The 54,766-nt window shown below is 63.9% G+C and carries 60 protein-coding genes (1 of these 60 running past the window's edge); 33 read left to right on the forward strand and 27 right to left on the reverse strand.

Annotated features, from left to right (window positions below; all coding sequences use genetic code 11):
- Positions 1-593, forward strand: partial view of a Crp/Fnr family transcriptional regulator gene (locus AC2FL1_RS01565; protein WP_496827962.1) — the 3' portion only. It extends 76 nt beyond the left edge of the window; 593 of the gene's 669 nt are visible here — the last part of the coding sequence; its start codon lies off the left edge, out of view; it ends in the stop codon at positions 591-593.
- 210 nt (positions 594-803) lie between these two features.
- Here AC2FL1_RS01565 and AC2FL1_RS01570 read toward each other — a convergent pair whose 3' ends face one another.
- The 9 genes from AC2FL1_RS01570 to AC2FL1_RS01610 all read right to left on the reverse strand — a co-directional run bounded on the left by AC2FL1_RS01570 (position 804) and on the right by AC2FL1_RS01610 (position 9,360).
- A complete protein-coding gene (locus tag AC2FL1_RS01570; protein WP_496875771.1) occupies positions 804-1,172 on the reverse strand; it encodes a DUF4440 domain-containing protein in 369 nt (122 codons plus the stop codon).
- A 67-nt stretch (positions 1,173-1,239) separates the two neighbouring features.
- Positions 1,240-2,697 (reverse strand): DegQ family serine endoprotease, encoded by a 1,458-nt coding sequence (locus AC2FL1_RS01575; protein ID WP_234137811.1) that lies wholly within the window; start codon positions 2,695-2,697, stop codon positions 1,240-1,242.
- Between the two features lie 194 nt (positions 2,698-2,891).
- Positions 2,892-3,089, reverse strand: coding sequence for a DUF2065 family protein (locus AC2FL1_RS01580; protein WP_496827956.1), 198 nt, complete (start codon positions 3,087-3,089; stop codon positions 2,892-2,894).
- A complete protein-coding gene (locus tag AC2FL1_RS01585) occupies positions 3,086-4,315 on the reverse strand; it encodes a hypothetical protein (RefSeq protein WP_496875772.1) in 1,230 nt (409 codons plus the stop codon). Before AC2FL1_RS01585 ends, AC2FL1_RS01580 begins: the two co-directional genes overlap by 4 nt.
- A 131-nt stretch (positions 4,316-4,446) precedes the next feature.
- Positions 4,447-5,322 carry a protease modulator HflC gene (gene hflC, locus AC2FL1_RS01590; RefSeq protein ID WP_496827953.1) on the reverse strand — a complete coding sequence of 292 codons (876 nt, stop codon included), beginning with the start codon at positions 5,320-5,322 and terminating at the stop codon, positions 4,447-4,449.
- Positions 5,322-6,473, reverse strand: a complete 1,152-nt coding sequence (gene hflK / locus AC2FL1_RS01595; protein WP_496827951.1) for an FtsH protease activity modulator HflK — start codon at positions 6,471-6,473, stop codon at positions 5,322-5,324. Before hflK ends, hflC begins: the two co-directional genes overlap by 1 nt.
- A 74-nt stretch (positions 6,474-6,547) precedes the next feature.
- Positions 6,548-7,906 carry a glutathione-disulfide reductase gene (gor, locus tag AC2FL1_RS01600; RefSeq protein WP_496875773.1) on the reverse strand — a complete coding sequence of 453 codons (1,359 nt, stop codon included), beginning with the start codon at positions 7,904-7,906 and terminating at the stop codon, positions 6,548-6,550.
- 141 nt (positions 7,907-8,047) lie between these two features.
- Complete coding sequence (gene rpiA, locus AC2FL1_RS01605) at positions 8,048-8,836, reverse strand: ribose-5-phosphate isomerase RpiA (protein WP_496827948.1); 789 nt, start codon at positions 8,834-8,836, stop codon at positions 8,048-8,050.
- Between the two features lie 92 nt (positions 8,837-8,928).
- The gene (locus AC2FL1_RS01610; RefSeq protein ID WP_234169627.1) at positions 8,929-9,360 is read right to left on the reverse strand and encodes a MarR family winged helix-turn-helix transcriptional regulator; all 432 of its coding nucleotides are present in this window, start codon (positions 9,358-9,360) and stop codon (positions 8,929-8,931) included.
- Between the two features lie 76 nt (positions 9,361-9,436).
- Here AC2FL1_RS01610 and AC2FL1_RS01615 point away from each other — a divergent pair, with 76 nt between their 5' ends.
- From AC2FL1_RS01615 to AC2FL1_RS01635, 5 genes are all read left to right on the forward strand, one after another.
- Positions 9,437-9,874, forward strand: a complete 438-nt coding sequence (locus AC2FL1_RS01615; RefSeq protein WP_496875774.1) for a hypothetical protein — start codon at positions 9,437-9,439, stop codon at positions 9,872-9,874.
- Between the two features lie 87 nt (positions 9,875-9,961).
- Complete coding sequence (locus AC2FL1_RS01620) at positions 9,962-10,738, forward strand: methyltransferase domain-containing protein (protein ID WP_496827944.1); 777 nt, start codon at positions 9,962-9,964, stop codon at positions 10,736-10,738.
- Positions 10,739-10,820: 82 nt separating this feature from the next.
- Positions 10,821-11,522, forward strand: coding sequence for a glutathione S-transferase family protein (locus tag AC2FL1_RS01625; protein ID WP_496875775.1), 702 nt, complete (start codon positions 10,821-10,823; stop codon positions 11,520-11,522).
- Between the two features lies 1 nt (position 11,523).
- Complete coding sequence (locus AC2FL1_RS01630) at positions 11,524-12,897, forward strand: L-serine ammonia-lyase (RefSeq protein WP_496875776.1); 1,374 nt, start codon at positions 11,524-11,526, stop codon at positions 12,895-12,897.
- A gap of 134 nt (positions 12,898-13,031) precedes the next feature.
- Positions 13,032-13,946, forward strand: coding sequence for a DMT family transporter (locus tag AC2FL1_RS01635; protein ID WP_496875777.1), 915 nt, complete (start codon positions 13,032-13,034; stop codon positions 13,944-13,946).
- Here the strand turns inward: AC2FL1_RS01635 and AC2FL1_RS01640 are convergent.
- The gene (locus AC2FL1_RS01640) at positions 13,891-14,583 is read right to left on the reverse strand and encodes a thiamine diphosphokinase (RefSeq protein WP_496827938.1); all 693 of its coding nucleotides are present in this window, start codon (positions 14,581-14,583) and stop codon (positions 13,891-13,893) included. The genes AC2FL1_RS01635 and AC2FL1_RS01640 overlap by 56 nt on opposite strands.
- A gap of 139 nt (positions 14,584-14,722) precedes the next feature.
- Between AC2FL1_RS01640 and AC2FL1_RS01645 the strand changes: the two genes are divergently transcribed.
- Positions 14,723-16,765, forward strand: a complete 2,043-nt coding sequence (locus tag AC2FL1_RS01645; protein ID WP_496875778.1) for a chemotaxis protein CheA — start codon at positions 14,723-14,725, stop codon at positions 16,763-16,765.
- 73 nt (positions 16,766-16,838) lie between these two features.
- Here AC2FL1_RS01645 and AC2FL1_RS01650 read toward each other — a convergent pair whose 3' ends face one another.
- Complete coding sequence (locus AC2FL1_RS01650; protein ID WP_496827934.1) at positions 16,839-17,372, reverse strand: DUF6524 family protein; 534 nt, start codon at positions 17,370-17,372, stop codon at positions 16,839-16,841.
- Between the two features lie 16 nt (positions 17,373-17,388).
- Here AC2FL1_RS01650 and AC2FL1_RS01655 point away from each other — a divergent pair, with 16 nt between their 5' ends.
- On the forward strand, positions 17,389-18,684 hold the full coding sequence (locus tag AC2FL1_RS01655; RefSeq protein ID WP_496875779.1) for an adenylosuccinate synthase: 1,296 nt from the start codon (positions 17,389-17,391) through the stop codon (positions 18,682-18,684).
- Positions 18,684-18,917, forward strand: coding sequence for a DUF2842 domain-containing protein (locus AC2FL1_RS01660; protein WP_496875780.1), 234 nt, complete (start codon positions 18,684-18,686; stop codon positions 18,915-18,917). The genes AC2FL1_RS01655 and AC2FL1_RS01660 overlap by 1 nt, the downstream gene beginning before the upstream one ends.
- Here AC2FL1_RS01660 and AC2FL1_RS01665 read toward each other — a convergent pair whose 3' ends face one another.
- The 3 genes from AC2FL1_RS01665 to nthA are packed head-to-tail and all read right to left on the reverse strand — an operon-like array spanning position 18,918 to position 20,532.
- The gene (locus AC2FL1_RS01665; protein ID WP_496827928.1) at positions 18,918-19,250 is read right to left on the reverse strand and encodes a nitrile hydratase accessory protein; all 333 of its coding nucleotides are present in this window, start codon (positions 19,248-19,250) and stop codon (positions 18,918-18,920) included.
- Positions 19,247-19,921 carry a nitrile hydratase subunit beta gene (nthB, locus tag AC2FL1_RS01670; RefSeq protein ID WP_496875781.1) on the reverse strand — a complete coding sequence of 225 codons (675 nt, stop codon included), beginning with the start codon at positions 19,919-19,921 and terminating at the stop codon, positions 19,247-19,249. The genes AC2FL1_RS01665 and nthB overlap by 4 nt, the downstream gene beginning before the upstream one ends.
- Entirely contained in the window at positions 19,918-20,532 is a 615-nt protein-coding gene (gene nthA, locus AC2FL1_RS01675) for a nitrile hydratase subunit alpha (RefSeq protein WP_496875782.1), read from the reverse strand. Before nthA ends, nthB begins: the two co-directional genes overlap by 4 nt.
- A 150-nt stretch (positions 20,533-20,682) precedes the next feature.
- Between nthA and secG the strand changes: the two genes are divergently transcribed.
- Together secG and pyrG are read left to right on the forward strand one after the other, a co-directional pair.
- On the forward strand, positions 20,683-21,048 hold the full coding sequence (secG, locus tag AC2FL1_RS01680) for a preprotein translocase subunit SecG (RefSeq protein ID WP_496875783.1): 366 nt from the start codon (positions 20,683-20,685) through the stop codon (positions 21,046-21,048).
- A gap of 162 nt (positions 21,049-21,210) precedes the next feature.
- The gene (gene pyrG / locus AC2FL1_RS01685) at positions 21,211-22,854 is read left to right on the forward strand and encodes a CTP synthase (protein WP_234137791.1); all 1,644 of its coding nucleotides are present in this window, start codon (positions 21,211-21,213) and stop codon (positions 22,852-22,854) included.
- Between the two features lie 188 nt (positions 22,855-23,042).
- On the opposite strand, the gene AC2FL1_RS01690 is transcribed toward pyrG, so the two are convergent.
- Entirely contained in the window at positions 23,043-24,083 is a 1,041-nt protein-coding gene (locus tag AC2FL1_RS01690; RefSeq protein WP_496875784.1) for a dipeptidase, read from the reverse strand.
- A gap of 96 nt (positions 24,084-24,179) precedes the next feature.
- Between AC2FL1_RS01690 and AC2FL1_RS01695 the strand changes: the two genes are divergently transcribed.
- The 11 genes from AC2FL1_RS01695 to AC2FL1_RS01745 all read left to right on the forward strand — a co-directional run bounded on the left by AC2FL1_RS01695 (position 24,180) and on the right by AC2FL1_RS01745 (position 33,247).
- Positions 24,180-24,473 (forward strand): DUF1330 domain-containing protein, encoded by a 294-nt coding sequence (locus tag AC2FL1_RS01695; RefSeq protein ID WP_496827918.1) that lies wholly within the window; start codon positions 24,180-24,182, stop codon positions 24,471-24,473.
- Positions 24,474-24,515: 42 nt separating this feature from the next.
- The gene (locus AC2FL1_RS01700; RefSeq protein ID WP_234144818.1) at positions 24,516-24,959 is read left to right on the forward strand and encodes a tellurite resistance TerB family protein; all 444 of its coding nucleotides are present in this window, start codon (positions 24,516-24,518) and stop codon (positions 24,957-24,959) included.
- 39 nt (positions 24,960-24,998) lie between these two features.
- On the forward strand, positions 24,999-25,436 hold the full coding sequence (locus tag AC2FL1_RS01705) for a tellurite resistance TerB family protein (protein WP_234144817.1): 438 nt from the start codon (positions 24,999-25,001) through the stop codon (positions 25,434-25,436).
- Positions 25,433-26,185 carry a phosphate/phosphite/phosphonate ABC transporter substrate-binding protein gene (locus AC2FL1_RS01710; RefSeq protein ID WP_496875785.1) on the forward strand — a complete coding sequence of 251 codons (753 nt, stop codon included), beginning with the start codon at positions 25,433-25,435 and terminating at the stop codon, positions 26,183-26,185. Before AC2FL1_RS01705 ends, AC2FL1_RS01710 begins: the two co-directional genes overlap by 4 nt.
- A 109-nt stretch (positions 26,186-26,294) precedes the next feature.
- Entirely contained in the window at positions 26,295-27,071 is a 777-nt protein-coding gene (locus tag AC2FL1_RS01715; protein WP_496827912.1) for an ABC transporter ATP-binding protein, read from the forward strand.
- A gap of 31 nt (positions 27,072-27,102) precedes the next feature.
- On the forward strand, positions 27,103-27,825 hold the full coding sequence (locus AC2FL1_RS01720) for a transporter substrate-binding domain-containing protein (protein WP_496827910.1): 723 nt from the start codon (positions 27,103-27,105) through the stop codon (positions 27,823-27,825).
- A gap of 84 nt (positions 27,826-27,909) precedes the next feature.
- On the forward strand, positions 27,910-28,797 hold the full coding sequence (locus tag AC2FL1_RS01725; RefSeq protein WP_496875786.1) for an ABC transporter permease: 888 nt from the start codon (positions 27,910-27,912) through the stop codon (positions 28,795-28,797).
- Entirely contained in the window at positions 28,794-29,603 is an 810-nt protein-coding gene (locus tag AC2FL1_RS01730; RefSeq protein WP_496827906.1) for an ABC transporter permease, read from the forward strand. The genes AC2FL1_RS01725 and AC2FL1_RS01730 overlap by 4 nt, the downstream gene beginning before the upstream one ends.
- Positions 29,604-29,804: 201 nt before the next feature.
- Complete coding sequence (locus tag AC2FL1_RS01735; protein ID WP_496827904.1) at positions 29,805-31,145, forward strand: glutamine synthetase family protein; 1,341 nt, start codon at positions 29,805-29,807, stop codon at positions 31,143-31,145.
- A 61-nt stretch (positions 31,146-31,206) separates the two neighbouring features.
- Positions 31,207-31,887 carry a type 1 glutamine amidotransferase gene (locus tag AC2FL1_RS01740; protein WP_496875787.1) on the forward strand — a complete coding sequence of 227 codons (681 nt, stop codon included), beginning with the start codon at positions 31,207-31,209 and terminating at the stop codon, positions 31,885-31,887.
- 1 nt (position 31,888) lies between these two features.
- Positions 31,889-33,247 carry a glutamine synthetase family protein gene (locus AC2FL1_RS01745; protein WP_496875788.1) on the forward strand — a complete coding sequence of 453 codons (1,359 nt, stop codon included), beginning with the start codon at positions 31,889-31,891 and terminating at the stop codon, positions 33,245-33,247.
- Positions 33,248-33,489: 242 nt separating this feature from the next.
- On the opposite strand, the gene AC2FL1_RS01750 is transcribed toward AC2FL1_RS01745, so the two are convergent.
- Positions 33,490-34,998 (reverse strand): amidase family protein, encoded by a 1,509-nt coding sequence (locus AC2FL1_RS01750; protein WP_496875789.1) that lies wholly within the window; start codon positions 34,996-34,998, stop codon positions 33,490-33,492.
- Positions 34,999-35,247: 249 nt separating this feature from the next.
- Here AC2FL1_RS01750 and AC2FL1_RS01755 point away from each other — a divergent pair, with 249 nt between their 5' ends.
- Positions 35,248-36,462 carry a DegT/DnrJ/EryC1/StrS family aminotransferase gene (locus tag AC2FL1_RS01755; protein ID WP_496875790.1) on the forward strand — a complete coding sequence of 405 codons (1,215 nt, stop codon included), beginning with the start codon at positions 35,248-35,250 and terminating at the stop codon, positions 36,460-36,462.
- Positions 36,463-36,536: 74 nt separating this feature from the next.
- A complete protein-coding gene (locus tag AC2FL1_RS01760) occupies positions 36,537-38,252 on the forward strand; it encodes an adenylate/guanylate cyclase domain-containing protein (protein WP_496875791.1) in 1,716 nt (571 codons plus the stop codon).
- Positions 38,253-38,290: 38 nt separating this feature from the next.
- Here AC2FL1_RS01760 and AC2FL1_RS01765 read toward each other — a convergent pair whose 3' ends face one another.
- From AC2FL1_RS01765 to AC2FL1_RS01780, 4 genes are all read right to left on the reverse strand, one after another.
- Positions 38,291-39,070, reverse strand: a complete 780-nt coding sequence (locus AC2FL1_RS01765; protein WP_496875792.1) for a trypsin-like serine peptidase — start codon at positions 39,068-39,070, stop codon at positions 38,291-38,293.
- Positions 39,067-39,624: a polyhydroxyalkanoate synthesis repressor PhaR gene (gene phaR / locus AC2FL1_RS01770; protein WP_496828107.1), complete on the reverse strand. Its 558-nt coding sequence runs from the start codon at positions 39,622-39,624 to the stop codon at positions 39,067-39,069. Before phaR ends, AC2FL1_RS01765 begins: the two co-directional genes overlap by 4 nt.
- A gap of 260 nt (positions 39,625-39,884) precedes the next feature.
- Complete coding sequence (locus tag AC2FL1_RS01775; RefSeq protein ID WP_263826998.1) at positions 39,885-40,331, reverse strand: phasin family protein; 447 nt, start codon at positions 40,329-40,331, stop codon at positions 39,885-39,887.
- Positions 40,332-40,462: 131 nt separating this feature from the next.
- Complete coding sequence (locus AC2FL1_RS01780; protein ID WP_496875793.1) at positions 40,463-42,265, reverse strand: PHA/PHB synthase family protein; 1,803 nt, start codon at positions 42,263-42,265, stop codon at positions 40,463-40,465.
- A gap of 111 nt (positions 42,266-42,376) precedes the next feature.
- Between AC2FL1_RS01780 and phaZ the strand changes: the two genes are divergently transcribed.
- Together phaZ and AC2FL1_RS01790 are read left to right on the forward strand one after the other, a co-directional pair.
- Positions 42,377-43,651: a polyhydroxyalkanoate depolymerase gene (gene phaZ / locus AC2FL1_RS01785; protein ID WP_496827889.1), complete on the forward strand. Its 1,275-nt coding sequence runs from the start codon at positions 42,377-42,379 to the stop codon at positions 43,649-43,651.
- 2 nt (positions 43,652-43,653) lie between these two features.
- Entirely contained in the window at positions 43,654-44,238 is a 585-nt protein-coding gene (locus tag AC2FL1_RS01790; RefSeq protein ID WP_496875794.1) for a DUF6151 family protein, read from the forward strand.
- Here AC2FL1_RS01790 and AC2FL1_RS01795 read toward each other — a convergent pair.
- The 5 genes from AC2FL1_RS01795 to AC2FL1_RS01815 all read right to left on the reverse strand — a co-directional run bounded on the left by AC2FL1_RS01795 (position 44,229) and on the right by AC2FL1_RS01815 (position 47,801).
- Positions 44,229-44,933 (reverse strand): alpha/beta fold hydrolase, encoded by a 705-nt coding sequence (locus tag AC2FL1_RS01795; RefSeq protein WP_496827885.1) that lies wholly within the window; start codon positions 44,931-44,933, stop codon positions 44,229-44,231. The two genes, AC2FL1_RS01790 and AC2FL1_RS01795, sit on opposite strands and share 10 nt — an antisense overlap.
- A gap of 72 nt (positions 44,934-45,005) precedes the next feature.
- Positions 45,006-45,620: a hypothetical protein gene (locus AC2FL1_RS01800; RefSeq protein WP_496875795.1), complete on the reverse strand. Its 615-nt coding sequence runs from the start codon at positions 45,618-45,620 to the stop codon at positions 45,006-45,008.
- Positions 45,621-45,637: 17 nt separating this feature from the next.
- Positions 45,638-46,066: a VOC family protein gene (locus AC2FL1_RS01805; protein WP_496827881.1), complete on the reverse strand. Its 429-nt coding sequence runs from the start codon at positions 46,064-46,066 to the stop codon at positions 45,638-45,640.
- The gene (locus AC2FL1_RS01810) at positions 46,066-47,058 is read right to left on the reverse strand and encodes an alpha/beta hydrolase (protein ID WP_496875796.1); all 993 of its coding nucleotides are present in this window, start codon (positions 47,056-47,058) and stop codon (positions 46,066-46,068) included. Before AC2FL1_RS01810 ends, AC2FL1_RS01805 begins: the two co-directional genes overlap by 1 nt.
- Positions 47,058-47,801, reverse strand: a complete 744-nt coding sequence (locus AC2FL1_RS01815; RefSeq protein ID WP_496875797.1) for an alpha/beta fold hydrolase — start codon at positions 47,799-47,801, stop codon at positions 47,058-47,060. Before AC2FL1_RS01815 ends, AC2FL1_RS01810 begins: the two co-directional genes overlap by 1 nt.
- 114 nt (positions 47,802-47,915) lie before the next feature.
- Between AC2FL1_RS01815 and AC2FL1_RS01820 the strand changes: the two genes are divergently transcribed.
- From AC2FL1_RS01820 to AC2FL1_RS01850, 7 genes are all read left to right on the forward strand, one after another.
- Positions 47,916-48,659: an ArsR/SmtB family transcription factor gene (locus AC2FL1_RS01820; RefSeq protein WP_496875798.1), complete on the forward strand. Its 744-nt coding sequence runs from the start codon at positions 47,916-47,918 to the stop codon at positions 48,657-48,659.
- Positions 48,659-49,069 carry an MAPEG family protein gene (locus AC2FL1_RS01825; RefSeq protein WP_496875799.1) on the forward strand — a complete coding sequence of 137 codons (411 nt, stop codon included), beginning with the start codon at positions 48,659-48,661 and terminating at the stop codon, positions 49,067-49,069. Before AC2FL1_RS01820 ends, AC2FL1_RS01825 begins: the two co-directional genes overlap by 1 nt.
- 158 nt (positions 49,070-49,227) lie before the next feature.
- Positions 49,228-51,174 (forward strand): threonine--tRNA ligase, encoded by a 1,947-nt coding sequence (gene thrS / locus AC2FL1_RS01830; RefSeq protein WP_496875800.1) that lies wholly within the window; start codon positions 49,228-49,230, stop codon positions 51,172-51,174.
- Positions 51,175-51,395: 221 nt separating this feature from the next.
- Positions 51,396-51,698 (forward strand): BufA1 family periplasmic bufferin-type metallophore, encoded by a 303-nt coding sequence (locus AC2FL1_RS01835; RefSeq protein WP_234138090.1) that lies wholly within the window; start codon positions 51,396-51,398, stop codon positions 51,696-51,698.
- 95 nt (positions 51,699-51,793) lie between these two features.
- Positions 51,794-52,651 (forward strand): MNIO family bufferin maturase, encoded by an 858-nt coding sequence (gene bufB, locus AC2FL1_RS01840; protein ID WP_496875801.1) that lies wholly within the window; start codon positions 51,794-51,796, stop codon positions 52,649-52,651.
- Entirely contained in the window at positions 52,648-53,430 is a 783-nt protein-coding gene (locus tag AC2FL1_RS01845) for an HvfC/BufC N-terminal domain-containing protein (protein ID WP_496875802.1), read from the forward strand. Before bufB ends, AC2FL1_RS01845 begins: the two co-directional genes overlap by 4 nt.
- On the forward strand, positions 53,405-53,968 hold the full coding sequence (locus tag AC2FL1_RS01850) for a DoxX family protein (RefSeq protein WP_496875803.1): 564 nt from the start codon (positions 53,405-53,407) through the stop codon (positions 53,966-53,968). The genes AC2FL1_RS01845 and AC2FL1_RS01850 overlap by 26 nt, the downstream gene beginning before the upstream one ends.
- Positions 53,969-54,008: 40 nt before the next feature.
- Here the strand turns inward: AC2FL1_RS01850 and AC2FL1_RS01855 are convergent, their stop codons facing one another.
- Both AC2FL1_RS01855 and AC2FL1_RS01860 read right to left on the reverse strand, forming a co-directional pair.
- Entirely contained in the window at positions 54,009-54,377 is a 369-nt protein-coding gene (locus AC2FL1_RS01855) for a hypothetical protein (RefSeq protein ID WP_496875804.1), read from the reverse strand.
- 48 nt (positions 54,378-54,425) lie between these two features.
- Positions 54,426-54,743, reverse strand: coding sequence for an arsenate reductase family protein (locus AC2FL1_RS01860; protein WP_496875805.1), 318 nt, complete (start codon positions 54,741-54,743; stop codon positions 54,426-54,428).
- Positions 54,744-54,766: the final 23 nt, after the last annotated feature.

Below are 54,766 nucleotides of genomic sequence, written 5' to 3' on the forward strand. Positions count from 1 at the left end.
CCGAGATCGGGCTTGAGCGCGGCGCAGCGCTCTTCAAGCAGGGTGATCCGGGCGACTCGCTTTATGCCGTGCTGGCGGGTGCGATGGAGATCTCGATCCTCTCGCTAGACGGGCGCAAGCTATCGCTCGATCTGGTCGGCCCCGGCGCGGTGTTCGGCGAGATCGCGCTGTTCGATCCCGGCCCGCGCACCGCAACGGTGACGGCGCTAGAACCGTCGCGGGTGCTCAGGGTGCTCAGCGCCGACGTGATGGCCGAGCTTCACCGGCATCCCGAACTGGCCATCGACATGGTGCGGCTGGCCGGACAGCGCATGCGCTGGATGGGCGGACAACTCAACGAACAGGTGTTTCTGCCGGTCCCGACCCGGCTGGCGCGCAAGCTGCTGCACCTGGCACCGCAGCACGACGCGGGCGGGGCGACGGTGCGACTGTCACAGGCGGAGCTGGCAGAATATGTCGGCGCGACGCGCGAGGCGATTTCCAAGACCCTGGCCACCTGGAAGCGGTTGGGCGTGATCGATGTGGGGCGCGGGACACTTGCGATCCGCGACCCGCATGCTCTGCGGGCGCTGGCCGATCCCGATCAGATCTGACCCGTGCCTGCGGCCTGAGAACCGTGGCCCCGGCACCGGATTTTCATCCCTTGTGACATGAGTCACAGACCCGAATCGTCACCGCCATCATACCTGACCGTGGTTACCGTCCTGAGGTCGGGGAGCATCCCCAGTGTTCCGTCCCATACTGACCTCTATTACCTCACTTGAGCCATGTGCCCCCGCACATGGCTCTTTTTCTCTGGCGCCTCAACCGACCGCGGGTGTGTCCTGACTGAACAGGTTGCGCCAGCCGCCCTCGCCATGCCGCCGCCAGATCGAACTGACATACATCTCTTCGTCCGCCTTCCGCCCGACCCGGCGGTACCGTGCGCTATAACTCAGCACCGCACAGCCCGGAGCCAGTTCCAGCACCCGTGCCTGCGACAGGGTGAACCGTGCAACCGTCGGACCATTGGCAAGTTGCCCCGCATGTGCGTCGCGCCCGGCAAAGCCGTCCGGGTAAACCCCCAGAAAACCCGGATCGAGCGCCGCGATATCGGCCGCGGCATCACCCGCGACGAGCGCTTGCCAGACCCGGTTTTCACATTCCAGAAGCGTTTCGAGCAAATCTCCCATCACGTCCTCTCGCCAAATGAAAAGCGGCCGGGAAAACCGGCCGCCTTTTTGTCGTTGTTCGCGCGTATCACTGATCGAGGCTCAAGGCCACGAATCTCGGCTCACCACCGCGCCGCACCAGCAGTAGCAGCGACTTGCGGCCCGCCTCGCGCGCCTCGTCGATACGGGTTTCCAGATCGGCCAGCGTGGCCACTTTCTGCTGCCCCGCCTCGGTGATCACATCGCCCGTGCGCAATCCCTTTTCAAAGGCTTCCGACGCTTCGTCGACCGCGATGATTGCAAGCCCGGTCGCATCGTCGGCAAGGCCCAGCTCGGTTCGCATATCCGACGTCAGCACGCTGACCGTCAGGCCCAGGAACTCTTTCTTGCTGGCTTCCGGCTCGGACTGGCCGCCATCGTTCTCGTCCTCGGTTCCCGAACCGGCGCGCTCGGCATCCTCGCGACGGCCAAGGGTCACCAGCACGGTCTGGGTGCCACCGTCGCGGAACACCACCACACGCACCGATTTGCCGACCTCGCTTTCGCCCACCCGGCGCACCAGGTCGCGGGTGTCACGCACCTCGGCCCCATCAAAGCTCAGGATGACGTCACCGGCCTTGAGCCCGGCCTCCTTGGCGGGGCCGTCCGGCACATCGCTGATCAGCGCGCCGCCGGTCTTTTCCAGCCCCATCGCCTCGGCCATGTCCTCGGTCACATCCTGGATACGTACGCCCAGCCAGCCGCGGCGGGTCTCGCCATATTCGCGCAGTTGGCCCACCACCTTGGTGACCACGTTCGAGGCCATCGAGAAACCGATGCCGATCGAGCCGCCATTGGGCGACAGGATCGCGGTGTTCACCCCGATCACTTCGCCATCCATGTTGAACAGCGGACCGCCGGAATTGCCCCGGTTGATCGCCGCGTCAGTCTGGATGTAATCGTCATAGCTGCCGCTGAGCGCCCGGTTGCGGGCCGACACGATTCCGGCCGAAACCGAGAAGCCCTGCCCCAGCGGATTGCCCATCGCCATCACCCAATCGCCCACGCGGGCGGTGTCGGAATTGCCGAACTTGACATATTTCAGCGGCCCGTCCGCCTCGACCTTCAACAGCGCGATATCGGTGTTCTCGTCGGTGCCCACCACCTTGGCCGGCAATTCGCGCGCCGGCTGGCCGTCGCCGGGAAAGAACTCGATCAGGATCTCGTCGGCCTTGGCGATCACATGGTTGTTGGTGACGATATAGCCATCCTCGGAGATCACGAAGCCCGAGCCCAGCGCCGAGCTGCGCCGGGGCCGGTCGCCACCGCCGTTGCGGTCCTGGAACTCGCGAAAGAAATCCTCGAAGGGCGAGCCTTCGGGCACGATTCCCTGCGGGCCGGTCGGGCCCTCGACCAGGGTCGAGGTGGTGATGTTGACCACCGCCGGGCTGACCTTGTCCGCCAGCGGCGCCAGGCTTTCCGGCCGGGCCTGGGCGATGAGGGTCTGGAGCAGCAGGAACAGCACGCTCAGTCCCGCCAGCGCCATCAACCGGGCGTTGGTGATCATCCTGCTATCCTGCGTCCGGGCGATACTGCGTGCCTGTGGCTGCACTGGGGGTCTCCTTGTCACCTACCTGCCGACCGGGGGGCGCGGCCCTGCCCAGTCACTGTCTCGACAACAATGTAGTCAGTTTGCCCCCGCCCGCAACTCGGGATCGCGGGGAAATGAGAGCGCAGGCACCCCGGCGCCCGCAAAACCTGTCAAAACCCGATCTGATAGGCGCCCCAGACCAGGATCAGACCGAACACCATGCTCAGCAGGCCGGTCTGCCGCCGCGCCGCCAATGGTAGGCTACGTAGAATCTCGAGCAGTCTTTCGACCATGCCGGGCGCCAGCGCGTAAACCGCCCCCTCAGCGATCAGCACCAGCCCCAGCGCCAACACTAGCAGGCCGATCATCCGTTGCCCCCCCGGTCACGGCACGATTTGATGCCCCCCGCACCCTGGTAGCGCATCGCGTAGGTGACCAAAAGCTCCGCTCCCGCCTGCGACAGCCGCCCATCGGCCGAGGTCAGATGATCGAGCGCGGTGAAGTACTCGCGGTCACAGGAATAAGAGGGGAACTTGCGGCTTTCACTGACCCCAAGCCCCATGTCACGGGCCGATTGCGTGGTTATCTCGCCACTTTCGCCACCACGTTCGGCATCGTCTGCCCCGGTCAGCCGGGCCGAGATGACGCCCTTGCAGCTCTCGTCCTCATGGCTCAGGCGCTCCCAGATTTCGAAATAGCGGGCGCCATCCTCGGGCAGGTCCTGCACATAGCGGAGCGCGCGCATCTGCATCCCCTTGGGATAGCTGGTGCTCTTGGCATAGGTCGCGGTAATCTGAAGCTTGGCGTCGATGGCCGAGAGCAGACCGCCCACGCCTGCCGCCAGTTCCACACCGGCGGTCTGTTCCAGAGTGATCTCGTCGCTGCAATTCTTCTCCTCGACCAGGAGACGTTCGAAGAAGTCGCGCGCTTCGCGAAAACTTTGCCCGTCAAGGTCAAGGTCGGCAATATCCCTCGCCAGCCGGGCCAGCGCGTCTCCGCGTGTCAGGGGGCGGATCGGCGCATAGCTGGTGTCGTTGCGCAGCTCGTCGGTATCGACAAAGACGAAATCGCTGTCCTCGCGCGCGATTTCGACCGTGGTGGCGGCGTCGAAACCGGGCTTGCGGTTCTCGGGGCCGACGGCCAGCGTCACCGTATCCTCGCTGTGATCGACCAGTTGATACCGCTCGGAGCTGCTGTATTCCAACACCCGGCCATCGGTGGTTTCCACCGCTCCCGGACGCTGCGCCACGGCGATGAACCCGTCATAGCCATCGGCCTTGAAATAGCCCTTGCTGTCGGCCCGCACATAGACGGGCAGCCCGTCCTGGGTGACGGCAAAGCACCACAGATCGAGCGATTGCTTGCGGCAGAGCGGGCCGCGCCCCACCAACAGGATCTTGCCCGCCGGCAGATAGGCGCGGGTGGCGCTCATGCTGACACGATCGCCGGTGATGGTGGCCAGACGCACGACGCTGCTGACCGAGACCCGCTTGCCGTAGGTGTCATAAGCGGTGTCGCCCAGCACGATGGCAGGCTCTGACAGCGCCGGAGTGCCCAGAGCGAGGGCCGTCAAACAGGCATAAATCAATCGCATTTCAGTTCCCGAGTTCCGGTTTTGCCGCATTTGACGGCATTCATGGCCACGGATCAAGACAACTGTGGGGAGAACGCGAAAAGGGCCGGCGCAGTGGCCGGCCCTTTCGGTATCCGTCGATGCCACGTGGCTTACTCGGACCTGCCCGAAGGCGACTTCAGATAGTTGAAGAACTCTGAATCCGGGCTCATCACCATCGAGCTGTTGCCCCCTTGCAGCGCCTTTTCATAGGCCGAGAGCGAACGGTAGAATTCGAAGAACTCCGGGTCCTTGCCAAAGGCTTCGGCAAAGATACCGTTCCGCTGGGCATCGGCCTCACCGCGAACGATCTCGGCCTCGCGGCGCGCTTCCGATACCAGTTCGACCACGGTCCGGTCGGCTTGGGCTCGGATCCGCTGTGCCGCCTCGTTACCGCGCGCCACCTCGTCGGCCGCTTCGCGTTCACGCTCTGCCCGCATCCGGGCAAAGGTGGCGTTCAGGTTGGCCTCGGGCAGGTCAGTGCGCTTCAGCCGCACGTCGATCACCTCGAGCCCCAGATCGCGGGCCTCGAAAATGGCACCGTTGCGGATGCGCAGCATCAGCGCGGCGCGGTCGGAACTGAGGATGTCGTTCGAGCTGACCGAACCCAGGATCTCGCGGGTCTTGGCACGCAGGATCGAGTCCAGACGCGTCTCGGCAGTTGCGATACCACCGGCACCCACCGCCTGACGGAACTGCCGCACATCGGTGATGCGATAGCGGGCAAAGGCGTCGACCACCAGGCGGCGGTCGTCCAGCGGGGTGACTTCCAGCGGGCCGACCTCGCGGCTGAGGATGCGGTCGTCATAGCGCACCACTTCCTGGATCAGCGGTATCTTGAAGGCCAGTCCCGGCTCTTCCTTGACGTCGATCACACGGCCGAATTGCAGCACCAGCGCCTTTTCGCGTTCATCCACAATGAACAGCGACGACAGGCCCAGCGCGACCAGCACCACGACGACAGGCAGGAGAAAAGTCGTTTTCCGCATCAGTTGTTCTCCTTATCGCCGGATTTGCGCAGTTCGTTGAGCGGCAGATAAGGCACCACGCCCTGGCTGCCCGCCCCGTCACTGTCCAGGATCACCTTGTCGATATCGCCCAGCACCTGCTCCATCCTCTCCAGATAGAGACGTTTGCGGGTGACATCGGGCGCCTTGGAGTATTCTTCGAGCACCGCCGAGAAGCGGCTGGCCTCACCCTGGGCCTCGTTGACCACGCGGGCGCGATAGCCTTCGGCCTCTTCCAGCACCTGCGCCGCTTCACCGCGCGCGCCGGCCAGAACCGTATTGGCATAGGCATCGGCCTGTTTCTCCAGCCGGTCACGTTCCTGACCCGCCGATTGCACCTCGCGGAAGGCATCCTTGACCGGCTCTGGCGGGTCGGCTCCGTCAAAGTTGACCCGGACGATGTTGATGCCCGAGTTATAGCTGTCCAGCGTCAGCTGGATCAGCTCTTCGAGTCGCTCGGCGATGACCGCACGATCCCGGTTGAGGATCGGCGCCAGTTCCGATTGCGCAATGATCTCGCGCATGGCCGATTCCGACACCGCCTGAATGGTCTGGCGCGGGTCGCGCAGGTTGAACAGGAAATTGGCCGGATCGGTGATATTCCACACCACCTGGAAATCGATATCGACGATGTTTTCGTCCCCGGTCAGCATCAGCCCGGCATCGCTGCCGCGCCCGCCCGAGCCGATGGTCTCGGTCTGTTCGACCTTGACCGGGATCACCTCGGCGGTGACCAGCGGCCAAGGCGCAAAGTTCAGACCCTCGGTGCCGATCCCGGAAAACTCGCCCAGGAACAGTTCGACCGACTGTTCTTCGGGTTTGACGGTATAGAAACTCGCCATGCCCCAGAGACCGATCGCAACCACAAGGCCCAGACCCAGCGTGCCGCGGGTAAAGGCCGGGCCACCGCCACCGCCGGTGCCGCGACCGTTGCCGCCGCCCCGATTGCCGGTTCCGCCGCGCCCGCCCATAAGGACGCGCAGCTGTTCCTGGCCCTTCTTGACCAATTCGTCGATCTCGGGGATCTGCGGGCCATCACCTTCGGGCGGCCGCTGACCGCCATTGTTTCCCCTGTTTCCGCCGCCACCGGAAGAGCCTCCGCCCCCCCAGGGGCCACCTGAGTTGCCCGCCATCTGGTTTCCGTCTCCTTGTTGTTCACACGACCGTGACCGGCCTCTTCCTTAACCTGAGCATTTCGCTCCGTAAATCAAGCGCTGCGGACCGGTTGCCACAGGGTGACCAGTTCTTCGGCCATTACCGGGTGAACCGCAACCGTTCGGTCGAAGTCCTCCTTGGTGGCGCCCATCTTGACCGCGATGCCGACCAGCTGGATCATTTCGCCCGCGCCCGGGGCCACGATATGGCAGCCCAGAACGCGGCGGTTGGCCTTGGACACGATAAGTTTCATCAGCACCCGCTGGCTGCGTCCGGCAAAGGCGGTCTGCATCGGCTTGAACGAGGTGGCATAGATTTCGACCGGCTCCTGAGCCGCGGCGTCTTCCTCGCTCAACCCCACGGTGCCCATCTCGGGCTGGGTAAAGATCGCGGTCGGGATCAGCGCGTGATCGACCGGGGTCGGCTTGCCCCGGAACACGGTATCGACAAAGGCCATGCCCTCGCGGATCGCAACCGGCGTCAGGTTGACCCGGTCGGTCACATCCCCGATCGCATAGATCGAGGGCACGGCGGTCTGGCTGTAGTCATCCACCACGATCTGCCCCTTGCGACCCAGCTCGAGGCCTAGCCCTTCAAGCCCCAGATCGTCGGCATTAGGCACCCGGCCGGTGGCGAACATCACCTGGTCAAAGAGTTCCTCGTCGCCATTGGTGGCCTTGACCCGGATCCGGTCACCCTCGCGCTCCATCTCCAGCGCATTGGTGCCCAGATGCAGCTTGATACCGTTCTGGCACATTTCCTCGCTGACCAGCCCGCGCGCCTCGTCATCGAAGCCGCGCAGGATCTGGGCACCGCGATAATACTGCGTCACCTCGACGCCCATACCATTCATGATGCCCGCGAATTCACAGGCGATGTAACCACCGCCGACGATCAGCATCCGTTCGGGCAGCTTCTCCAGATGGAAAATCTCGTTCGAGGTTATGCCCAGCTCGGCGCCCTTGATCTCGGGCTTGACCGGACGGCCGCCGGTGGCGATCAGGATATGTTTCGCGCTCTTGCGGGTGCCGTCGGACAGTTCGACCGTATGGGCATCGACCAGCCGCGCGCGGGTGTCGAAGGTCTCGACCCCGTTGTTCTTGAGGATGTTGCGATAGACGCCTTCCAGCCGGTCCAGCTCTTTGTACAGCTTGGTGCGAAACACGTCCCAGTCGAACGCGCCCGGCTGGATATCCCAGCCATAGGCCTGCGCGTCCTCGACCATGCCGGCATATTCGCTGGCGAACACCATCAGCTTTTTCGGCACGCAGCCCCGGATCACGCAGGTGCCGCCATAGCGGTCCTCTTCGGCCAGTGCCACCTTGGCCCCGGTCTCGCCCGCCGCAACGCGCGCCGCGCGCACGCCGCCCGAACCGCCGCCGATGACAAAAAGGTCGTAGTCAAAACTCATCTGTTCGCCTCGTAGTCCCGCCGCTGCCCAGCCGGGCGGCAGCCTTTTGATCCTGTGCCGGCCCGCAGGCCCTGCATGAGTTGTTCACATATGGCCGACCCTGCCGAAAACAACGCCGATCACACCCGCGTGAGCGCCCGCTCAATCCGCCAGATCGGTAAAAAGGTTGTCGCTTTCGACAAAATCCAGCCGGTCATGTTCCACCGTGCCCTGGTTGATGTCGCGGATTTCCACCCGCCCGTCACCATGGCCCACCACGACCGTGTCACAAATGTCGATGAACAGGCCATTTTCCACCACGCCGGGGATCTGGTTCAGCACCAGCGCCAACTGTCGGGCATTGCCGATCCGTTGCAAATGCAGGTCCAGGATGTGGTTGCCCTCGTCGGTGATGAACGGTGCGTCTCCGTTCATCCGCAAGGTCGCCGTCCGCCCCAGCACGTCCATCGAGATCAGCGTCTCCTCCAGCAGCGCCTGGGTCGTCTGCCAGCCAAAGGGGATCACCTCGACCGGCAGGGGAAAGGCGCCCAGTCGGCCCACTTCCTTGCCGACATCGGCAATCACCACCATCTGGTCCGAGGCTGTCGCCACGATCTTTTCGTGGAGCAGCGCGCCGCCGCCGCCCTTGATCAGGTTCAGGTCGCCATCGAATTCGTCGGCACCGTCGATGGTGATATCCAGCCAGCGTGCCTCGTCCAGCGTGATGATCTCGATCCCCACCTCGCGCGCCAGCTGCGCGGTGCGGGTCGAGGTCGGAACGCCGCGCATCTTCAACCCTTCCTTGCGCACCATCTCGCCTAGGCAGCGCACCAGCCAGGCGGCTGTGGACCCTGTCCCGAGGCCGACCCTCATACCATCCTCGACCAGATCCGCCGCCCGCTTGGCGGCAACGAATTTCGCCTTGTCGATGGGCGAGAGTTCTCCGGTCATGGCAGTATCCCCTGTCGATGATTGCCAGCGTTATACGCAACGCCCCGCCCAACTGCGAGACCAAATCCGGCCGTCAGCCCCAGACCCGCCCCTCAGCCCCGTTGCATATTGCCGATCACCCGGCGCATCAGTGCGATGAATGTCGCGCGCTCTGCCGCGTCCAACCCCGCCAGCGCCTGCGCATTCTGCGCCCCTGCCGCCGCCTTGGCCTCTGCCTCAAGCGCGCGGGCGCGGTCGGTCAGATGGATCAGCCGGGCGCGGCGGTCCTCCTCGGACGGCAAGCGCCGGATCAGCCCGTCCCGCTCCATCCGCTTGAGCGTATTGGCCATGGTCGCCTGCTCCACATCCAGCGCCGCCGTCAGGTCGGCCTGGGTACGCCCGTCGCTGTGCCACAGTTCCAACAGCACCATGAACTGTGCCGGGGCGAGCCCCAGCGGCTGGATGCGCCGCGCCAGCCCCGCCGCAAAGAGCCGCGCCATGTGATTGGCCAGATACCCGGCCGAATTGTGTTGAAACTGATCCATGCCTGCGACCTACCTCTTGCATAGCGTGCTATGCAACATTATTTACATAGCACGCTATTTAATTGGAGACCCCGCCATGAAACTCAAACTGCACGCGCTGAGTGGCGGCATCGCCCTGCTCACCATCGCCTGTTTCTGGACCTCGACCGCGCTGGTCGAGCTGTTTGGCACCCATTCCCAGATCGCACAGGTCAAGACGGCGATCCTCTACGGCATGGCGCTGCTGATCCCGGCCATGGCCACCGCTGGCGCCACCGGTGCGGCTTTGGGCAAGGGCTGGCGCCTGCCTGAGGTCGCCGCCAAATCCCGGCGGATGAAGATGATCGCCGCCAACGGGTTGCTGATCCTGCTGCCCAGCGCCGTGTTCCTTGCCCTTCGCTCCAATGCGGGCCAGTTCGACACGCTCTTCTATGTCGTGCAGGCGCTGGAGCTGCTGGCGGGGGCCACCAACATCACCCTGCTGACGCTGAACCTGCGCGCCGGTCTGGCCTTGCGCCGCCGCCGCACAGGGTGAGTCGGAACAGGGCAAGGCCCTGCCGGACCCGGCCGATTTTGGGTCGCTCACCTGAATGTGCTATGGTCGCGGCAGGAGGCTAATCGCATGCTGCAATTCGACGAAGACACCGCCCGCGTTCTGGAGGATGCCTATCAGGGCGCCGATATCACCCGCCGCCGCTGCGCCAGTTTTGACGCTCTGGCAGCATCGCCAGGAGATCGATTGCTGGACCTGGGATGCGGCAACGGACTCTTGACACTAGACCTGTCTCGCGCCGTGGGCGACACCGGCCATGTGCTGGGCCTCGATCCCAGCGCCGACATGCTCGACCTCGCGCGCGCCCGCTGCGCGGATCGCGGCAATGTCGCCTTCCTGAAGGGCAACGCCGAGGCCCTCCCTTGCGATGAAAACAGCCTCGACGGAGCGGTCTCGTTACAGGTGTTCGAATACTTCCACGACATGCGCCCACCGCTGGCCGAGCTCTTTCGCGCCCTGAAGCCCGGTGGCCGGCTGGTGATCGGCGACATGCACTTCGATACGCTCACCTGGCACAGCGACCAGCCCGAGCGCATGGCCGAGATGTGCCGCATCTGGGACCGCCACCTCGCTTGCCGCGATGTTCCGGCACGCCTTCCGGCGCTGCTGGCCGAGGTCGGGTTTCGCGCAGTCAGCATGACGCCGCTTGCCTTTTGCGACACGCAGCTGCGCCCCGATGGGCTGGCCGCAATGATGATCCGCCTGATGACCGCCTATGCCATTCAGACAGACGCAATGCCCGAACCCGAGGCACAGGCCTGGGCACAGGAGCAGCAGGAGCTGGCGCGCGCGGGGCGGTTCTTCTTTTCCCTGAACCATTTCGTCTGTCAGGCACAGAAACCGTGACTCGCGGCAAGCTTACGCGTTTCCGATGGGAAACGTCGCAATCGGCGAATGCAGAATCGCCCGTGCATCTTATATCGAAGGCATGACCGCGCCCTATCGCCTGCATTACGCCCCCGACAACGCCTCGCTGGTGATCCGGCTGGCGCTGGAGGATATGGGTCTGCCCTATGAAACCATGCTGGTGGACCGCACCACCCGGGCGCAGGACAGCGCTGCCTATCGCGCGCTCAACCCCGCCGGGCTGATCCCGGTGCTGGAAACCCCGCAGGGTCCGATCTTTGAAACCGCCGCCATTCTCTTGTGGCTTGCCGATACCCATGGCCGCCTGGCCCCACCCCCCACCGATCCGGCGCGCGGCGCCTTTCTGAAATGGCTGTTCTTCGCCTCGAACACGCTGCATGCGGATATGCGCATGCTGTTCTATCCCGACAAATACATCGCCGAGGCACAGGCCGAGACCCTGCGCACGGGCCTGCGCCCGCGCCTGCGCACCCATCTGGCCTTGCTCGACGCAGTGGCGGCCAAGGCGCCGGACTGGCTGTCGCCAGAGGCGCCCTCGGTGCTGAGCTGGTATCTGGCCTGCCTGATGCGCTGGCTGGCGCTCTATCCCCAGGACAGCGACCGCAGTTGGTTCGCCGCCGCCGACACGCCCCATCTGCACCGCATCCTTGCGGCGCTGGAAATCCGCCCCGCCACCCGTGCCGCGCAAGTGGCCGAGGGGCTGGGCGACACCCCATTCACCGCCCCCCGTCACGCAAACCCGCCAGAAGGTTCGGCTACCTGATATGTTCCTCTCCGTCTTCGACATGTTCAAAGTGGGCATCGGCCCGTCTTCGTCGCATACCATGGGGCCGATGGTGGCCGCCGCGCGCTTTCTCGATATGATGCGCGCCTCGCCCTTCGCCTTCCACGGGGTCAAGGGCTCGCTGCATGGCTCGCTGGCCTTTACCGGCGTCGGCCATGCCACCGACCGCGCCACCATCCTCGGCCTCGCGGGCTTTGTCCCCGACAGCTATGACAACGACAAGGCCGAAGCCACGCTGGCCGCGATCCACGCCACCCATACGGTGACGCCCGAGGGGCTGCCGGTGCTGGCCTTCGACCCCAAGCGCGACCTGGTCTTCGACTATGACCACGCCCTGCCGGGCCATGCCAACGGCATGATCCTGATGGCCACCGACGCACAGGGCGACGTGATCCTGCGCCAGGTGTTCTATTCGGTCGGCGGCGGCTTTGTCCTGACCGAAGAGGAACTGGCCCAGGGCAAGGACAGCAATGACGGCCCGCCGGTCCCCTACCCGTTCAAATCCGCCGCCGAGATGCTGGAGATGGCCGCCGTATCGGGCAAATCCATCGCCCAGATGAAACGCGCCAACGAGATCGCGCGCGGTTGCGAGGTCTCTTTCGCCAAGGGCACCGCGCGGCTTTGGGAGGTGATGAACAACTGTATAGAGCGCGGGCTGGCGACCGACGGCATCCTGCCCGGCGGCCTCAATGTGCGCCGCCGCGCCAAGGGCATCCATGACTCACTCTTGGCCGAGCGCGGCATGAACCTGAACGCGCCGCATACGATCAACGACTGGATGAGCGTCTATGCCATGGCGGTGAACGAGGAAAACGCCGCCGGTGGCCAGGTGGTGACCGCCCCCACCAACGGCGCGGCCGGCACCCTGCCCGCGGTGCTGCGCTACTACCTCGACCACGTGCCGGGCGCCGCCCCCAGCCATGTCGAGGATTTCCTGCTGACCGCCGCTGCCATCGGCGGGCTGGTCAAGTACAACGCTTCGATCTCGGGCGCCGAGGCGGGATGTCAGGCCGAGGTCGGCAGCGCCGCCGCCATGGCGGCGGCAGGCCTCTGCGCGGTGATGGGTGGCACGCCCGAACAGGTGGAAAACGCGGCTGAGATCGCGCTGGAACATCACCTCGGCATGACCTGCGACCCGGTCAAGGGGCTGGTCCAGGTGCCCTGTATCGAACGCAACGGTTTGGCCGCGATCAAGGCGGTCTCGGCAGCCTCGTTGGCCTTGCGCGGCGACGGCAAGCATTTCGTGCCGCTCGATGCGGTGATCGAGACGATGCGCCAGACCGGCGCCGACATGCACGAGAAATACAAGGAAACCTCGCTGGGCGGGCTCGCAGTCAACGTGCCGAACTGCTGAGGCGGGCGCCATTTTCTGACACAGAAAATGGCTCAGAAAATCCGCGATTTTCTGGGCCGGAATTTTTGCAAAATTCCGGTCGGTTTCGTGGCGTGCCGCTTGTATCGCCCCCACCGGGAAACTAGCGTGGCGCAATGACCGCCGACCGCCCCCTTCTCGGCATCTTCCTGATGCTCGGTTTCTGTGTGCTCGCCCCGATGGGCGACGCGCTGGCCAAACTTCTGGGCGGCACCATGCCCACCATGCAGCTCTTGCTGGTGCGCTTTGCCATTCAGGCCGTGATCCTGATCCCCCTGGTCCAGGCCACCGGACGCCCCTGGCAATTGCGCGGGCGGCTCTTGCGCCTGACCGCCCTGCGCACCGCGCTGCATATCACCGGCATCTGGGCGATGTTCACCGCCTTGCGCTATCTGCCGCTGGCCGATGCTATCGCCATCGCCTTTGTCATGCCCTTCATCATGCTGCTGCTGGGCAAATACGTTCTGGGAGAAGAGGTTGGCCACCGCCGCCTTGGCGCCTGTATCGTGGGCTTTGTCGGCACGCTTCTGGTGATCCAGCCCAGCTTTGCCGAGGTCGGCCTGCCCGCCCTTCTGCCGCTTGTGGTGGCTGTAGTCTTTGCCCTCTTCATGCTGGTCACAAGGCAACTGGCCAAGGATACAGACCCGATCGCGCTTCAGGCAGTGTCCGGAGTCATGGCCACCGTAGTCCTCGCCCCGGTGCTGATGGTCGGACATGTCACCGGGGTCGAGGCGCTGACATTCGTCGCCCCCTCCGGCACAACACTTTGGCTGCTTCTGGCCATCGGCGTGCTGGGCACTGCGGCGCATCTGTTGATGACCTGGTCGCTGCGCTATGCGCCCTCGGCGACACTGGCGCCGATGCAGTATCTGGAAATCCCGGTCGCCACCGCCATCGGTTGGCTGATCTTCCACGACCTGCCCAACGGGCTGGCGGCATTGGGCATCCTGATCACCATGGCCGCGGGCCTCTACGTCATCCTGCGCGAGCAGGCCAGCGCCCGCAGTTCGGCGAAAGGAACCAGCGGATAATCCCGTCCAGTGCCCCACGCGGCACCATCGCCAGCAACCCCGGCCCGTCTGCCTCGATCACCACCGGCCCGGTCGCCCGGTTCGAGGTGCCGATCTGCCCGTCGGGCGCCATCCCGAGGCCGTCGAGCGGCCAGAACAGCCCCTCGGACCGCGCCGTCACCGGCGCCAGCGGAAACAGTGACACGACATCGCCCGGCACCAGATCCAGCTCCAGCCGGGGCGGCAGGTGAAAGATCACCTCGACCGCGCCGATGAGCAGACAGGGACGATCCACCTGCCGCACCAGCGTATTGAACGTTGCCAGCTGGTGATCGACACGCGCGCCCAGAAAGCCCACCCCCAACACCAGAGGCGCCGAGATATGGCGCAGCGCCTTGTCGAAATCGGTGCTGTCCTGCTCGGAAATCGAATGAAGCCGTTCGTCAGGGATGCGGACGCGTTGCAATGCCGGCAGACTGTCCATATCCCCGATGACGGCATCGGGCATCCGCCCTTGCGCCAGCGCCACCAGCGCGCCACTATCGGCGGCGACCAGCACTCTGGCGCGCTCCAGCGCCAGATCCAGGTCTCCTGAACCGACCTCACCGCCGCCAATCAGGGTTACTGGTTCCGGCGCCTCAACAATCGCGGTTTTCATGGCGGGATTGTCGCCCTTTCTGGAAACAGGACATATTGTAGTCACAAAATGATACGCTCATTTGCACAGAATCGGGCCGAAATTGACGCCCAAGGGATGGTAAACGCTTAGGCACATCTATGTAGAGGACGAGCATCCCATGGTACAGAACAACAAGGTCTTGACCGTCTCCTATGGGACGTTTTCCTGCACCCTTGAGGGGTTCGAGGATTCCTTTGACACGATGAAGGCCATTGCCGAGTACTTTCGGGACCTTGCCGCCGATGACCGGTATTTCGGGGCCGAACCGCCACAGCCGGATGCCGACATGCTGGCCCGGATCGCCGAGCGCGAGATCGCCCGCCAGGTCGAGGCCCGGCGTGACGACAAGGGCATCGTGCTGCGCGCAGCCGCGCCCGCCGCGCTGGCAGCAGAGCCCGCGATTGCGGAAGCGGTGAGCGACGCCCAAACCGTAGGACCGGTCGCCAAAGCACCTGTTTCCGACATCCCCGCCGCCGATGCGGCGCCAGCGACCGCCGGACCGGTCGCCGAGGCTCCGGTTGAAGTAGAGGAGCCCCCCGCGCAGGCCCCGGAGGATTCGCCGGAAGTCGCCGAGGAACAGCCCGCACCCGCTGATGACGCGCCGATTATCGAGGCATCAGACGACGAGGCACCCGAGTTGCCGGTGACCGAGGCGCCCGAAATCGTCGAAGCGCCGACGGAAGCCGAAGTGGCAGCCGCGGCGGTCGAGGACGATGCCGACAGCGAGACCCTGCTCGCCAGCATCGCCGCGCAATTCGACGACCTGCCAGAGGACGCGGTTGAAGCGCAGATCGAGGATGAGGACGAACTCGACATCCTGCCCATGGCCGAAGCGGTCGAGGACGCCCCCGAAGCGCCTGCCGCACCCGATTCCATCGCGGCCAAGCTGCAACGCATCCGCGCCGTGGTGTCGCGTAACGAACAGGCCAGCCAAGCTGACGCGCGCTATACCGAAGACGAACATGCAGAAAACGTCGCCGAACTCGACACGATCGAAGAGGACGCCAATCCGATCGACCAGATCGACAGCGGGCTCGCGGCGCGTTTCGTTACGGAAACCGTAGACGCCGAGGAAGAACGCGAAGAGGCGATTGCCGACGCCACTGCCGAAGAGGCAGCACAGCCCGAAGCCGTAAGCCCCCCGCGTGTGGCCGTCCGTGTCAGCAAGATCAAGCGCACCGAGTTCGAGGCCGAAACGGAAGAGGTCGATGCCAGCGCAACCGGCTCGCTCTCGCCCGAGGACGAAGATGATCTGCTGCGCGAGCTTGCCGCTGTAGAGGCGGAATACCTGGCCGAACGCGGCGGCGACACCGCCCGCACGGATGTGGATGTGGAGGACGACGACGACGACATCGACCTGCTCAGCCTAGATGACGATGACGAAGATACCTCGGATGTGGATGGATCGCTTTTTGCCGAGGCCGACGCCACCAGCGATGACGATGACGTCGATACGTTCGAGGGTGGCCCGGAAACGACCAGGGCCGCTCCAGCCGGCGGCGACGACGACATTTCGCGCCTGCTTGCCGCCGCCGACGAGAAACTCGAAGACCCGGATCTGTCCACCACCCGCGAGACCTATTCGCAGATGCGAGCGGCAGTTGCCGCGACCCGTGCCGAGCGGTCGGCTGGCGGCACTTTGGGCACCCATTCCAGCGAGGACGAATACCGCACCGACCTGTCCGAAGTCGTGCGTCCGCGCCGCCCCGTCGCCAGCAGCAGCACACCGCGCGCCCGGACCGAGGAGCGTCCGGCGCCGCTGAAACTGGTGGCTGAACAACGCATCGATACCAAGCGCTCGTTGGGCAGCGGTCCGGTGCGTCCGCGCCGCGTGGCCAGCCTGGTCGCCGAAGAGGCCCCGGCCAAGGCCGCCGAAGGCAGCTTTGCCGATTTTGTCGCCGAGACCGGTGCCAGCGGCCTGCACGAATTGCTGGAGGCCGCGGCCTCGTACCTGTCCTTTGTCGAGGGCCGCGACCAGTTCTCGCGCCCGCAGCTGATGAACAAGGTGCGCCAGCTCGACGATCAGGAATTCAACCGCGAGGACGGGCTGCGCTCGTTCGGTCAACTCCTGCGTGAGGGCAAACTGAAGAAAACCGCCAGCGGTCAGTTCACCGCCTCGGGTCAGATCGGGTTCCGACCGGACAAACGCGCCGCTGGCTGACCCATACAAGACCCATGAATGCAAAACGGCGCCCGGTCATCGCGGCGCCGTTTTGCATTTTCAAGGATGCGGATCACTCGTCGACATCATCGACATCGGATTGACCGGCCAAGTGCCGCCGGACGTGACTCCAGCTCAGCCCGACGCCCAGCACCACCGAAAGGGCAAAGATTCCCAGCCAGACATTCACCGTGGTATTGTCCAGATGCAGCAGACCGAAATCAAACAGAACCCAGAGCAGCGAGGCGATCACCGACAGCACCAATGCCATCCCGAACGGCCCGATCGAGCGCAGGGTGGCCCGCAGATAGATGATATAACCGATCGTCAGCAACAGCCCCATGAACACGGCGACCGACAGATGGGTTTGGTAGTTCCAGTATGCCCATCGGACAAAATTTATCTCCGTCGGATTGTAGGTCAATGCCAACAAACCGAAGGCAAACATCCATCGCAGGAAAATGCCCATGTCCCGAACCGCCTGTTCTTTTTTGCGCACGAGAATCACCCAAATAGGTGAATCTGTCCAGTGATTCAGATCACATGCGTCGAAATTGCGGTTTCCCTGCCGCGCGCGCACCGATATATGGGCGCGGGTTTGTAACACCAGCAAAGGACCTATCATGGCCAATGTCGTCGTTGTCGGCGCCCAATGGGGCGACGAGGGTAAGGGCAAGATCGTGGATTGGCTCAGCGAGCGCGCCGATGTGATCGCACGCTTTCAGGGTGGCCATAACGCCGGTCATACGCTGGTGATCGACGGCAAGGTCTACAAGCTGCACGCGCTGCCCTCGGGCGTGGTGCGCGGCGGCAAGCTGAGCGTGATCGGCAATGGCGTGGTGCTGGACCCCTGGCATCTGCTGGGCGAGATCGAGACGGTACAGGCGCAGGGTGTCGAGATCAGCCCCGAAACGCTGATGATCGCCGAGAACACGCCGCTGATCCTGCCGCTGCATGGCGAGTTGGACCGCGCGCGCGAGGATGCTGCCAGCAAGGGCACCAAGATCGGCACCACCGGCCGCGGCATCGGCCCGGCTTATGAGGACAAGGTAGGCCGCCGTGCAATCCGCGTTGCCGATCTGGCAGACGAGGCCACGCTGGTTGCCCGTGTCGACCGCTCATTGCAGCACCACAACCCCCTGCGCAAGGGGCTGGGTGTCGAACCGGTGGATCGTGACGCGCTGATCGCGCAGCTGAAAGAGATCGCGCCGCGCATCCTGCCCTTTGCCGCACCGGTCTGGAAGGTGCTCAACGAGAAACGCAAGGCGGGCAAGCGCATCCTCTTCGAGGGGGCTCAGGGCGCGCTTCTGGATATCGACTTTGGCACCTATCCGTTTGTCACCTCGTCGAACGTGATCGCGGGTCAATCGGCCACCGGGGTGGGCATCGGCCCGAACTCGATCGACTTCGTTCTGGGCATCGTCAAGGCCTATACCACCCGTGTCGGCGAAGGCCCCTTCCCGACCGAACTGCACGACGCCGATGGCGAGCGTCTTGGCACGCGCGGCCATGAATTCGGCACCACCACCGGGCGCAAACGGCGCTGCGGCTGGTTCGACGCGGCGCTCTTGCGCCAGACCTGCGCCACCAGCGGCATCAACGGCATCGCGCTGACCAAGCTCGACGTGCTCGACGGGTTCGAGACGCTCAAGATCTGCGTCGGCTACGACCTGGACGGCGCCCGGCTCGATTATCTGCCCACCGCCGCCGACCAACAGGCGCGCTGCACGCCCATCTATGAGGAAATGCCCGGCTGGTCGGAATCGACCGAGGGCGCGCGCAGCTGGGCCGACCTGCCTGCCAATGCGATCAAATACGTGCGTCGCGTCGAGGAACTGATCGACTGCCCGGTCGCCATGCTCTCGACCAGCCCGGAGCGGGAGGACACCATTCTGGTGACCGACCCGTTCGCCGACTGATGGCGATGAGCTACAAGGCCCGCCGCCGCTGGGCACTGGTGATTCTGCTGGTGGGGCTGCCGCTCTACGTGGTGGTGGCAGTGACCCTGACCGACTGGCTGCGCGCCCGGTTCGACGGGTTGCCGATGCTGGTTGAACTGGCGGTGTTCGTGGGCCTCGGCATCCTCTGGGCGCTGCCCTTCAAGGCCGTGTTTCGCGGGGTCGGTCAGGCCGACCCCGAAGACAAGGGCTGATCACTCGGCCAGCCGCACCGGCTGGCCATGCGGCGTTGTCAGATAGGCGTGTTCCCAGGCCGCGCGCATGCGCGCGCGCTCCTCGGGCGCGGCCTCGCCCGCCTCGCTCAAGAGCGTCTCCAGCGTCTCCAGCCAGGCGTTGAAGTAATCCTCGCCGCCGTCCAGATCACGAGACAGGCCGTGCCGTTTCAGCGTGACCGAGAACCGGTCGACCCACTCGGCCCAGGTGAACCGCCCCGCCTCGTTCAGATGCACCGTCAGGGCAAAGACCTGCGCATGCCAGGGCTCGGCAAAGACCGGCTCGGGCGCGGCGATATCGGGGCACTCGCTCATGCCGGCTCCAGGTAACTTTGCCAGAGGTCCAGCACCACCTCATCGCCTGGCGCCTCGGGGTCGGCCCACAGCTCGGAGGCCGGAAAGGCCACCGCATAAAGCGGCTCGGGCGCCTCGCCCAGCCGGTGCGCATTGCTGTCCGGCAGCACATGGCTGCCGTGTTTCAACACGATCCGCCCGCGCGCGCCCGCCGCATAAGCGGGCAGCCGCGTATGGCCGCCATCGACCAGCCGGTTGGCCGCCGGGCGCAAGGTGCGCACCATCTGCCCCACGTCGAACCGCGCCGCCACGTTTGACGGGCGGTCTGCCGGACCGCCGCGCGCCAGCACAGCCGCCACCGCCTCGGCCTTCATCGCGCGTTCGGCCAGCGGGTGGGGCACGTCGCGCCCCTGCCCGCGCAGGTCATCCTCGGTCAGCACCCCGGTCTCGACCAGCAGATCGGCCAGCGCCGCGATCCATTTCTCGAAATAGCTGAAGCGGCCGTAATCCGCCGGGGACAGCCGCTCGCGCGCATGGCGCGAGATGTCGATGTTCCACTGTCCCAGCGCCCCCGCCGCCAGTGTCAGCGCCAAGGCCCGCGCCTGCCAGTCGCCCAGCTGCGGGATGCCATCGGCCTCGGGCGTGATAGCGCCATCGCCGAACCGCCCGCCCATGTCATGCACCCGCGTCATGCCGGCACCCGCGCCAGCCCGGTGCCGATCATGCTGTCGCGCGTCACCAGTTCGGCCAGCGCTTCCTCGTCCAGACCCTCGCTCCCCTCGGGCCGCATCGGCAGTACCAGATAGCGGATCTCGGCCGTCGAATCCCAGACACGCACGGCGGTCCCCTCAGGCAGGCTCACCCCGAACTCGGCCAGCACCTTGCGCGGCTCACGCACCGCGCGCGAGCGATAGGCGTCGGATTTGTACCAGCCCGGCGGAATGCCCAACAGCGGCCAAGGATAGCAACTGCACAGGGTGCAGACGACCATGTTATGGGTCTCGGGCGTGTTCTCGACCACGACCATGTGTTCTCCCTGCCGCCCGTAATATCCCAGCTCGGTCAACAGCGGCATGGCATCGGCCAACAGCGCCGCCTTGAACGCCGGATCGGCCCAGGCCCGCGCCACCACACGCGCCCCGTTCTGCGGACCGATGCGATTCTGATAGGTGTCGATGATCTCGTCCAGAGCGGCCGGATCGATCAGCCCCTTGCGGGTCAGGATCGTCTCGAGCGCCTTGACGCGCAGCGCCGGTTCCGGAGGGAGAAGGGAATGCGGGTGGTCGTGATGGTCATGTGGCATGGCGCAAAGACTGCCGCGCGACCCCACCCCTGTCCAGCCTCTTTGATGTGATCGGCCGCTTAACCGCAGGTGATCCAAACTCGCGACTTGCCCCTGCGGGCAAACTTGCATAGATACCACGCGGTACACGCCACCGGCCGCAGGAATACCATGGAAAACGTCGTCCTCATCATTCACCTTCTCCTGGCTCTGGGCCTGATCGCCGTCGTCCTGATGCAGCGGTCCGAAGGTGGCGGCCTGGGCATGGGTGGCGGCGGCGGCGGCGTGATGACCGGCCGGGCGGCCGCAACCGCGCTCAGCAAGGTGACCTGGGTTCTGGCCATCGCGTTCATCGTGACCTCGATCACCCTGACCGTGATCGCAGCGCAAAAGGCGGCGGGCACCTCGGTCATCGACCGTCTGGGCGTTCCGGCGCCCGAAGCATCCGAGCCGGCCACACCCAGCGTTCCGGCAGGCAGCGACCTGTTGCCGCCCAGTGCGGGCGACAATGCACCCCTGGTGCCCAAGGCCGACTGATCTACAACAGTTTGCACTCCTGGTGAGGGCCGCAACAGCATCTTGCGGTTCTCTTGCGCAATTGGCGCGAATCCTTTATACGTGAAGTCCCGTGATGCTGCGGTTTTTCCGAAACCGCCGGGCAGCTGAATTATGACTTCTCACGGGGGCAGCCGAACACTCATGGCGCGTTTCATCTTCATCACCGGCGGTGTCGTTTCTTCGCTTGGCAAGGGTCTGGCCTCGGCCGCATTGGGCGCTCTGCTGCAAGCGCGCGGATTTTCCGTCCGCCTGCGCAAGCTCGACCCCTATCTGAACGTCGATCCGGGCACCATGTCGCCCTTTGAACATGGCGAGGTCTTCGTCACCGACGACGGTGCCGAGACCGACCTGGACCTCGGCCATTACGAACGCTTCACCGGGGTGGCGGCGCGCAAGACGGACTCGGTCAGCTCGGGCCGGATCTATTCCAACGTGCTGGAGAAAGAGCGGCGCGGCGACTACCTCGGCAAGACCATCCAGGTCATTCCCCACGTCACCAACGAGATCAAGGATTTCATCTCGATCGGCGAGGACGAGGTCGATTTCATGCTCTGCGAGATCGGCGGCACCGTCGGCGATATCGAAGGCCTGCCCTTCTTCGAGGCGATCCGCCAGTTTTCCCAAGACAAGCCGCGCGGCCAGTGCATCTTCATGCACCTGACGCTGCTGCCCTATATCAAGGCCAGCGGCGAACTCAAGACCAAGCCCACCCAGCACTCGGTCAAGGAGCTGCGCTCCATCGGCATCGCACCCGATATCCTCGTCTGCCGCTCCGAAGGCCCGATCCCGCAGAAGGAACGCGAGAAACTGGCGCTCTTCTGCAACGTCCGCCCCGAAGCGGTGATCGCCGCGCAGGATCTCTCGACCATCTACGACGCACCGCTGGCCTATCACGCCGAGGGGCTGGATCAGGCTGTGCTGGACGCCTTCCAGATCAGCCCGGCGCCCAAACCCGACCTGACGAAATGGGAAGACGTCAGCGACCGCATCCACAACCCCGAGGGCGAGGTCAAGGTCGCTATCGTCGGCAAGTACACCCAGCTGGAAGACGCCTATAAATCCATCGCCGAGGCGCTGACCCATGGCGGTATGGCCAACCGCGTGAAGGTCAGGATCGAATGGGTCGATGCCGAGATCTTCGACCGCGAGGATCCCGCGCCCTATCTCGAAGGCTTCCATGCCATCTTGGTGCCCGGCGGCTTTGGCGAACGCGGCACCGAGGGCAAGATCAAGGCGGCGCAATACGCCCGCGAACACCAGGTGCCCTATCTGGGCATCTGCCTCGGCATGCAGATGGCGGTTATCGAGGCGGCGCGCAACGTCGCGGGCATGGCCAGCGCCGGATCCGAGGAGTTCGATCACGAGGCGGGCGCCAAACGGTTCGAGCCGGTAGTCTACCACCTCAAGGAATGGGTGCAGGGCAACTACAAGGTCAGCCGCAAGGTCGACGACGACAAGGGCGGCACTATGCGCCTCGGCGCCTATGACGCGGTACTGGCCGAAGGTTCGAAAGTGGCCGAGGTCTATGGCACCTGCAACATCGAGGAACGCCATCGCCACCGCTACGAGGTGGATATCAAGTACCGCGACAAGCTGGAAAAGGCGGGGCTGCGGTTCTCCGGCATGTCGCCTGATGGCCGCCTGCCCGAGATCGTGGAGTGGGCGGACCATCCGTGGTTCATCGGGGTTCAATATCACCCCGAGCTGAAATCGAAACCCTTCGCGCCGCATCCCTTGTTCGCCGATTTCGTGCGCGCGGCCAAGGAAAGCTCGCGTCTGGTCTAAGCAAAAGAAGGGGGCTCTGCCCCCGTCACCTGCGGTGCCTCCCCCGGGATATTTTCGGCAAGAGGAAAGACGCAGGCCCGCCTCTTCATTTCGCCAGAAATACTCCGGAGCGCGAGGCAGCGCCTCGCCCCCCGCGCCAGAGGCGCGACACAAGGCGGGTGCGCCGCAGGCGCTCAATTTTAGAACAGTCAGGCGGCCTCGCCCCAGGTATCGGCCAGTACCCGCATCCAGTTCCCCCAGCAAATGCGCTCGATCCGGGCCGAAGGGTAGCCGTGCCGCTCCATCGCTTCGACCAACATCGGCAACTTGTCGACCGAATTGAGCCAGCCAGGCGGCGTGCAGCCATCGTAATCCGAGCCGATTGCCACGCCCTCCTCGCCCAGCCTGTCCAGCAAGTGGTCGAATTGCGCCATCAGCCACGCTGCGGGTATGTCATCGTCTGGGCGCCCATCAGGGCGCAGGAAGGTGGATTCGAAATTCACCCCCGCCAAGCCTCCGCTCTCGGCCATGATCCGCAACTGTTCATCGGTCAGGTTGCGCGCATGCGGCACCAGTGCATGCGCGTTGGAATGGGTCGCCACCAGCGGGCGCGTCGATATCGCCGCCACGTCACGGAATCCGGCCAGGTTCAGGTGGCTGAGATCGACCAGGATCCGCATCTCCTCGCAGCGCGCAATCAGGGCGCGGCCGCGCTCGGTCAGGCCCGGCCCGATATCGGGGCCGGAAGGATAGCGGAATGGTACACCGTGACCAAAGGCGTTCGGCCGGCTCCAGACCGGACCCAGCGAGCGCAGGCCCAGCGCATAAAGCTCTTCCAGCTCATAGAAATCGGGGCCGATTCCCTCGGCCCCTTCCAGATGCAAGATCGCCGCCAGCAGCCCCTCGTCCCGTGCCCGCGCGATCTGGCCAGCGCTTGTACAGATCCGCAGCGCGCCTGCCTCTTCCAGTGCCACCAGCGTATCGGCCTGGGCCCGGATCATCTCCCAGGCCTGCGGTTCGGGTACTGGCTCGGGCAGAGGTAGATCATATTCCGCGCCCAGCGCGCTGAAATCCGTGGCGCCGTCAGAGCGCGCCCAAAGGGCGAAGAAACCGCCACCAAACCCGCCAGCCCGCGCGCGCGGCAGGTCGAGTTGCCCCGGCAACCCGGTCAGGAACCCACCCGCGGCAGCCCGGCCACCGGCGCGAGCCAGCTCGGTCAAGACATCGTTATGGCCATCGAAGACAATCATGCCAGCAAGTTTGCCCGAATTCCGCGCCTGCACAAGCGGGATTGCATCGCCGCGCATTGCGGGCCACCCTGCGGCCTGAACGACGAGGAGACAATCATGCCCAAAGGATACTGGGTCGCCCATGTGGATGTGGACGACATGGAGATCTACAAGAGTTATATCGCGGCCAACGCAGAGCCTTTTGCCGAATATGGCGCCCGGTTCCTGGTCCGTGGTGGCGGGCGCGAGACGCGTGAGGGCCAGGCCCGCGCGCGCACCGTGGTGATCGAGTTTCCCAGTTACGAGGCGGCTCTGGCCTGCTATGACAGTCCCGGTTATCAGGCGGCCAAGGCCCTGCGCGAGCCGGTCTCGACCGGCGATCTGGTTATCATCGAAGGCTATGACGGGTAGAACACGCTTGGCCAGACGCAACATATGGGATAGATTGCGCCCATGCTGAAAAAGTTCCTTCAGGCCTTTCGCCCGCCTTCTCCATCGCCCCTGCCCGACCCCGATGCCGAGCTTGCGCTGGGTGCGCTTCTGGTGCGCGTGGCCAAGGCGGACCGCGAATACCAGGTCGAGGAGATCAGCCTGATCGACCGGATCCTGGCCCGGCTCTATGGTCACAACGCCATAGAGGCGGCCAAGGTGCGCGCAACCTGCGAAAAGCTGCACGCCGCCGCGCCCGACACCGATACCTTTGGCAAGCTGATCCGCGAGACCACCGGCCTCGAAGAGCGGCTTGCCGCGCTGGATGCGCTTTGGGAAGTGGTGCTGGCCGATGGTCTGCAACGCGAGGGAGAGCTGAAGATCGTCGAAGAGGCGCGGATTGCCATGGGTCTCAGCCGCAAGGACAGCGACGGCGCCCGCGACCGCATACTGGCGCGCGCGGGCTAGGTCCGTCGCCACCAACGACCAGACCCGGATGGAGTCGCCATGTTCCGAGAGTTTCTGACCCGGCTGACACAGCCGCAGCCCGCGCCGCTTGACGATGGCGATGCGCGTCTGGCGCTGACAGCGCTCTTGGTGCGGATCGCCCGCGCGGACAATGACTATGCCCAGGCCGAGCGCGACCGGATCGACCGGATCGCAGCTGCCCGCTACGGGCTGAGCCCGTTCGAGGCGGCGCAGCTGCGCGCCCGCGCCGAAGAGCTGGAGGCCGAGGCACCCGACACCGTCCGCTTTACCCGCGCGATCAAGGAGGCCGTCGCCTATGAGGAGCGCCGCGCCGTGGTCGAAGCGTTGTGGTCGGTGGTACTAGCCGATGGAGAACGCGCCCAGGAAGAGGACGCGCTGTTGCGGCTGGTGGCGAACCTGCTGGGCGTCAACGACCGTGACTCGGCCCTGGCACGGCAAAAAGCGGCAAGCCGATGACCGCCATGCTGGGCATGTATGACCTGCCGCCCCTGCGCGCCGCCAATGACCGGTTCTGGGCGCTGATCCGTGCGGAACTGGGATATGGCCCCGAAACGCTCGACCGGACGCGCGATGTCTGGGCGATCTGGCGCGATCCCGAACTGGTGCTGGCACAGACCTGCGGCATGCCCTATCGCACCCGGTTGCATGGCCATGTGCAACTGGTGGGCACGCCCGATTACGGGCTGTCGGGCTGCCCGCCGGGGCATTACCGCTCGGTCTTTGTGGCACGGGTCGACGATACGCGCGACCTGCCCGCGCTGGCAGGTGGCACCTTTGCCTATAACGAGGCGCTGTCGCAGTCGGGCTGGGCGGCGCCGATGACCCATCTGCAAGGGGCCGGGCTGGTCCCTGCCGCGCTGCTGGAAAGCGGCGCGCATGCGGCCTCGGCCGCGGCCGTGGCCGAGGGGCGGGCCGATCTGGCGGCGCTGGATGCGCTGACCTGGACCCTGCTGTGCGAACACACCGATCTGGGTGGGCGGCTGCGCGAGGTGGCCCATACCACGCCCACCCCGGTGCTGCCCTATATCACTGCGCCGGGACGGGATGCCGCCGCTATTGCCGCCGCCGTCCGGACGGCGATTGCGAATCTGGACCCGGCCGATCGTGCGGCACTGCATCTCGAGGGGCTGGTCGACATTCCTGCCTCGGCTTATCTGAGCATCCCCAATCCGCCGGCACCGTCTGCTATTTGTTCCGCAGACTGATCATTTCGTCGGGTTAACCGGTACAAACCGTCGATTTGAACATTGCAATGTGTCGGATTTTCCGACCTAGTACCGCCCTAACACGCAAAACAAGACATCGGGACACCACGTGACAGAGACTGCCCCCGTCATCCAGATCAAGAACCTGCACAAGAGCTTTGGCCAGCTCGAAGTCCTCAAAGGTGTCGATATCACCGCCCATCGCGGTGACGTGGTGTCGTTGATCGGCTCATCGGGATCAGGCAAATCCACGCTGCTCCGTTGCTGCAACCTGCTGGAAGACAGTCAGCAGGGCGAGATCCTGTTCAACGGCGAGCCGGTCCGCTGGACCGGCAGCGGCAGCCACCGCCGCCCCGCCGACGCCAAACAGGTTCTGCGCATCCGCACCAACCTGAGCATGGTGTTCCAGCAGTTCAACCTGTGGGCCCATATGACCATCCTGCAAAACGTGATGGAGGCGCCGATCCACGTGCTGGGCCGCGACCGGGCCGAGGTCGAGGAGAGCGCGCGGCGCTATCTCGACAAGGTGGGGATCGGTGACAAATGCGACAACTATCCGGCCCAGCTGTCGGGCGGCCAGCAGCAGCGCGCCGCCATCGCGCGCGGGCTGTGCATGGAGCCGCAGGCGCTGTTGTTCGACGAGCCGACCTCGGCGCTTGACCCCGAGCTGGAGCAGGAAGTGATCAAGGTGATCCGGGACCTGGCCGCCGAGGGCCGCACCATGATCCTGGTCACCCATGACATGAAGATGGCCGCCGATATCTCGTCCCATGTCATCTTCCTCCACCAGGGGCTGGTCGAGGAAGAGGGGACCGCCGAAGATATCTTTGCAGCGCCGAAATCCGAGCGTTTGCAGGGCTTTCTTTCCGTCACCAAGGCCGCATAATCAAAATACCAACGACAATGGGAGTCTCTCAATGAAGAAACTGATTCTGACCACCGCCGCGCTGGCGCTGACCGCCGGCATGGCCATGGCCGACACCGTGCGCATGGGCACCGAGGGCGCGTATCCTCCGTACAACTTCATCAACGACGCGGGCGAGGTCGACGGGTTCGAGCGTGAACTGGGCGACGAGCTGTGCAAGCGCGCCGGCCTGACCTGCGAGTGGGTCAAGAACGACTGGGATTCGATCATCCCGAACCTGGTGTCGGGCAACTACGACACCATCATCGCCGGCATGTCGATCACCGACGAGCGTGACGAGGTGATCGATTTCACCCAGAACTACATCCCGCCGACCGCCTCGTCCTATGTCGCCGCCGCCGAAGGCGCAGACCTGTCGGGCATCGTCGCGGCCCAGACCGCCACCATCCAGGCCGGATACATCGCCGAAAGCGGTGCGACACTGGTGGAATTCGCCACGCCTGAGGAAACCATCGCCGCCGTCCGCAACGGCGAGGCCGATGCAGTGTTTGCCGACCGGGACTATCTGGTTCCGATCGTCGCGGAATCAGGTGGCGAGCTGATGTTCGTGGGCGATGACGTGCCGCTGGGCGGTGGCGTCGGTATGGGTCTGCGCGAAAGCGACGGCGAGCTGCGCGGCAAGTTCGACGCTGCCATCACCTCGATGAAAGAGGACGGCACGCTGAACACGATGATCAAGAAATGGTTCGGCGAAGACGCCGCCGTTTACGAATAAACCCTGCGGGCGGGCCTGCCGAGCGCGGCAGGCCCGATCCCACGCGGCCACCATTGCCGCGCCCTGCCCCGCAAAGGCCCGCCGATGTTCTCCTACTGCACCGATCCCGATACGCTGGACACGGTCCGCTGGTTCTCCTGCTTTCTGACCAACGGCGTGCACCTGTCCTTCTACATGTCCTTCATCAAGGTTCTGGTCCTTCTGCTGGTCACCGCCCCGGTGGCGCTGGCGGTGGGCTTTGCCGGGGCCATGGCCACGCGCGCCACGCTGCCGCCGCTGCGCTGGCTGGGCGAGGGCTATATCGCGATCATGCGCGGCGTGCCCGACATTGCCTTCTTCCTGTTCTTCGTGATCGCGCTGGATCAGGCGTTCGAATGGACCCGGCACCAGATCCTGTGCCCCGACTGGACCGATCCGATCCGGCAGGGCAACGATTTTCTGGTCTGCCCCGATGCCAAGCTGCCGCTGGGCCGGGCCGCTGAATGGGTGCATCAGACCTATTCCTTCTTCCTGGCCGTGGTGACCTTTGCCATCGTTTTCGGCGCATTTGCGGCCAATGTGTTGCGCGGCGGCATGCGCGCCGTGCCCCATGCCCAGCTTGAAACTGCCGCCGCCTATGGCATGTCCCGGCGCCAGACCTTCTGGCGCATCCTGGTGCCGCAGATGTGGATCTATGCGCTGCCCGGCCTGTCGAACCTGTGGCTGATTCTGATCAAGGCAACGCCGCTGCTGTTCCTGCTGGGGATCGAGGATATCGTCTATTGGGCACGCGAGATCGGCGGTACCAAGACCTCGCAATTCACCGATTACCCGCATGGCGACTGGCGCATGTGGTATTTCCTGTTCCTGCTGGTCTTCTATCTCAGCTTCACCCGCATCTCGGAAATTCTGCTTGAGAGGCTGACCGTGCGACTGAGTCACGGCCAGGCCACCACCGGCGGCGAGGCCCTGCGCAAGGAGGCCGCGGCATGAAATCCTGCATCGACACCATCCAGGACTACGGCCTGCGCTCGATCGGTATCGGAGAGCGGCTGTTGCCACGGTCCGATTTCACGCTTTGCGAACAGTTCACACTGATCGGCTCTGGCATGATCTGGAACATCTATTTCGGCCTGATGGCGCTGGTCACCGGCTATTTCCTGGCTGTCACCCTGGCGCTGGGCAAAAGCGCGTCCAACCCCTGGGCGCGGAAACCGGCGGAATGGTTCATCTTCATCTTCCGCGGCTCGCCCCTCTTCATCCAGTTCTTCTTTGCCTATTTCTTCTTCCTGTCGCTGAAGAAGAGCTATCCGATGTTCGACATGCTGACCTCGGCCTGGGCGGGTGCGCTGATCGTGCTGTTCATGAACACCGCCGCCTATTCGGCCGAGATCTTCTATGGCGCGCTGCGCACGATCCCAAAGGGCGATGTCGAGGCCGCTGACGCCTATGGCATGAGCGGCTGGCCCCGCTTCCGCCGCATCGTCTGGCCCACCATGATGCGGCTGGCCTGGCCCGCATACACGAACGAGGCGATCTTTCTGTTTCACGCCACAACGCTGGTGTTTTTCTCGGCCTTCCCGGCCTGGCAACAGCGCGGCGATGCGCTCTATTACGCCAGCTATTTCGCGGACAAGACGTTCAACCCGTTCGTCCCTTACCCGATTCTCGCCTTTTATTTCATCCTGCTGACCCTGGCGGTTGTGGGCGTGTTCGGCGTGATAAACACGCGGCTGAACCGGCACCTGCCCGCCGAACGCCGGCCCAAGATGCGCCTGCGCCCCAACCTGATGCGGTGACCCTTTCCCGTGGGGGTCGCCGGGCGCTGGTCTGGCTGCTATTCCCAACCTGGCGCCCCGGCTGTCTGGACATGGTTTGATCCATGACCGGTTTGCCCTGACGCGCGGTCGGACAAGACCCCGGAAATATCGCTTGCCAGCCCCCCATGGCTAGTAGTAGAAATTTGATCAAATCTAACAGACATCGCGTGAGAAGGGCCCATGCAAGCCAAAAACTGGCTGCGGAAGAACCCGCAGGTAAGAACAATTCGTGTGGCCGCCGCCGACCTGAACGGCCAGCCGCGCGGCAAGCGCGTGCCCGGGCGTTTTGCTGAAAAGGCGATCGAGGGCGGCACCCGCTTTCCGTTGTCGGTGATGAATCTCGACATCTGGGGCGAGGATATCGAGGACAGCCCGCTGGTGCTGGCCTCGGGTGACCGCGATGGCGTTCTGCAACCGACCGAGCGTGGTTTCATGCCGATGCCGTGGCTGGATACGCCCACCGGCCTGTTGCCGATCTGGATGTTCCACGAGGATGGCCGCCCCTATGAAGGCGATCCGCGCCATGCGCTGAACACCGTGGTCAAACGCTACAAGGCGCGCGGTCTGAAACCGGTGGTCGCGGTCGAACTGGAGTTTTTCCTGATCGACGACAGCGGTCGCCATCTTCAGGTGCCGCAATCGCCGAGGTCCGGCAAGCGTCGCAAGGCGGGCGAGATCCTGTCGCTGCGCGCACTGGACCAGTTTGATCATTTCTTCACCGAGCTTTACGACGCTTGCGAGGTGATGGACATCCCCGCAGATACCGCCATCTCCGAGGCGGGTGTTGGCCAGTTCGAGATCAACCTGATGCATCAGGACGACGCCCTGCGCGCCGCCGACGATGCTTGGTTGTTCAAGATGCTGGTCAAGGGGCTAGCGCGCAAGCATGGCTTTGCCGCCAGCTTCATGGCCAAACCTTACGAGGATTATGCCGGATCGGGCATGCATATGCATTTCTCGGTGCTCGATGACGAGGGTAACAACGTCTTTGACGACGGCACCGAGCGCGGCAGTGATACCATGCTGCATGCGGTGCGCGGCTGTCTGGACGCAATGTCCGGCAGCACGCTGATCTTTGCCCCTCATGACAACAGCTATGCCCGGCTGGTGCCCAATGCCCACGCCCCCACCGGGGTCGCCTGGGCCTATGAAAACCGCACCGCCGCCATCCGCATCCCCTCGGGCAGCCCGGTCGCGCGCCGGATCGAACACCGGGTCGCGGGCGGCGACGTCAATCCCTATCTGATGATCGCCGCGGTTCTGGGCGCCGCCATGAACGGGATCGAGGATGGCCAGATGCCGCCGCAACCGATCTCAGGCAATGCCTACAAGGCGAACCTGGCGCAGATCCCCGACCGTTGGGACACGGCGATCGACGCCTTCGAATCCGACCCAGCCGTCGCGCGGATTTTCGCGCCCGAGCTGATCCGCAACTATGTCATGACCAAGCGGCAGGAATTCCGCTACTTTCAAGAGTTGACCGAGGCGGAAAAAACCGAAGTCTATCTGGACACGGTCTGACCTGATCACGACATGGGCACTGCCGGAGCCCCGATCCGGCAACATTGACGACTGGTGACACATGAAGATCGGAATTCTCCTGACGGGCCACGCCCCGGACACGCTCATCGACGCGACCGGCGACTATGACACGTTCTTTGTCCGCCTGCTGGGCCCGCGGAATTTTGAGTTCGAAACCTATGCGGTGGTGGACGGTCAGTTCCCCAGCGGCGCCGAGGCCGCCGACGGCTGGCTGATCACCGGCTCGCGCCACGGCGTATACGAGGACCACCCCTGGATCCCGCCGCTCGAGGCGCTTATCCGTCAGATCCGCGATCAGGGTCAGCCGCTGATCGGGGTCTGTTTCGGCCACCAGATCATCGCCCAGGCCCTTGGCGGCAAGGTCGAGAAATTCCAGGGCGGTTGGGCCATCGGCCCCACCGAATACGACATGGGCGGCGAGCAGGTGACGGTGAATGCCTGGCACCAGGATCAGGTCGTGGCCCTGCCAGACGGGGCCGAGGTCCTGGCCTCGAACGACTTCTGCCGGAATGCGATGGTGGCCTATGGCGACAATATCTGGACCATCCAGGCGCATCCAGAATACGACAACGAGTTTATCGGCGGGCTGATCCGGACCCGTGGCCGCGGCGTGGTGCCCGACACCGTGCTCGACGATGCGACCACGCGTCTCGACAGCCCGCTCGATAGCCCCGCCATCGGCAAACGCATGGCGGAATTCTACAAGAAAGCGAGGGCCTGACATGGCCGACTGGACAGACAATCTCCCCGATGCCGCCAAGGCATATCTGGAAAACCGCCGCCTGGACGAGGTGGAATGCATCATCTCGGACCTGCCCGGCATTGCCCGCGGCAAGGCGGTTCCGGCAAGCAAGTTTGCGCGGCAGGACTATTTCCACCTGCCCGACAGCATCTTTTACCAGACCATCACCGGTGACTGGGGCGATGCCGCCGGAGACGAGGGCTTTATCGAGCGGGACATGATCCTGCGCCCCGATTACTCGACCGCGACCGCCGCGCCCTGGACCGGCGACTGGACATTGCAGGTGATCCACGACGCCTATGACCGCGACGGCGACCCGATCCCGTTCAGCCCGCGCAACGTGCTGCGCCGGGTGGTCTCGCTCTATCATGCGCAAGGCTGGAAACCGGTCGTGGCGCCCGAGATGGAATTCTATCTGGTGGCCCGCAACCTCGACCCGGCCAAGGAAATCGAGCCGATGATGGGCCGCTCGGGCCGCCCCGCCGCCGCACGGCAGGCCTATTCGATGACGGCGGTCGACGAGTTCGGCCCGGTGATCGACGACATCTATGACTTTGCCGAGGCGCAGGGCTTCGAGATCGACGGCATCACCCAGGAAGGCGGCGCCGGCCAGTTGGAGATCAACCTGCGTCACGGCAGCCCGGTGCGGCTGGCCGACGAGGTGTTCTACTTCAAGCGACTGATCCGCGAGGCGGCGCTGCGCCACAATTGTTTCGCCACCTTCATGGCCAAGCCGATCGAGAACGAGCCGGGCAGCGCCATGCATATCCACCATTCGATCGTCGACATGGAAACCGGCGAGAACATCTTTTCCGGTCCGCAAGGGGGCGAAACCGACGCCTTCTATCACTTCATCGCGGGCCTGCAGAACCACCTGCCCTCGGGCCTGGCGGTGATGGCACCCTATGTGAATTCCTATCGCCGCTATGTTAAGGACCACGCCGCGCCCATCAACCTGGAATGGGGCCGCGACAACCGCACCACCGGCATTCGCGTACCGCTCTCCGGTCCCTCATCGCGGCGGATCGAAAACCGGCTCGCAGGCATGGATTGCAACCCCTATCTGGGCATCGCGGTCTCGCTGGCCTGCGGCTATCTCGGGCTGATGGAAGAGGCGCGCCCGCGCAAGCAATTCAAGGGCGATGCCTATGACGGTGAGGGCGACATCCCGCAGGTGATGGGCGACGCGCTGGACATGTTCGACGAGGCCAAGGCCCTGCACGAGGTGCTCGGCCCCGATTTCGCCCGCGTCTACAGCATCGTGAAACGCGCCGAATACAACGAGTTCCTGCAGGTGATTTCGCCTTGGGAACGCGAACACCTGCTGATGAACGTCTAAGCGGCAGCGATCAGTTCTCGAACGACATGAACCGGCTATGCCCGGGTTTGCCTTTGGCATTCCCGGGCATTTCCGGCAAGGCACCCCGGATCGGGCCGAACTTTTCTTTCTGTGATGGGGAAGGGCTTGCCCTTCCCCTTTTTCGCGATCTCCGCGTATCGCGCTGGTCCGCTCGAGCCCTGAGCGGTCACAGCCTCCTTAGCCTTTCCTTTTTCAGCGCACTTATCGCATTTGAATGGATGCTAGAGGTTGGCCACCGAAACAGGCGCCCAGTCACCCCACCATGGCTTCGCCTGTTCGATCTCAAAGGCCAGGGCGAAAAGCTTGTCCTCCCGACCGGCGGGCGCAACGAAATGGCTGCCGACTGGCAAACCTTCGCGGGTCAGCCCTGCGGGCACAGACATGCCTGGCAATCCAAGCGCGTTCTGAATTGGGGTGTAGGACGTGAACCTCGCAACGCGCGCGAACATCTCCTCGAATGGGACGCTCTCATCGAAAAGCGTGCCGATAGCAGGTGCTGTGCCTGGCGTGACTGGTGACAGGAATACATCGAACTCCGACAGCCATGCATCATATCTGGCGCCCAGCTCAAGCATGTACGAGTTGGCAGCTTCCTGATCTTCCGGAGTGAAGTTGCGCGCGAAGGCGGCCCAGTCGCGGACGAATACGTCAAGCAGTCCGGTTTCTTCCGGAGGTCGGCCCGCCTTCGCCGTCGCAGCGTCGGCGAGGCCAACCATGCGGAACCCGAAGATCTGGTTGAATCGCAGCTCGAACTCGTCGTCCACCGGGCTGTGCGTTTCGATGACGGTATGACCAAGCTGTTCGCAGAGTTCTGCCATCTCTTCGATCAGGCGCTGCACCTCGGGCTCTGGAAAATCACCGTAGTAATTGCGCAGATCGAAACCGATCCTCAGCCGGTCGGTGGACGGCCCCGAGACGAACGGGATCGGTCTGTGCGGCGCGGTCGGTGATCGGTCCTGCCCCAACGCGAATAGCATCGCGCTGTCTCGTACCGAGCGGCTTACGCAGTTGTCAGCGGCATAGGTCGTCTGATCGCTCGACCCCCACAACATACGACGGCGACTTGGCTTCAATCCGAAAACACCGCAACAGGATGCAGGGATCCGGATGGACCCGCCGCCGTCGCTGGCATGAGCGAGCGGGACGATACCTGCCGCGACCGCAGCCGCGGACCCTCCGCTGGAGCCGCCGGAGGAATGGTCGAGGTTCCACGGGTTGCGACACGGCCCAAGCAGTTGACCCTCGGTGACTGGAAGCGCTCCGACCTCTGGCATATTGCTCTTGCCGATCAGGTTCAGCCCGGCGGCCTCTTGGGCCAGCGCCAGCGGCGCGGACCTTGGCCGATAGTTATCACGGTAAGCGCGCGAACCCTGGGTCGTGTATTGCCCTGCAATATCGAGGTTATCCTTCACCACAAACGGAACCCCGGCGAACGGCCCTTGCGGCCGCATGTCCGCGGCCTTGTCTCTCGCCTCGTCATACATCGGGGTCGTGATCGCATTGAGACGCTGGTCAAGCGCCAAGGCGGCTTCGACCGCGGCGTCGCACAGCTCCGAAGGCGTCACCTCTCCGGATTTGACCAGTGCCGCAAGACCGAGACCATCCATGGTCAAAAGAGCGTGCCGAATGTCTGAAACCTGCGCCGAAGATCGCTGGCCAGCAGTTGCGCATACAAGGCTCGCGGTCGTCGAGCCAATGAAATCCCGTCTCGAAAGCATGGTTTCCTCCAAATACTCAACCTGCCGAGCAGATCAACTACAAGTTAAAGTGCCCATTACACTGCTTGGCAATCAACGAGCAGGAAACGCCAGCGATCGGGTTCCCGCAATAGACCATAATGTCCCGCATTGCGGACCAACACGATCTGCGGAACCCATATTTGCCGCGCGGCGGATTTCTGTATGTCCGTTCAGGATTTTCTTGGCTCTGTTACACAACTGATTTACAATTTTGAAAGGTTGAATTCAGGAATCTCAAATATGACACTGCCCCCTAACGTTCACGACGCCGAACCCATCCCCGCCGCCGCGCGCGAGGCTATCGACGCGCTGATGCAATCGGGTGACCTGTTCCGCTACACCGCGCCGCAGGATGCGCCGGTTGCGCTGCTCGAGGCAGAGTTCGCCGAACTTCTGGGGTCGAAATACGCGCTGGCGGTGTCGTCCTGCTCGGCGGCGCTGTTCCTGTCGCTCAAGGCCTTGGGCCTGCCGCGCGATGCGCGGGTGCTGATCCCTGGCTTTACCTTTGCCGCCGTGCCCTCGTCGGTCGTGCATGCCGATTGCGTGCCGGTGCTGTGCGAGGTCGGCGCCAACTATCGCATCGACATGGCCGATTTCGAGGCCAGGCTGGACGGCGTGCAGGCGGTGATCATCAGTCATATGCGCGGCCATACCTCGGATATGGATGCGATCATGGCGCTCTGCGAGGCGCGCGGTATCCCCGTGATCGAGGACGCGGCGCATTCGCTGGGCACCACCTGGCACGGGCGCAATATCGGCACCATCGGCCGGGTCGGCTGTTTCTCGTTCCAATCCTACAAGATGATCAACGCGGGTGAAGGCGGCATCCTGGTCACCGACGACGCCGATCTGGTGGCCCGCGCGGTGATCATGTCGGGTGCCTATGAGCATAACTGGAAGAAGCACAAGGGACCCGAGGGGCAGAATTCGCCGGAACTGGCCGAGGCCTTTGCCCGCTGGCAGAACAAGCTGCCGCTTTACAATCTGCGCCTGTCGAACCTGAGCGCCGCGGTGATCCGCCCGCAAATCCCCGAACTGGCGCGCCGGGTGCGCGACGGGTTGGCCAACCACGACTATGTGGCGGACCGCCTCAACACCTCGCCCTTCATCGACGTCCCCGCCCCGCTTGCTCCGGAACGGCGCGCCCCGGATTCGATCCAGTTCAACCTGATCGGGCTGGACGAGGCCGAAACCCGCGCCTTTGCCGCCGCAGCCGAGCGACGCGGGGTCAAGGTGCAGGTCTTTGGCCTGAGCGAGGACAACGCTCGTGCGTTCTGGAACTGGCAGTTCCTGGGCAATGTGCCCGACCTGCCCCAGACCCGCGCCATGCTGATGCGCGCCTGCGACGTGCGGCTGCCGGTGCGGCTGAGCCGGGCGGAACTGGACGTGATCGCCGATATCCTGCTGGCCGCAATGGCCGAGGTGACCGGCCCTGCCCGCGCCTATGGCACCTGAGGCATAGATTTTCCTAGGAAAATCGCCGCCGTTTTGTTGGAATGGGCTTGCCCGTTCCAACAGAGCAGACCCCGATGACCCGACGCCTGACCGCTATCCTTGCTGCCGATGTCGTCGGGTTTTCCGCGATGATGGGCCGGGACGAGGCCGGCACGCTGGCCCGCCTGATCGACATGCGCAAGACCGTGTTCGACCCGGAAGTAGCGCGCACCGGCGGCCGTATCGTCAAGCTGATGGGCGACGGAGCGCTGGTCGAGTTTTCCAGCGTCGCCAATGCGGTGTCCTGCGCCATCGCGGTGCAGGAACGCCTCGCTCCGGACCCGACGCTGAAGCTGCGGATCGGGGTCAACCTGGGCGATGTGATCCTGCAAGGCTCTGACCTCTACGGTGACGGTGTCAACATCGCCGCCCGGCTGGAGGCGCTGGCCGAACCTGGCGGCCTCTGTATATCCGGCCCCGTCGCCGACAGCCTTGGCAGCCGACTAGATCCACGCTTTGCCGATAGCGGATTGCAGCAACTCAAGAATATCGAAAAGCCGGTGCGGGTACTGCGCTGGTCGCCCGACATGGAACCCGCAGCAGCCCTGGCCGAACCGGGGTTTGACAGGCCGGGCATCGCCGTTCTGGCCTTTGACAACATGTCCACCGAGGCCGAGCAGGAATACTTCTCGGACGGGATCGCCGAGGACATCATCACTGCCTTGTCGCATTTCCGCGAATTCAAGGTCATCGCCCGCAACACTACCTTTACCTACAAGGGCAAAGCCGTTCGCGTCGACCAGGTCTGCAGGGACCTCGGCGTTCGCTATTTGCTCGAAGGCAGCGTCCGCAAGGCCGGCAACAAGGTTCGGGTCACCGCCCAGTTGATCGACGGCGAGACCGGTGCCCATCTCTGGGCAGACCGCTATGACCGCTCTATCGACGACATCTTTGCGGTGCAGGACGAGATCACCCAGGCCATTGTCGAGGCGGTGGCGCCCGAGACAATGAACGCCGAGTTCAAACGCGCCCGCAGCCGGCCCGAAAGCCTGTCCTCCTGGGACAAGGTGTTGCGCGCGCGCTGGCATCTGGGCAAGTTTTCGCAGCCCGACAATGAGGAGGCGCGCGCGCTGCTGAGCCAGATTGTCGCCAACGACCCCAACATGAGCGAAGCGCATGCAGGGATTGCCCTTTGCGACCTGATGGCCATGCTACATGTCTGGCGAACCGACACGGAGGCCGCGATCCAATCGGCAAAGGCTGCGGCGGCAAAGGCGGTCGAACTGGACGACAACAACGCCAATGCCCATGCCATTTTGGGCATGGCCTGTCTCTTTGCCCGTGATTTCGATGAGGGCGAGACACATCTGATGCGCGCAATCCGGCTCAACCCCAACCTGGCGGTTGGATACGGCAATTGCGCCGCGCTTTACGGTGTCTCTGGCCAGTACCCCGAGGCAAAGGCGGCCTATGAAAGGGCCGCCACGCTCAGCCCGCGGGATCCGCTGAAACCTTTCTGGCGGGGCGGGTTCGGCATCGGCGCCTATGTCGCGGCGGATTTTGAGACCTGCCTCCACAACGCGCAGGTCGGCCTGAAAGAGACACCGGCATATGCCTCTCTGATGCGGCAGGAGGCCGCCGCGCTGGCGATGCTGGGACGACAGGAGGAGGCGCTCGCCTCAGTCGGCAGGCTAGTCGAGAAGATGCCCGGACTGACCGTGGCCCGCGTGCGTGCAATAGTACCGGTCCGCCACGAGGCCGATTGGGAACTCTGGCTGGAAGGATTGCGTCGGGCCGGATTGCCGGAGTAGCCCGCATGGCAAGCGGTCTACGCTCTACGTGGGGGCCTTCACTCCCCTGTCAGGTCGAATAGCGCTACCGGCAGGAACAGCGCCGAAACGCCCTCGGATGTGGGCATGACACGGGACAGGATCGCCACCACCCCGGGCTGCTTGGCCGGGCCGATCAGCAGCGGCGCACCGGAATCTCCCCGCATCACCGGACAGAGACCGCGCAGCAGCCCATCTGCCGTCGGGCCTACCGGACACTCCCCCGTCAAGCTCAGCACATGCGGACGTAAACCACTGTATCCGGCAAGAACCCCGGCAGTTCCCGGCCGGGCAACCGGCAGCATGCCGACCGACCGCCCCAGAGGTTGCGCCAGTTCCAGCACCGCCCAATCCAGCGCCGGATCTGTCTGGAACCTGCCGTCTAAACCCTGTTTTGGGTCCAGGCGATAGCGCTGTACCGAGGAGGTCGCGGCGGCCTCGCCCCTCTGGTATCCTGCCACGAATTGCACCGAAACAGCCGACACCCAGCGTTTGCGCGCCTGATTGTAAAGACAATGCGCGGCCGTCAACACCAGCCGATCAGCGACAAGAACACCGGTACAATGCATACGGGTATCGGAACCGGCAAAGTTCACGCGTCCGATGGCACGCCATGGGCGCTCAGCCGCATCCACGATCCGGCGCGCACGGATATCCGCACATCCGGTCTCGGATTGGCTGCCCAAACCGCAGATCCCGTCATATTCTGGTTTCCAGACGCCCTGAGCCTTGCCAGCGCCGACGGGCAGCAGGGCCAACAGCGCCAGCAGCGCCAGCAGCGATAGCCGCCCCTGGATCAACTCAGCTTGGAAAGCTTGCGCTGCAACTCGGCGAGCTGTTTCTTGATGTCGTCCAGGTCTTCGCCCTGTTCGCCCTTGGCGCCATCCCCGTCCTTGCCCGGCGCGCTCCAGGTGTTGCCCAAGCCACCGGTCATGGCGCGGATGAAGGCCTCTTGCTGGGCCTTGAGCGCCTCGAAGCCGGGCATCTGCGCCATCGGGTTCATCGCGTTCATGTTCTCCATCAGCTTGGACTGGCTTTCACGCAGCATGTCGAAGGAGCTTTGCAGGAACTGGGGCATCATTCCGCCGCCTGGCACCATGTAGCTGCGAACGAGGTCATTAAGCACATTGACCGGCAGGACGTTTTCTCCCCGGCTTTCATGCTCGGCAATGATCTGGAGAAGGTATTGCCGGGTCAGGTCATCTCCGGTCTTGAGGTCGACGATCTGAACCTCGCGCCCGGCCCGGATAAAGCCCGCGATATCTTCCAGCGTCACGTAATCGCTGGTCTCGGTATTGTACAAACGTCGGCTTGCATAGCGCTTGATCAGCAGCGGTTTTTCCTGTTCGGCCACGACGTTACTCCCCATCATTGTCGCATTGCAGCGAGCCTATGCGAGCGCAGAACAAAAGAAAAGAGAAACGGCACCGTGCACCGCCGCCACGGGCGGCACCGGAATTTGGCACAAATTCCGGCTCGGAAAATTCAAGTAATTTTCCTGGCCGTTTTCCGGACCGGAAAACAGCGCCCCCGCAAAAAGAAAGGGCAGGTCTTTCGACCTGCCCTGCGGTATCGCACCAAGGGGGAGGAGAGCGGTGCGCCCCGCCTGTCGTCTTACTTCGCGGCTGCGGCCTTCTTGGCGGCTGCGGTCACGTCGTTGGTGGCTTTTTTCACAGCAGCGGTCGCATCTTCGGTGATGTCCTTGCCAGCAGCCATCAGCAGCTCGACGGTGTCCATCTGCACTTTCTTCGCGATCTCGGCGAAAGCGGCCATGTTCTCGGCAGCAACTTCAGCCGATGCGCTGGCGAAATCGGTCATCGCCTTGGCATAGTCTGCCGGCTCTGCCTTTGCTTTCGACATGTCGCTCAGCTTGGCCAGGGTTTCCTTGGTCCACTTGCTGGAGATCTCGGCCGATTTCTCGGCGGCTTCCAGAGCAACGCCCGACAGTTTCTCGTTCAGGGCTGCGGTCGACTTGAACGCGTCTTCCATTGCCTTGGTGTCAACCGGGAATGCACCCATCATGTCTTTCATGACGGCGGAAAAGTCTTGGGTCTTTGCCATTGTCTCAATCCTCTTTGCCGGGTCCGGGCCCACCCCGTTTCCTTCGGCTTGAGAGGAATATGCTTTCTGCGGCGCAGCATTTCAAGGAAAATAATGCTGCGCCGCAGAAAAAGTTTAAGAGTTACGAAAAATCAGGTACTTGCCTTGGCTACCACGTAGGTGCCCGGGGCCGGACACAGGCGGGGATGCTCCGAATCGCCGGTGTCGCGCGCCGGAATTTGCTTGCCCGCGCGCGGTTTCAGCCAGGCCGCCCACATCGGCCACCAGGACCCTTCGTTGAAATCGGCCTCGGCCAGCCACGTGTCCGCATCGGCCTTGAGATCAGGATTGGTGTAATGGCCGTATTTCTTCTTCGAGGGCGGGTTCACGATGCCAGCGATATGGCCGGATTCGGACACCACAAAGGTTTTCGAGCGCGACCCCATCTTCTGCACGCCGCGATAACAGTCCTTCCAGGCGGCGATATGGTCGGTTTCGCAGGTGATCGCCATCAGCGGCACATCCACATCGCGCACATGCAGCGTATGGCCCATCAACTCGAACCCCTCGCCCGCGAATTCATTCCGCTGGCAGAGACTGCGCAGATATTGCACGGCCATCTTGGCCGGCAAGTTGGCGCCATCACCGTTCCAATAGAGCAGATCGAAGGCGGGCGGCGTTTCGCCCAGCATGTAGCTCTGGATCGCGGGTTTGTAGATCAGGTCGTTCGAGCGCAGATAAGAGAAAGTCCGCGCCATGATCCACGAGCGCAGCACGCCCTCGCGGGTGACCTCTTCCTCGATTCCGTCGATGAAATCGTCTTGCAGGAAGGGGGTGAACTCTCCCTGATCCGAGAAATCGGTGAGCGCGGTAAAGAAGGTCGCGGATTTCACTGACTTGTCGCCGGTCTGTTTCATCAGCGACAGCGTCAGGCTCAACGTGGTGCCCGCGATGCAATAGCCCACCGCGTTGACCTGCTTGACCTTGCAGATCTTCTTGACCTCGTCGATGGCGGCCAGGAACCCGTCCTGGATGTAATCCTCCATCCCCACGTCGGCATAGCTGGCATCCGGGTTGATCCAGCTGACCACAAAGATGGTGAACCCCTGCTCTGTCACCCACTTGATGAAGCTGTTCTGCGCCTTCAGATCGAGGATGTAGAACTTGTTGATCCAGGGCGGGAACAGCACGATCGGGGTCTCGTGCACGGTATCCGTGACCGGCTTGTACTGGATCAGTTCCATCATCCGGTTGCGATAGACCACGTCGCCGGGGGTGGTGGCGATATTGCCGCCCACCTGAAACGCCTTTTCATCGGCCAGCTTGACCACCAATTCTCCATTATTGGCCTCGAGATCGGTGATCAGGTTCTCCAAACCCTTGATCAGCGATCGACCCTCGGTTTCGACGGCGCGTTCCAGCGCGTCGGGATTGGTGGCGAGGAAATTGGTGGGCGCCATCATGTCGATGATCTGCTGCGAGAAATACTTGAGCCGCTTGAGGTCCTTGTCCGGCAGGTCATCGACCGAGGCGACCGCCTGGGCCAAGGCGGCGGCGTTGGTTTGATATTGCTGGCGAATGAAGCGGAAATAGGGGTTGTTCTCCCACATGGGGTGCGAGAAGCGGCGGTCCTTGGGGGTCTCTTCATCGTCCTCGACCCCGCCGGTCATCAGCGCCTGCTGCGCCTCGGCGAAATTCATGACCGATTTGCCCCAGAATTCCAGCTGCTGTTCCAGCAGCTTGGCGGGATTCTGCCAGGCCTCGGCCCAATAGGCGGTTGCTGCCTTTGCGAAAAGCTCTTGATTCGGGGCATCCAGTGCCGGGGTATGGGGCTTTTTACCGGCCATGATCTCGACCAGACGCTTCGAGAGTTCCTCGACCTTGGTCATGTTTTCCTTAAGCTGTTCAAATTGTTCGCCGGTCAAATGCGTCGACATATCTTCACTTGTTGTCATTTTAAGGAATCCCCCCTAACCTCGCTGCTATGCAGAATAACGTCGTGCATTGCGGGGGGCAAAGCGACGAATGGTCCGAAATCTCCAGGTGTGGCTTAGGAGGCCCGTTTCATGCGTTACATGATGACCTACGACTGGATGGAAACCGTTCGTAATACCAATCAATGGATGGGGGCGACGGCCAATTCGATGGCTTCCTATCCGCTGTTCTCGATGGTTCCGAACCCTGTCTTCAACTGGATGTCTGCCTGGGGCGAGGTGACCGAGCGCACGTTCCAGCGCATGGTGGTCAAGCCGGACTGGGGCATCCGCACCTTTACCTGCGAGGATGGCAAGGACCATCTGGTCGAGATCAAAACCGTGGTCGAGCGTGACTTTGGCGATCTCATCCACATCAACGTCACCGGGCGCGAGACGCAGCCGCGCAAGGTGCTTTTGGTGGCGCCGATGTCGGGTCACTACGCGACGCTCCTGCGCTCGACCGTCAAGAGCCTGCTGGTCAATTGCGAGGTCTATGTCACCGACTGGCACAACGCCCGTGATATCCCGGTCTCGGCCGGCAAGTTCGATGTCGAGGATTACACGCTCTATCTGGTCGATTTCATGCGCGAACTGGGGCCTGACACCCATGTGATCGCGGTCTGCCAGCCCGCCCCCCTGACACTGGCCGCCACCGCCTATCTGGCCGAGCTTGACCCCAAGGCGCAGCCCAGCACGCTGACCCTGATCGGCGGCCCGGTCGACCCCGACGCCACCCCGACCGAGGTGACCGATTTCGGCCGCCGCGTCACCATGGGCCAGCTGGAACAGTCGATGATCCAGCGCGTCGGTTTCAAATACAAGGGCGTGGGCCGCATGGTCTATCCGGGCCTGCTGCAGCTGGCCTCGTTCATGTCAATGAATGCCGACCGCCACTCCAAGGCGTTCACCGATCAGATCCAGCGGGTCATGCGCGACGAGGCCTCGGACCATGATGCCCATAACCGGTTCTACGACGAATATCTGGCCGTCATGGATATGACTGCCGAATTCTACCTCTCGACCGTCGAGCGGGTGTTCAAAAAACGCGAGATCGCGCGCAACGCATTCATCGTCGATGGTCACAAGGTCGATATCAGCAAGATCACCGATGTCGCCGTGATGACAGTCGAGGGCGCGAATGACGATATCTCGGCCCCTGGCCAGTGCATCGCCGCGCTCGACCTGTGTACCGGACTGGCCGACAGCAAGAAGGCCAATCATCTGGAGCCGGGCGCGGGCCATTACGGCATCTTCGCCGGGCGCAGCTGGCGTGACAACATCCGGCCGCTGGTGATCGACTTCATGAACACCAACAGCCGCAAGGGCAAATCGCTGCGTCCAGCCAACAAGAACAGCGCCGCCTGATCATGGCACGGTCCGGGGCGGCCGAGCTTGCCTTTGCCTGCGGATGCGGGGCGCTGGCGGGACATTTGACTGCCGATGCTGTCCGCACTGGCACCAGGGTCGGGTGCCACTGCCCCGATTGTCGCGCGGCCGAGCTTTACTTCGATCAGCCGGACCCGGCGCCGGGTCCGGTGGATATCTTCCAGACCAGCCCCGACGGTTTCGTGATCGACCGTGGCGCCGAACATCTTGCACTGATGCGCCTGTCGCCCAAGGGCCTGTTCCGTTGGTACGCCAAATGCTGCAACAGCCCACTGGCCACGACGCTCAATTCCGCCAAGAAGCCCTTTGTCGGGGTGAATGTGCGTCGGCTGGCCGATCCCGATGCGTTGGGCCGCACCCGCGCCTATGGCTTTGTGCCGGAGCCCGATGGCAGTCGCAAACACCGCAATATCGCCCCCGCCGTCTATGGACTGCTGACGCGTATGCTGGCAGGGCGGCTATCGGGGCGCTGGCGCAAGACGCCGTTCTTTGACAGCAAAACCGGTGAACCGGTGGCCAAGCCGCATGTGCTGGACAAGGAAACGCGCGCGGCGCTCTATCGCTGAGGCTCGGCCAGCCACTCCTGCAAAGCCTCTGTGACCACCTCTGGCGTCTCAAGCGTGGGCAGGTGACCCGCCTCTTCGATCACCATCAACCGCGCATCGGCGACGAGATCGGCCATGAAACTGTGCCGCTTGACCGGCGTCAGCCGGTCATGGGCACCGCACAGGATCAGGGTCGGCACCCGGATCCGGCGCAATGTTCCCTGCTGGTCGGGGCGTCTCTGAAGCGCTCGCATCTGGCGCACGAACTGGTCCGGCCCGGCCTCAAGCCCCATCTGGCGCACCACCTCCAGAACCGGCATCCGTCCCGGCCCCGGCGCCAGACTGTCGGGGCGCAGCACTTGGCCCAGCGCCTGCTCCAGCTTGCCCACGCGGGCGCTTATGATCAGCGGTTCGCGCGCGGCGGCAATCTGGGGCGTGTCGGTCTGAGCATCGGTGGACATCAGGCACAGACGGCTCACCCGGTCTGGCGCGCGGCGGATCATCTCCATCGCCACGATACCACCCATGCTGAGCCCCGCCAGTGCAAAGCGCGCGGGCAGGTGCGGCAGCAGGTCCTCGACGATCCGGCTGATCTGATCAGCCTGTCCAACCGGGCAGACGGTGACCGGGCGCGAACGCGAGAAAACCGCCAGTTGCGGCGCGAAGAGCCGCGCGTCGCAGCACATGCCGGGCAGGAAAATCAGTGGTTCATCCATGTGTTTCCCTTTCGCACCAGAACCGTCAACCACTGGCAGAATGGGCAGTTTTCGACGACGGAACAAGCCCTCTCAGGGATAGGCGATGCCACGGAAGGGCGGAAAATCGGCATAGCCCGCCTGCCGCGTGTCCAGCGGCACCGGCGGCTCTTCTCCCGCCACCACCAGCCGCCCGCGCGGTGCGATATAGCTGTCGATCCGGCGTAAGGGCACGGGCCGCCACACCAGATTGAAGGCGCAGAGTTTGGGAAAGAACCAGATCTCGGAATAGTCCAGATGATCGTGCATCCACCACGCCAGATCTCGCCAATCGCGCCCCTGCGCATAGCGGTCGGCGAACCAGGGGATCACCACCGAGGCCCCGGCAATCCGATGCTCTCCCCTGCCCCGATCCCAGATGTGACATTCCAGCGGATGATCGTTGCGGGCACAGTTCAGCCGGTTTTCGTTGCCGAACCGGTTGAGTGATGCCGAGCGATAGCCCGAGCGTACCGCGATACGGCCAAACGTCTCCTCCAACGGGTCCAGCAGCGTTTTGCAAAACGCCCGCCCGGTCTCGATCGCCAGATCGGGATCGTCGGGGATGTTCTGCTGTGCATGGTAATTGCCAATCTCGGAATAAAGGAAATCACGCATGAAGAAATGCCGCGACAGGCGCACGCGGCCCAGGGTCTCAAGGCTCCACATGCTGCCCGGGCGGCGCATCAGCCGTACCCGTTCCAGCGAAACTCGCCGTTGGGCCCCAGTGCCGAAAACGGGTTATGGGCGATTTCCCAGATGCTGCCATCCGGCGCGCGGAAATAGCCGTGATAGCCGCCCCAGAATACCTCTGACGCGGGTTTGAGGATCTCGGCTCCCGCCGCCTGTGCGCGTTCCAGCAGCGCCGAGACCGTTTCCCGGTCGGCGCAATTATGGCTCAGCGTCATCGCCCCCTGCCCCAGCGCCGCCACCGGCAGGCCGATATCCGCGGCCAGCGCGCCCAGCGGGTAAAGGCCCAGTACCTGCCCGATCAGGTCGAACGCGATCACCCCGTCGGGTGTCTCGACCCGGCGCCAGCCCAGCGCCTCGTAAAAGGATGCCGCCGCCTCGATATCCTCGGTGCCGACGGTGATCAGGCTCACCCGTTGCTCCATCACTCGATTCCCTGCTCCCGCAACCACGCGAGCATGCCCGCGACCGCGATATCGGTCTGCCCCGGCGACATTATATCGCCCGCGATCACATGAGAGGACGGGTCGTTACCCGGCCCCATTGTAACCGTTTCGATCCCGACCGGGCCGCCCCAACGCCTGGCCACCTCGCCCGTCAGATCGGGGCGCACCACCCTGTCGTCGGGTGAATACCAGAACAGCGCCGGCACCCGGGCCTGTCCAAAATCGAGCGCCACCACCGTCTTGACCAAAGCGGCCATCGGCACCAGCGCCGACCAGCTGTAACGAGTGGTCCAATAGGTGTTTTTCTCCGGATCGGGGCTGCTGGCATCCCGCTCGCCGCCCATGACCGCGGGCAACCAATAGCGCGCGCCCGGCAGGGTCGGAACAAAGGCCAGCGGATCGTTCACCCCGAAATTGGGCGAGACAAGGATCATAGCAGCCACATCGGCCGACAGTTCGGGGTCAAGCGCCGCCGCCGCCGCCAGCGTGCCGCCGGTCGAGGTGGACAGGATGATCACCTTTTCACCAACCGCCCGGCCCGCCGCCAGCGCCTCGGCCGCGTCCCGCATCCAGCCTGATGCACTGCCCTGCTCCATCGCATTGCTGCCGCGCCCATGACCTTGCAACCGGGTAAAGACCAGATTGGCGCCCAGTGCCTGGGCGATGCGGTCGGGAACCGGGCGGATTTCCTCGGAAGTGGCCGAGAACCCGTGCAGGTAGACCAGCGCATAGGGCGTCCGACGCTCATATCCGTCCGGCGCCCAGATTACCCGTTTTTCGACACCCAGCGTGATATCGGCAAAGCGCGACTCGATACTCTCGAAATAGACCTGCACGCCTTCGCCGAACTTGCGCGGGTCGAACCGGGCCTTCAGATCGACGGTTTCATAGGGGCCAAACCACCAGGCCAGCCCCCCCGCCAGTGCAAGAATAGCCAGGGCACGCCCCAGAAACTTTCCAAACCGCCGCATCAGGCCGCGCCCCGAACGTCGATCACCGCATCCTCGATGATCTTCAGACAGGTCTCGTCCGAGAAGCGGTGGTCGGCATCCTTGACCAGCAAAAGGCGCATGTCGGGCCCGGTGGCATGTTGCATAAGCCGCACCGCCGTATCGACCGACACCGCCGTATCGGCGGTGCCTTGTAGGAAACGCACCGGAAACGGCAGATGCAGCGGCGCGCGCAACACCATATGGTTCCGCCCGTCCTCGATCATGCGGCGGGTGACGATATAGGGTTCCATATAGTCCGAGGGTAGCTCCACCCGGCCCTCGGCGGCCAGTTGTGCCTTTTGGCCCGCGTCGAACCCGGCCCACCAGCCGTCTTCGGTGAAATCCGGCGCGGCGGCGATGGTGACCATGCCCGCGATGCGATCTGCCCGCGCCCGCGCCAGCAGCAGCGCCTGCCAGCCGCCCATCGACGAGCCCACCACGATCAGCGGCCCCTTGGTCAGCGCATCCACAACGGCCAGCGTGTCCTGATGCCAATCCCCGATCGCGCCCTCGTCGAATATGCCTGAGCTTTCACCATGTCCCGAGTAATCGAACCGCAGAAACGCATGCCCCCGCCCACGTGCCCAGGCCTCCAGATGCACCGCCTTGGTGCCCTCCATGTCCGACTTCAACCCGCCAAGGAACACGAAGCAGGGGCCGTCGCCCGGGGTGAGATGATAGGCGAGGCTGCGCCCCTGGTCGGTTGTCAGAGTATCGCTCACCGGGCTTTTCCTTTGCTGGTCGTTTTCCCAAGCCTCCATCGCTTTGCAGGCGGGTGCAAGGCTCATTAAGTTACCATATTGTCACGTGACTATAGAATCACATATAGTCGCAACATGGACATACTTTTCAAAGCTCTCAACGACCCCGCCCGCCGCGCCATTCTGGATCAATTGCGCCAGAAGGACGGGCAAAGCCTGAGCGAGTTGGAAAGCAAGTTCGACATGACCCGGTTCGGGGTCATGAAACACCTCAAGCTGCTGGAGGAGGCCCATCTGGTCCTCACCCGGCGCGAGGGGCGGTTCAAATACCATTACCTCAACCCCCTGCCCTTGCAGGACATGATCAACCGCTGGGTGGCGCCCTTCCTGCAACCGCACGCACAGGGGTTGGCCGCGCTGAAAGAGAAATTGGAAATGGAGAACAGAATGGGAAAGCCCGATTTCATGATGCAGACATTCATCCGCTGCACGCAGGATGCGCTTTGGGCGGCGCTGACTGCGACAGAGCAGATGGCCGCCTATCACTTCCTCTGCAACGAGGTGCAGGGCAAGGTCTCGCCCGGCAAGACGGTCGAATTCATCACCCCTGCCGGGGACGCCATGCTGCGACAGGTGACCCGGCGGCTGGACCCGAAATCCCGCATCGAGATGAGTTTCGAGCCGCTTTTCATGGGACCGGGCGCGGTACCGTCCGAGATGGTTTACCTGATTGAGCCACAGGGCGAGATCTGCAAGCTGACCATCGAACACTACAACCTCGCCGCCGGTCAGGACGGTATCGGCGAAGGCTGGGCGCGTCTGGCTGCCTCGCTCAAGAGCTATCTGGAAACCGGAACCGCGCTGAAAGGGGCCGCTTGATGGAAAGCTTTCCCACCGAACTGGGCATCCTCACCTGCCTGATGATCCTCGCCGCCTCGCTCTGGATCCCCTACGTGATCGGCATCTCCACCGACCCCTCGCAGGAAGAGGCCTTCGCCCGACCAGCGCAGATCTCCAATCTGCGCCCCTGGGTGCAGCGCGCGCACCGCGCACATCTGAACCTGCTGGAACAGTCGATGCCCTTTGCGGTGCTGGTGCTGATCCTGGCGCTGATGAACGGGTTCTCGACGCTGACCTATTGGAGCGCGATCGCCTTCTTCTGGATCCGGGTGCTGCATGCGGCGGGCATGATCTCGGGCTATGCCCGGATGCCGCTGCGCCCGATCCTGTTCAGCGCGGGGTGGGTCTGCACCCTGCTGATGGCCTATGCCATCTTTGCCGCGCGCTGACCGCGCGGCCGGCCCAAAGTTTCGCGAAACTTTGGGCACAGACTTTCTGCGAAAGTCTGCTGCCTTGACTTCGTCAGCGGCCCCTGCCAAAGCGGGCGGACACCATAACCCGCAACCGGGCGTTCAGTGGGCGCCAAACCGACGAGGAGCCGCCAGATATGGAACAGATCTCTCTCACCTTTCCCGATGGCAATGCACGATCCTATGACGCAGGCGTAACGCCCGCCCAGGTCGCCGCCGACATCTCCACCTCGCTGGCGAAAAAGGCGATCTCGGCCACCGTCGACGGCAAGCACTGGGACCTGCAATGGCCCATTGCAGCCGATGCGAAGATCTCCATTCACACCATGGCCGACGAGGCGCAGGCCAACGAGCTGGTGCGCCACGACCTCGCCCATATCATGGCCCGCGCCGTGCAGGAGATCTGGCCCGCAACCAAGGTCACCATCGGCCCGGTCATCGAGAATGGCTGGTATTATGACTTCGACCGCGCCGAACCCTTCACCCCCGAAGATCTCGGCTTGATCGAGAAGAAGATGAAGGAAATCATCAACAAGCGCGACCCGGTCACCACCGAGGTCTGGGACCGCGCGCGCGCGATCGAGTTCTACAAGGCCAACAACGAGCCCTACAAGGTCGAGCTGATCGAGGCCATTCCCGGCACCGAGCCGATCCGCATGTACTGGCACGGCCACTGGCAGGACCTCTGCCGTGGCCCGCACCTGCAACACACCGGCCAGGTCCCCGGCGACGCGTTCAAGCTGATGTCCATCGCCGGCGCCTATTGGCGCGGCGACAGCAAACGCCCGATGCTGCAACGCATCTATGGCGTCGCCTTCACCGGCAAGGAAAAGCTCAAGGCGCATCTGCACATGCTGGAAGAGGCCGCCAAGCGCGACCACCGCAAGCTGGGCCGCGAGATGGACCTGTTTCACATGCAGGAAGAGGCGCCGGGCCAGGTGTTCTGGCACCCCAACGGCTGGACGATCTATACCGAGTTGCAGGACTATATGCGTCGCCAACAGCGCCGCGGTGGCTATGTCGAGGTGAACACGCCCCAGGTCGTCGACCGCAAGCTGTGGGAGCGGTCGGGCCATTGGGAGAAATACCAGGAGAACATGTTCATCGTCGAAGTGGACGAGGAACACGCCCGCGAAAAGGCGGTCAATGCGCTCAAGCCGATGAACTGTCCCTGCCACGTGGAGATCTTCAAGGTCGGGCTGAAATCCTACCGTGACCTGCCGCTCAGGATGGCCGAGTTCGGCTCGTGCAACCGTTACGAGCCCTCGGGCGCCTTGCACGGCATCATGCGGGTGCGCGGGTTCACGCAGGATGACGCGCATATCTTCTCGACCGAGGAGCAGATCGAGGCGGAAACCGCCGAATTCATCCGCTTCCTCAGCGCCATCTACAAGGATCTCGGTTTCGAAAGCTTCAAGGTCAAGTTCTCGGACCGGCCCGAGACCCGCGCCGGATCGGACGCGGTCTGGGACAAGGCCGAAAGCGCCCTCTTGTCCGCCACCCGCGCCGCCGGAATCGAGCCAGAACTCAATCCGGGCGAAGGCGCCTTCTATGGCCCGAAACTGGAATTCGTGCTGACCGACGCCATCGGGCGCGACTGGCAATGCGGCACTTTCCAGGTCGATTTCGTGCTGCCCGAGCGGCTGGACGCCACCTATATCGGCGCCGACGGGGCCAAGCATCGCCCCGTGATGCTGCACCGCGCAACGCTTGGCTCCTTTGAGCGTTTCATCGGCATCCTGATCGAGGAACACGCGGGCAAGCTGCCCTTCTGGCTGGCGCCGCGTCAGGTGGTGGTCGCCTCGATCACCTCGGAGGCGGATGACTATGTGCATCAGGTGGTGGCCGAACTGCGCGCCGCGGGCGTCCGGGCCGAGGCCGACACCCGCAACGAAAAGATCAACTACAAGGTCCGCGAACATTCGGTGGGCAAGGTTCCGGTGATCCTGGCCGTCGGTCAGCGCGAGGTCGAGGAGCGGACCGTATCGGTCCGTCGGCTGGGCGAGAAACAAACCAGCGTGCAGAGCCTGGCGGATGTTACAAAAGAGCTGGGACAGGCCGCGACGCCCCCCGATCTTCTGTAACAATTCTCACGAAAGCAGCGCAGGCCAGCCCTCGGACCGGGGGCTGGCCTGTAACATTTCCGGCCCCCGCCGCAAGAATCCCTTTGTTTATCGTAACGCTTGCCCAAGAATTCTGACGGGAATGTGAGACACGGGGTCGTGAATTCAAACGGCGCCCACCGCACACTACCTTTGACTTGTCCAAAGCAGACATATCACACGATCACGAAGGGATGACCGACATGTCGAACACCGCAAAGACCCTGGCCATCGCAGGCGCCGTCGCAGCAGCACTGGCCGGCACCACAACCACCGCCAGCGCCCAGGCCAAGGAGAAATGCTATGGCGTTTCGCTGGCCGGCAAGAACGATTGTGCCGCCGGCCCCGGCACCACCTGTGCCGGGACCTCGACCGTGGATTACCAGGGCAACGCCTGGACTCTGGTCGATGCCGGCACCTGCGAAAGCATGGAACTGCCGGCCCAGGCCGATGGCTCGGCCCGCAAGGGTTCGCTTGAAGCGCTGGAGCGCGACCTGCCCGCATAAACCGGCACCAGATCGCGGGGCGGGCCGGAGCATCGGCCCGCCCCTATTCTTTCTATCCCCTTGCCCATCCCCCATTGCCGCAAAGGATTGGACAGATGCTCGACAACACCCGTACCGAAAACCATCTTCCCGCCAAGCCGGGCGTCGGGTACAAGCCGCAGCATTTCGCCGAAATCCTCGAGGCGCCCGGCCCGGTGGGCTGGCTGGAAATCCATGCCGAGAACTACATGGGAGACGGCGGCCGTCCGCTGGCGCAGCTGCGCCACCTGTCCGAGCGGTTCCCGATCTCGGTGCATGGGGTCGGCCTGTCGATCGGCGGTGAAGGCGCGCTGGATGCCGACCATCTGGCCCGGCTCAAACATCTGGTAGGCTGGCTGAACCCGGCCAGTTTCTCGGAACATCTGGCCTGGTCCACCCATGACAGCCATTTCCTCAACGACCTCCTGCCGCTGCCTTATACCGACGCCACGCTGACGCGTGTATGTGATCACATCGACCAGGTGCAGGATGTGGTCGGGCGGCGGATGCTGCTGGAGAACCCCTCTTCTTACCTCGCCTTTGCCGAAAGCAGCTGGTCGGAGCCCGATTTCCTGCGCGAGATCGCAAGGCGCACCGGCTGCGGCCTGCTGCTTGACGTCAACAACGTCTTTGTCTCGGCCACCAATCTCGACTTTTCGCCGCAGGGCTATATCGACGCCTATCCGCTGGCACATGTGGGCGAGATTCATCTGGGCGGGCATGACGAGGATACCGACGACCACGGCCGCCCTCTCTTGATCGACAGCCACGGGCGCGAGGTGGTGGACCCGGTCTGGTCTCTTCTCGACTACGTGCTCGACCGCTCGGGACCGAAACCGGTTCTGATCGAATGGGATACCGATGTGCCGGACTGGCCCGTGTTGCGGGCCGAGGCCGCGCGCGCTCAAAAGGCGCTGGAGCGCATCCCGGCATGAGCGTCTCGCAAACCCAGTTCCACACCGCCCTGCTGGACCCGGCCAGCGCGGTGCCGCAGGGCCTGTGCGACGCTGGCGCGCAGCCGGCGGGCCGGCGGTTTGACGTCTATCGCAACAATGTCGCGGTCTCGCTGACCGAGGCGATGCACCAGGCCTTTCCCGTCATCGCCAAACTGCTGGGCACGCAGAACATGGACGGGCTTGCAGGCATCTACCTGCGCCAGCATCCCCCCACATCGCCGCTGATGATGTTCTATGGCGAGACATTCCCCGAGTTTCTGGCCGGGATGCAGCAGCTGTCGCATCTGGGCTATCTGCCGGATGTGGCGCGGCTGGAGCTGGCGCTGCGCCATGCCTATCACGCCGCCGACAGCACGGCCATCGCCCCTCAGGCGCTGGCCATCGACCCCGAGCCGCTGATGGCTGCACGGCTGGATTTCGCCCCCGCCATGCGCCTGTTGCGCTCGCCCTGGCCGATCCACGCGATCTGGCGATTCAACACCGAAGACGACGCCCCCAAACCCGAACCCGGCGGTCAGGACGTGCTGATCACCCGGCCCGAATATGACCCGATCCCGCAGCTGCTGCCCCCCGGCGGCGCCCAGTGGATCGCGGCGCTGCAAGGCGGCGCCACCATCGGCGCGGCCTATGAGACCGCCGCCGAACAGACCCCCGATTTCGACCTTGGCGCCACGCTCGCCCTGCTGCTCCAGGGCGGCGCCATCACCTCACTCACAGAGCAAGGACAAGACAATGAACCCACTCGTCTCGATCCATAATCGTGTCTTCGGCCTGGTGGAAACCGCCGGAGATTGGCTGTTGCCGCTGTTTGCCCGCTTCACCTTTGCCGCCGTGCTGCTGGTCTATTACTGGAATTCCGGCCTGACCAAGCTGGGCGACGGTATCTTCGGTCTCTTCAGCCCCTCGATCGGCGCCTATAGCCAGATTTTCCCCAAACAGCTCGAAGCGGTCGGCTATGACGTCTCGCAACTGGGGATGTTCCATTGGGCCGTGGTCATGGCGGGCACCTATGCCGAGTTCATCCTGCCGCTGCTGATCGTGATCGGACTGTTCACCCGGCTGGCCGCGCTGGGGATGATCGGTTTCGTGGTGGTCCAGTCGCTGACCGACGTCTATGGCCACGGCGCCACCGATCTGGCAACGCTGGGCGCCTGGTTCGACAATCAGGCCAGCGGCGTGATCATGGACCAGCGCCTGTTCTGGGTGTTCACCCTCAGCCTGCTGGTGATCAAGGGCGCCGGTGCGCTGTCGGTCGATGCGCTGATGCGTGGTCGCACCCAGGCCGCCATGGCCTGAACACCAGGCTGGCCCGCGCTCCCGGCGCGGGCCAAAACCTTCAGAAATGCGCCTTGGGCTCGTCCGGCTTGCCCGCGGCCACGCCCAGAACCCCGCCCACCGCGGCAAAGGCGATGGGGAACATGGTGAACACGTTGAAGCCAAAGGCGTGATACATGCCTGCCGCCGAGATCAGCAGCAACACCCCGCCCCACAGCGCCCGCGCCCGGGCCATGGCACCGCCCGCAATCGCCAGCATCGGCGCGATGATCGAGGTCATCTGCACCAGATCGACATTCTCGACCTGCTCGGCCAGCCCGTCGATCTCGCCGAAATGCTCGATCGCCTCGACATAGCCAAAGCTGAAAAAGCCGACCAGCATACCGATCAGACCGGCGATGATCCCCAGAACAAGGGCCGCATTGCGCATCTTGGGTTCTTTCCTGTGATTCCCTACCGGTCCGACATAAGGCCGCGCCTAGCCCAGACCAAGGGCCTGACGGGTGGCAGGGGTCCAACCGAGGTAAAATTCCCCCCCGGCCTCGATCAGCGGCCGTTTCATCAACGCGGGATGCTCGGCAATGAGGTCCAGCGGCGCGCGCGCGCGCTCGGCCTCGTCCAGCCCACGCCATGTGGTCGAGCGAGTGTTGAGCAGATCGCCGCCAAATCGCGCCCAGGCCCGGCCCAGAACCGCCGGATCGATCCCGTCGGCGCGCACATCGACAAGCCGCGCATCCGGCAGGGATTTCAACGCCTTGCGGCAGGTATCGCAGTTCTTCAGACCATAGATCAGCATGGCGCCCCCTTCTTGTTACTGCG

Source organism: Ruegeria sp. YKSF070 (assembly GCF_059612725.1).

Excerpts from the sequence above, each read along its gene's own strand:
- AC2FL1_RS01730 (WP_496827906.1), top strand. The coding sequence starts at position 28,794 with ATGAAATCCTGCATCGACACCATCCAGGACTACGGCCTGCGCTCGATC.
- AC2FL1_RS01625 (WP_496875775.1), top strand. The coding sequence starts at position 10,821 with ATGACCGCGCCCTATCGCCTGCATTACGCCCCCGACAACGCCTCGCTG.
- AC2FL1_RS01805 (WP_496827881.1), bottom strand. The coding sequence starts at position 46,066 with ATGGAGCAACGGGTGAGCCTGATCACCGTCGGCACCGAGGATATCGAG.
- AC2FL1_RS01725 (WP_496875786.1), top strand. The coding sequence starts at position 27,910 with ATGTTCTCCTACTGCACCGATCCCGATACGCTGGACACGGTCCGCTGG.
- rpiA (WP_496827948.1), bottom strand. The coding sequence starts at position 8,836 with ATGACCGGAGAACTCTCGCCCATCGACAAGGCGAAATTCGTTGCCGCC.
- AC2FL1_RS01745 (WP_496875788.1), top strand. The coding sequence starts at position 31,889 with ATGGCCGACTGGACAGACAATCTCCCCGATGCCGCCAAGGCATATCTG.
- AC2FL1_RS01740 (WP_496875787.1), top strand. The coding sequence starts at position 31,207 with ATGAAGATCGGAATTCTCCTGACGGGCCACGCCCCGGACACGCTCATC.
- nthB (WP_496875781.1), bottom strand. The coding sequence starts at position 19,921 with ATGACGCGGGTGCATGACATGGGCGGGCGGTTCGGCGATGGCGCTATC.
- AC2FL1_RS01820 (WP_496875798.1), top strand. The coding sequence starts at position 47,916 with ATGGACATACTTTTCAAAGCTCTCAACGACCCCGCCCGCCGCGCCATT.
- AC2FL1_RS01630 (WP_496875776.1), top strand. The coding sequence starts at position 11,524 with ATGTTCCTCTCCGTCTTCGACATGTTCAAAGTGGGCATCGGCCCGTCT.
- AC2FL1_RS01775 (WP_263826998.1), bottom strand. The coding sequence starts at position 40,331 with ATGGCAAAGACCCAAGACTTTTCCGCCGTCATGAAAGACATGATGGGT.
- AC2FL1_RS01850 (WP_496875803.1), top strand. The coding sequence starts at position 53,405 with ATGAACCCACTCGTCTCGATCCATAATCGTGTCTTCGGCCTGGTGGAA.
- AC2FL1_RS01660 (WP_496875780.1), top strand. The coding sequence starts at position 18,684 with ATGGCGATGAGCTACAAGGCCCGCCGCCGCTGGGCACTGGTGATTCTG.
- AC2FL1_RS01845 (WP_496875802.1), top strand. The coding sequence starts at position 52,648 with ATGAGCGTCTCGCAAACCCAGTTCCACACCGCCCTGCTGGACCCGGCC.
- AC2FL1_RS01690 (WP_496875784.1), bottom strand. The coding sequence starts at position 24,083 with ATGATTGTCTTCGATGGCCATAACGATGTCTTGACCGAGCTGGCTCGC.
- AC2FL1_RS01780 (WP_496875793.1), bottom strand. The coding sequence starts at position 42,265 with ATGACAACAAGTGAAGATATGTCGACGCATTTGACCGGCGAACAATTT.
- pyrG (WP_234137791.1), top strand. The coding sequence starts at position 21,211 with ATGGCGCGTTTCATCTTCATCACCGGCGGTGTCGTTTCTTCGCTTGGC.
- AC2FL1_RS01800 (WP_496875795.1), bottom strand. The coding sequence starts at position 45,620 with ATGTGGAGCCTTGAGACCCTGGGCCGCGTGCGCCTGTCGCGGCATTTC.
- AC2FL1_RS01700 (WP_234144818.1), top strand. The coding sequence starts at position 24,516 with ATGCTGAAAAAGTTCCTTCAGGCCTTTCGCCCGCCTTCTCCATCGCCC.
- secG (WP_496875783.1), top strand. The coding sequence starts at position 20,683 with ATGGAAAACGTCGTCCTCATCATTCACCTTCTCCTGGCTCTGGGCCTG.
- AC2FL1_RS01860 (WP_496875805.1), bottom strand. The coding sequence starts at position 54,743 with ATGCTGATCTATGGTCTGAAGAACTGCGATACCTGCCGCAAGGCGTTG.
- hflK (WP_496827951.1), bottom strand. The coding sequence starts at position 6,473 with ATGGCGGGCAACTCAGGTGGCCCCTGGGGGGGCGGAGGCTCTTCCGGT.
- thrS (WP_496875800.1), top strand. The coding sequence starts at position 49,228 with ATGGAACAGATCTCTCTCACCTTTCCCGATGGCAATGCACGATCCTAT.
- AC2FL1_RS01580 (WP_496827956.1), bottom strand. The coding sequence starts at position 3,089 with ATGATCGGCCTGCTAGTGTTGGCGCTGGGGCTGGTGCTGATCGCTGAG.
- AC2FL1_RS01620 (WP_496827944.1), top strand. The coding sequence starts at position 9,962 with ATGCTGCAATTCGACGAAGACACCGCCCGCGTTCTGGAGGATGCCTAT.
- AC2FL1_RS01735 (WP_496827904.1), top strand. The coding sequence starts at position 29,805 with ATGCAAGCCAAAAACTGGCTGCGGAAGAACCCGCAGGTAAGAACAATT.
- phaZ (WP_496827889.1), top strand. The coding sequence starts at position 42,377 with ATGCGTTACATGATGACCTACGACTGGATGGAAACCGTTCGTAATACC.
- AC2FL1_RS01615 (WP_496875774.1), top strand. The coding sequence starts at position 9,437 with ATGAAACTCAAACTGCACGCGCTGAGTGGCGGCATCGCCCTGCTCACC.
- AC2FL1_RS01855 (WP_496875804.1), bottom strand. The coding sequence starts at position 54,377 with ATGCGCAATGCGGCCCTTGTTCTGGGGATCATCGCCGGTCTGATCGGT.
- AC2FL1_RS01825 (WP_496875799.1), top strand. The coding sequence starts at position 48,659 with ATGGAAAGCTTTCCCACCGAACTGGGCATCCTCACCTGCCTGATGATC.
- AC2FL1_RS01655 (WP_496875779.1), top strand. The coding sequence starts at position 17,389 with ATGGCCAATGTCGTCGTTGTCGGCGCCCAATGGGGCGACGAGGGTAAG.
- AC2FL1_RS01610 (WP_234169627.1), bottom strand. The coding sequence starts at position 9,360 with ATGGATCAGTTTCAACACAATTCGGCCGGGTATCTGGCCAATCACATG.
- AC2FL1_RS01760 (WP_496875791.1), top strand. The coding sequence starts at position 36,537 with ATGACCCGACGCCTGACCGCTATCCTTGCTGCCGATGTCGTCGGGTTT.
- AC2FL1_RS01585 (WP_496875772.1), bottom strand. The coding sequence starts at position 4,315 with ATGCGATTGATTTATGCCTGTTTGACGGCCCTCGCTCTGGGCACTCCG.
- hflC (WP_496827953.1), bottom strand. The coding sequence starts at position 5,322 with ATGCGGAAAACGACTTTTCTCCTGCCTGTCGTCGTGGTGCTGGTCGCG.
- AC2FL1_RS01835 (WP_234138090.1), top strand. The coding sequence starts at position 51,396 with ATGTCGAACACCGCAAAGACCCTGGCCATCGCAGGCGCCGTCGCAGCA.
- AC2FL1_RS01810 (WP_496875796.1), bottom strand. The coding sequence starts at position 47,058 with ATGCGGCGGTTTGGAAAGTTTCTGGGGCGTGCCCTGGCTATTCTTGCA.
- nthA (WP_496875782.1), bottom strand. The coding sequence starts at position 20,532 with ATGCCACATGACCATCACGACCACCCGCATTCCCTTCTCCCTCCGGAA.
- AC2FL1_RS01710 (WP_496875785.1), top strand. The coding sequence starts at position 25,433 with ATGACCGCCATGCTGGGCATGTATGACCTGCCGCCCCTGCGCGCCGCC.
- AC2FL1_RS01645 (WP_496875778.1), top strand. The coding sequence starts at position 14,723 with ATGGTACAGAACAACAAGGTCTTGACCGTCTCCTATGGGACGTTTTCC.
- AC2FL1_RS01705 (WP_234144817.1), top strand. The coding sequence starts at position 24,999 with ATGTTCCGAGAGTTTCTGACCCGGCTGACACAGCCGCAGCCCGCGCCG.
- AC2FL1_RS01570 (WP_496875771.1), bottom strand. The coding sequence starts at position 1,172 with ATGGGAGATTTGCTCGAAACGCTTCTGGAATGTGAAAACCGGGTCTGG.
- AC2FL1_RS01575 (WP_234137811.1), bottom strand. The coding sequence starts at position 2,697 with ATGATCACCAACGCCCGGTTGATGGCGCTGGCGGGACTGAGCGTGCTG.
- bufB (WP_496875801.1), top strand. The coding sequence starts at position 51,794 with ATGCTCGACAACACCCGTACCGAAAACCATCTTCCCGCCAAGCCGGGC.
- AC2FL1_RS01665 (WP_496827928.1), bottom strand. The coding sequence starts at position 19,250 with ATGAGCGAGTGCCCCGATATCGCCGCGCCCGAGCCGGTCTTTGCCGAG.
- AC2FL1_RS01695 (WP_496827918.1), top strand. The coding sequence starts at position 24,180 with ATGCCCAAAGGATACTGGGTCGCCCATGTGGATGTGGACGACATGGAG.
- AC2FL1_RS01640 (WP_496827938.1), bottom strand. The coding sequence starts at position 14,583 with ATGAAAACCGCGATTGTTGAGGCGCCGGAACCAGTAACCCTGATTGGC.
- gor (WP_496875773.1), bottom strand. The coding sequence starts at position 7,906 with ATGAGTTTTGACTACGACCTTTTTGTCATCGGCGGCGGTTCGGGCGGC.
- AC2FL1_RS01720 (WP_496827910.1), top strand. The coding sequence starts at position 27,103 with ATGAAGAAACTGATTCTGACCACCGCCGCGCTGGCGCTGACCGCCGGC.
- AC2FL1_RS01790 (WP_496875794.1), top strand. The coding sequence starts at position 43,654 with ATGGCACGGTCCGGGGCGGCCGAGCTTGCCTTTGCCTGCGGATGCGGG.
- AC2FL1_RS01635 (WP_496875777.1), top strand. The coding sequence starts at position 13,032 with ATGACCGCCGACCGCCCCCTTCTCGGCATCTTCCTGATGCTCGGTTTC.
- AC2FL1_RS01795 (WP_496827885.1), bottom strand. The coding sequence starts at position 44,933 with ATGGATGAACCACTGATTTTCCTGCCCGGCATGTGCTGCGACGCGCGG.
- AC2FL1_RS01755 (WP_496875790.1), top strand. The coding sequence starts at position 35,248 with ATGACACTGCCCCCTAACGTTCACGACGCCGAACCCATCCCCGCCGCC.